We start from the raw sequence: 57,671 nt of genomic DNA on the forward strand, positions 1-57,671 counted from the left end.
GTTGCTAATCCAGTCAATTCAGCTTTCTGACTGATAATTAACATACTTTTATCCCAACCACGTCCCCCAGAAAATGGCGCAGGTTTACCAGATAAATCATACCTTCTCACACAATACCAATTTGTACCATCTAGAGGATAATCTTTCTCGGTTTTACCTATAGAACCTTGAGTTATAGCTAAGTAAATATATTTGTGATTAACTGTTATGGCTTTGCCACCCAGACGACTCCAACCGTGAGTATCATCAAGCATACCCGCAATCTTACCATCTTTATATATTCCTGCTTCTCTACCTGCTTCATCCCAAATACTATTGGTATATACAGTGCCATTAGCAGCAACATACATTGCATCTATATTATTTTGTACCCAATATTTTCCACCACCAAAAGTATTACCAATCCATGTTGTTTTGTAAGTGCTGGTTGGCGAACCACTCACAGTCCAACGTGTTGTCATGCTGAAAGAAGCGAAAATAACTCCCATCGTGAGGCAGAGTAAAAATGTCAACATTTTTCTCTGTCGCGAATTACGTTGTTGAAATAGCGTTTTAATAAAATTTGCTAAATGGTAGCAGATAAGTTGAATTTTCTGCATGAAGCTAAAGTCCATAAAATCTCCAATGGTATCTGGTGCTGATGCATAAAATTTTATTTGTAGCGTGGCAGAGCATATTGCAACCTATTACTTAGCAATTAAAACCTAAATTTATAAATTAGCTAACTGCAATGTACTATTTCATACATTGCTTTTTTGAATCATGATTATCTAAATAATTAGTTATTTAATTAGTAATCAACTAAAAAAATACCAGTTATATAGTCAGCATTTTACGGCTGATCAACGCCAATAAATTGACTTATGATCAGCTTTTCAAGTTGGGTTAGCAGACTACTATAACCCCGATTCATGAATAAACCCAAAGCAGATTATCTGTTGAGTAATACTAGATGTTTTCTTCCAACCCTGACAAGAACTAGTACCCACTCTATAATTTGCTAAGGTTTACCGAATACTGAATCGGCGTTATAGGTCAGCACCAATTAAAATTAACTATCAAACCCCTGGTGTATTTAACTTGAATATCTGGAAGATTAACTTTTATTGATTCTTTTACTTATTTTGTAGTCTATTAATTAAATTTGTCTAGCTGTAGAGCATAGATGATTGAATCATCATGATTAATCTTCCTTTAAAAGAATATACACATAAATAACAAAAATTCGACAACTATAATTTTATGTTCACCAAAAATTTATAAAAAACACATTATTTTTTTAAGGTAAATTTTATTAGTATTAATTTTTACTCCATGAGTTAAAAATATAGTAAAACCTAATACATAATTTTGCTGAAGGCATCAATTTTTACTAAAAGCTATGACAATAATTTCTCCTGACATTATTATTTGATTGTGATAAAGATGACATAATAGCTAGTTACTAAAAATAGAAAAGCCCCTATTTGCAATATTTTGAATGCATTATATCCCAGCTATAAAAGTATAATATTAATCTTTGACGCTGTTAAACAGTTAATAACAACACTAATAAAAAGTTCCTAGTTGACAGCGAAAATTATATCGCCTATAACAGAAAATTCTATCTAAATTATTCTTAATTGATGTTTGGCAATTTCTGAAAAAATTGTTAAAAACAAATTTGATGATGCTATAAATTAGCTGAAAAATATTCATAGCAATAGCAGTGAAAAGTTCTGATGATATGCTAAAGCGCCGAATAAAAGTACTAGCAACAGCAATTTATTGTTGAATTCAAAAGCCGGGTTGAGCTTGGTATGAAAATGCGAGGAAGCCAGTTCAACAGAACACAGGAGTAACATAGGTGGAAGGTAACACAGACAATTTCGCTTCAGCATCTATTCTCACTCTGGGAATGGGCTGGTTTCCCAAAACACCTGGAGGATTAGAACGGTATATTTACGAACTAACTCATCAATTATCAGCGAATCAAGACAACGTAGAATTATGTGGAGTTGGTTTACCAAATATAGAAAATCTGCCTATAAAATTAACTAACTTAGCTGAACCTGATAGTCCAATTTGGCAACGTTTATGGTCTATTCGTAAGAATTTTCGCCAAACTAGAATCCGCAAACCAGACGCTATTAATTTGCATTTTGCATTATATAGCTTTCCAATTTTAGATATTTTGCCTAAAGGAGTACCAATTACTTTTAATTTTCATGGCCCTTGGGCTTCTGAAAGTCAGCAAGAAGTAGAAAATCAAAGGATGAAAGTTTTGTTAAAGCGCTGGCTGATAGAACAAAGCACCTATAAACACTGCGATCGCTTTATTGTTCTCAGCAAAGCCTTTGGCAATCTTCTCCATCAACAATATCAAATTCCCTGGAGCAAAATTCACGTAATCCCCGGTGGCGTTGATATTCAGCGATTTCAAGCCAATTTATCACGGCAAGATGCCAGAAGCAAATTAAACTGGCCTGATAACCGTCCAATATTATTTACATCGCGCCGCTTAGTGCATCGTGTGGGAGTAGATAAATTATTGGAAGCGATCGCAACTATTAAGCCTAGAATACCTGATGTGTGGTTAGCGATCGCTGGGCGCGGACATATCCAAGCTGCACTACAACAGCAAGCTACAGAATTAGGGTTAGAGGATAACGTTAAATTTTTAGGTTTCTTACCTGATGAGGATTTACCCTTAGCTTACCAAGCTGCTGACTTAACAATCATGCCTAGCCAATCCTTTGAAGGGTTTGGATTAGCAGTCGTAGAATCCTTAGCCTGTGGTACTCCTGTTATTTGTACCCCAGTTGGCGGAATGCCAGAAATTCTATCATCCTTCTCACCAGATTTAATTACTACTTCCACCGCAGCCTCAGCCATTGCAGAAAAATTAGAACAAGCACTACTGCAAAAGTTACTAATCCCTTCCAGAGAAAGCTGTCACCAGTACGCCGCTACGCATTTCAACTGGCAAAAAATAGCCCAGCAGGTGAGGGAAGTTTTGTTGGCGTGAGGGGAGGTTGGGGACTGGGGACTGGGGACTGGGAAAGAGGGAAAGCATGGGGGCAGGGGGCAGGGGGCAGGGGGCAGGGGGAGAAATACTGAATGACAAACACCAATTACCAATTACCCATTACCAAATGACAAATTATGAAAATTCTATTTTTAGATCAAAGTGGTAAGCCCGGGGGCGCAGAATTATGTTTGATAGATATTGCTAAACCTTACCGCGATCGCTGTCTCGTTGGGTTATTTGCTGATGGGCCTTTTAAAACTTTACTCCAGCAAAACCAGATTCCGGTGGAGGTTTTAACCAATCAAGCTATCTCTGTGCAAAAATCTAGTAGCTTTCTGCAAGGATTAGCCAGTTTTCAGCAACTGCTACCTCTAATCGCGAAGGTAGTACAGATAGCTCAAGATTATGATGTTATTTATGCCAATACTCAAAAGGCATTAGTTATTGGTGCGATCGCAAGTTTTTTCGCTCGTCGTCCTCTGGTTTATCATTTGCATGATATTCTCTCCAAAGAGCATTTCAGCCAAACTAACCGCAGTATTGCTGTTAACTTAGCTAATTATTTTGCATCTTTAGTGATTGCTAATTCTCAAGCAAGTCAGCAAGCCTTTGTAGAAGCAGGCGGACGTGAAGATATTACCGCAGTTGTCTATAACGGCTTTGACTCAAAAATGTATCAAACCTGTGAGTCTGATAGACAAAAATTAAAAGCAGAATTAGGGCTAACAGGAAAATTTGTAGTTGGACATTTCAGCCGTCTCTCACCTTGGAAAGGGCAACATATTTTAATTGATGCCATTGCCAAATGTCCTGAAGAAGTAACAGCAATTTTAGTTGGCGATGCACTTTTTGGTGAACAAGATTATGTGCAACAATTACACCAACAGGTTGCTAAATTAGGGCTAGAAAACCGCATCAAGTTTTTAGGATTCCGTACTGATATTCCGCAATTAATGGCAGCTTGTAACTTGGTTGCTCATACTTCCACTTTTGCAGAACCCTTTGGCAGAGTCATTGTTGAGGCGATGCTATGCGGCACACCTGTAGTCGCAGCCAAAGCTGGGGGTGCAATAGAATTAGTGGAATCTGGGATTAATGGTTTTTTAGTTAATCCTGGTGAAGCTGAGGAATTAGCACAAGTAATTAATATCTGTCTGCAAGATACAGATGAAATTACAGCTATGGCGAATCATGCTAGAAATATTGCTAGTCAGCGTTTTGATGTGACAAATATTAATCAACAAATTGCTCAATTATTATCATCTAAATTTCCTCAACAAATATCGCCATCACTTCTACCAAATTTATAAATAAAAGTAGAATGCGTTAGCAATAGCGTAACGCATCGAAAATTTGAGAAATCCAACGAGGATATAGGTGTTGGGTTTACTTTCGTCAACCCAACCTTTTAATTACAATCCAACTAATTCGCGAGATTCAAAATCAGTTAATTGTTGAGCAATAGCTAATCTCGCTTCCAACTTAGCGACACTAAACTGATTACGCAAGTATTCCAAATGAGCGATCGCATTTGCTTTATCACCAGTTAATCTAATTTGGGTGTCGATTGCCTTTTGGTATTCTTGATTCACCAGCAGCACTTCAAAGCGACGCGCTTTCCTTTGAGCATCGTTTTTCAGATCCATATCAAAGGAAGCGCTACGATCAGCATTGCCTTCAAATCTGTTAATTTGCTGTTGAACTGCCATCAATTGAGAGTCTATTTCATTCACTCTTTGGGCAGCTTGAACTATTGCATCTGGATAATAACTCAGTTGCATCATCAAATAATCTTCCTTGCCAAAAATATTGACCGAAAATCTAGCTATATTGCTATAGCTTTACTAGCGAATTGGTGAAAAATTCTGGGAGCAAAATTTAATTTTTCACCGCTAATCTGTGATTGCTATATCATTAGAAATGAGGGGTAAAAATTCAGCACTTTGCCTTTCGCAGTAATTACGCCACTTCTCGTAATTGCGATTGATTATTCATCTCTGGGAATGAAAGCGATAGTTGTTCAGCTTGTGGTACAGCCGCTTGTTCCAAAACAGTTACTTCGATGTTCACACTCACTAAATAACTGCCTGTATCAGCACCAACCGCATCAGCAATTATTTTGGCAATATCTGGGCGTTTTGCAGTGAGTGGATCGCGCAAAATACACCGATCCCATTCATGTTTAGCAGTGGGATTAAGGTTGAGAATGTAGTGCTTCATCATAGAATTTTTAATCCATCTTCCATAAAACTGCTACAGAGCCATTTTGCACTTCAACAGGCTTTGTGGGCGCTATACTATCATTATAGTACATTTGTACGCTATTGTGTGGAATTCAAGCAGAAAAAGGGTTTCAAAGCAAAGGGATCTGGGAGCAAGAAGTTGGGAAAAGGGGAAAGGTTTTGTATTTTACCCAAATACAGTTCATTTCAGCTCATTAGCGATTGATTTGTCACTTATTAAAGAAGCCAACTCAATTGGGGGATTCTCCCCCAAACCCCCGATTGGGTGACGGTTGCGTCCCCCAAACCCCCTCCAAAATTATTTTTCTGTTTTTTTTGTTGAGTAACTAGTTTTTTGGTTTTGTGATCAATTAATTTTCCTAACTGAACTGTATTTTATCCTTCCCCTTTAACCTTTTCCCTTTTCCCACCTCTGGCAAAAAGCACTTTTGCCAGAGGTCTACTTAAGTAAGTGCTATGGGAGCCTAGACTGTGCCATATATTGTATTTTATTAAACAATAAAGGACGATTTTATTCTCGGTAATTACGTAAATATTGAGTGAATTTCGCATTTTTTATTAAAAACTCATAATCACTAGGACATTTGTTAAGTCTTTTATAATAGGTGAATTAATTATTTAGCTGAGATATAAGCATTTAATATGCAGCATTTTACTGCTTACTGGTAAGCTACTTAATTTCTCTTGAAAAATATTATATCTTTTTAAAATTTTTACGGGCTGTTTTGTATTTATACAGTGTCAAATATCATGATTTAGCAAAGATATAGTATTTCTACTAGCGCTCAGTTGTCTTTATCTGTAAATTAAAGGCAAGCAGAGAGTAGTAATTCTTGAGAGATGAATATAATTTCCCCACAAATGAAGTATTTCCACGAGTCTATATTGCAGCAAACTCGACTGAGTCAGATGTGCGGAACTCAAGAACTATTTCGCGATCGCTATGAAATTGTCAGAATTTTAGGTAGAGGTGGTTTTGGAATCACCTATTTAGCAAAAAATGCAGTATTACCAGGTCAACCTTGGTGTGTAATTAAGCAACTTTCTCCTAAAGTAACTAACACTAGTATTTGGGAAAAAGCTTATGAGCGATTTGAAAAAGAAGCACAAACTTTAGCAAAATTGGGTAGTCATCCTCAAATACCTATGCTGTTAGACTACTTTGAGGTTAATGGCACATTTTATTTAGTCCAAGAGTATATACATGGTTATAATTTAGCCTTCGATGTCAAACGCAACGGGCCAAAAAACGAAGCTGAAGTTAAGCAGTTTTTAAAGGAAATATTACCAGTATTAGATTATCTACACGAACATCAGATTGTGCATCGTGATATCAAGCCTCAGAACTTATTACGTTGCAAATATGACCAGAGATTTGTGTTGATTGATTTTGGTGCAGTCAAAGAAGAATTGGCTGATGTTTGTGGAAATTCCCGCGATGATGATGCTACTAATACTTTTGTGGGGACGATAGGATTTGCACCACCAGAACAGTTTTCTCTACATTCTGTTTATGCTAGTGACATTTATGCGCTAGGTATGACTTGTCTTTATTTACTAACTGGTAAAGGGCCTCTAGAATTTGCCTATGATCATGATAATGATGAAGTTTGCTGGCAACAAGAAGTTAATATCAGCAGCAATTTTGGCAAAATTTTAGGTAAAATGCTCAAGATTTCCTTAAAAGAGCGTTTTCAAACAATTGACGAATTGAAAAGAGCGTTAGAGTTGGAAGAGTATGCACCCGCATTAACTGAATGTTTAGCTATCCAAACCCCTAGAGTTATTAATAAAACCAAAGCAAAAGAGCCTACTTCGCAGATGTACTTACCTTATGTCCAAAGGACTGCGATCGCTATTCGGGAATGGAAAGAAAAACGTAGGGAAAAAGAAGCATACAATAATTTGAAACAATGCTTACATAAAGTTAAGTAAAAGGCAGTAAACAAAAGGGAACAGATGATAATGCTCATTTACATTTCTTTCTCTACTGCCATCTTTTTACTTACTCTTTTCAGTAATATTTAAATTTTTGGGTAGCGAATGATATAGAACTGATATTTGATATGTGAAAAAAATCAGTATCCTTTATAGCCATTCTTCTCTTTTCTCTACCCAAACCCATAATTTCAGACATCAAATCGGATTGCCATAGCCAAGTAAATATTCTCTGACTTGCTTTTTTACAATACTGCTAAATTAGATTATTATATAATCGAGAAATAATTCTACTGGCTCTTTTGGTTTTCCCCAAATTGAGGAAAATTGACTATAATCTACAAACGCTGACTATATTAAGTAATTCCCCATTCCCAACCAAGGGTTTTTCTACCATCACTACAACAGAGCCAATCTACCAACAGGGAAATTGCGGGTCAAACTTAGCATAAATTGTCATGCAGTAGCGCCTGTCACATCATGATCTGCTGCTTAAATCCCGATTGTCCAAATCCTTTAAATCCTGATGAAAATAAGTTTTGCCAATCTTGTAATACCCCACTTATCAGCCTTTTAAGAAATCGCTTCCGTGTTATTCGCGTGCTTTCTGATGAGGGGGGATTTGGTAGAACTTACCTATCACAAGATGTAGATAAACTACATGAACGTTGCGTGATCAAGCAATTAGCTCCGAAGTTCCAAGGAACTTGGTCACAAAAAAAAGCGATGGAGTTATTTGCAGAAGAAGCTAAACGCTTGCAACAACTCGGAGAACATCCGCAAATTCCCACACTTTTAGCTTATTTTGAGCAAGATCACTGCCTATATTTAGTGCAGCAGTTTATTAATGGGCATAATTTGTTAACGGAGTTACACAAACGCAAAACCTATAAAGATAAAGAAATTATCGAAATTTTAAATGATTTACTCCCGATTCTGAAATTTATTCACGATCGCGGAGTTATTCATCGCGACCTCAAGCCAGAAAATATTATTCGCCGTCATAATGATAGACGCTTATGTCTGATAGATTTTGGTTCTTCAAAACAGTTAACAGCCAGAGTTCAAAATAAAACTGGTACTTCTATTGGTTCTCATGGTTACTCACCAATTGAACAAATTAGAGATGGTCAAGCTTATGCAGCTAGTGATTTATTTGGCTTAGGAACTACTTGCTTTCATCTATTAACAGGAATTTCCCCTTTTCAATTGTGGACAGAACATGGATATTCTTGGGTGACAAATTGGCGACAATATTTGCGTAGTCCCCTAAGTCCAGAATTGGATAAGTTGTTGGATAAGTTGTTACAAAAAGATATCCGCCAGCGCTATCAATCAGTTGATGAAGTCATCAAAGATTTGTCGTTTAAACAACCACTGCGACTGCTGCCTTCTGTTAAATTAACTGGTAAAACCCCAACAACTCAAACACAACGTTTACCTAAAAAATATAACTTCTTCAGACTTTTGGTCTTAACATCTGCGGCAACTCTACTGTTTGGATTTGGTGAATCTTGGTATAAACAAATATACAAACTCCAAACTAATTTATCTTCTCGCCTGACTCAAGTTCATAATCATGGCGATCGCAGCGATGCGGTTTTGGATCAGCCACAGATAGCTTTGGGGAACATTTCCTTGGCTAATACCTTACAAACCAACGAGAATGGCATTGTATCTGTGGCTATTAGTCCCAATGGTCGGTTGCTAGCAAGTAATAGCGATCGCACAATCCAAGTATGGAATCTCGCCACTGGTAAGGAAGTCTCCAACCTCAAAGGCCACTCCCAAAGGGTGAATGTGGTGGCGATTAGTCCTAATGGCAAAATTCTCGTGAGTGGTAGTGAGGACAGCACTATCAAAGTTTGGAATTTGTCCACAGGTAAATTAATCCGTACCTTGGAAGGACATACAGATTCAGTTCATGCTTTAGTAATTAGCGCCGATGGTAAAACCCTTGCTAGTGGAAGTGATGATAACACCATCAAACTATGGAATCTGGAAACAGGTAAGCATCTCCGCACATTGGTAGGACATGAATTTTGGGTGCGATCAATTGCTATGAGTCCAGATGGTCAAATTTTGGCTAGCGGTAGTTTTGATAAAACTATCAAACTGTGGAATGTAGCTAAAGGATATGCGATTCGTACCCTCATAGGGGATGGAAAAACTATTACATCTCTGGCTATTAGTCCGGATGGAAGAATATTAGCTAGTGCTAACCGCGATCGCACAATTAAACTCTGGAACTTATCTAATGGAACAGCAATTCGCACCCTCTCAGGTCATGTAAATACTGTTACATCCCTTGCTATGAGTCCAGATGGCAAAACCCTAGCTAGTGGGAGTCGCGATCGCACAATTAAACTGTGGAATTTATCTAATGGAGAGAATATTTTAACACTAAATGGACACAGAAATACCGTAAACTCTATTACTTTTAGTTCTAATGGTCAAACTATAATTAGCGGTAGTGAGGACAATACTATAAAGATTTGGTATATACGTAAGTAAAAAATCCGAGCTTACAATATAATACTCTTTTATACAGTCAGTAATTCTATCGAAATGCTTGCTATATTGTGCAGCATAAGGATAATGCCACTGGGAGATCTGCGATGTCTGTAAATAAAACTAACTCCGCACTGCGAGTCCTCACAGCCACAGTCTTCCTGCTTTCGGGAGTCGGGGGAGTTGTGTCTTCCGAAGTTCCCTCAATTGCAACCGGTGAGACATCTTCTCCGAAATTGCCAGTATCAGATGTCTTAACTCTTAAAGGCAGTTCTGGATCGGTGAAGGGCGTTGCTATCAGCCCCAATGGTAAAACCTTGGCTAGTGTAAGTACAGATAATCAGATCAAACTGTGGAATTTAGCTACTGGCAAAGAAATCCAGACTCTAGAAGGTCATACTAACTGGGTAAATTCCGTAGTATTTAGCCCAGATGGCAAAACTCTTGCTAGTGGTAGTTTAGATAAGACGATTAAGTTGTGGGATGTGGCTAGTGGCAAAGAAATCCGCACGCTCAAAGGACATCTGTTATCTGTTGAATCTATCTCCTTCAGCCGAGATGGTACTAAATTGGCTAGTGCTAGCTGGGATCAAACTCTAAAAGTTTGGGATGTGGCTACTGGAGAAATTATACGCACACTCAAAGGACAGTGCGACATATTTAATTCTGTAGCTTTTAGCCCAGATGGTAATACTGTTGTTAGTAGCAATCATTTTGATAAGAATGTCAAACTGTGGAATATTTCCACTGGAGAAGTCATACATACCCTCAGTGGTCATACTGATGTAGTTAATTCTGTAGCCGTTAGTCCTGATGGTCAAACCGTAGCTAGTGGCAGTTGGGATGGCACAATCAAACTGTGGAATGCCTCAACAGGAAGGGAAATCACTACCCTCAGAGGTGATAACAAAAGAGTTTGGTCTGTAGCCTTCAGTGCCGATAGTAAACACCTAGTGAGTGGTGGCTGGGATGGTACAGTCAGAGTGTGGAATGTCCCAGAAAAGCAAGAAATACAGACTTTAACAGGGCATAAAAGCAAAATTTGGGCTGTAGCCTTTAACCCAGATGGCAAGACTGTTGTGAGTGCTAGCAAAGACACCACTATCAAAGTTTGGCCAGTAGTACAGTAAGGACTTCCAAGTTTTCTTGGCAGGGGGGCAGGGAGCAGGCAGTGGTGTCAACTTAACGTGAAACCCGCTCTTGTGCAAGGTTTTGCCCTCACCCCCAGCCCCTCTCCCACAGGGAGACGGGAGCAAGAAATTTAGTTCCCCTTCTCCCGGGGGAGAAGGGGTTAGGGGATGAGGGCGCGAGGTATTTGTACAACGCCCGCCCTATATAGCTTTTAGCTTAAGTTGACACAACTGGGGAGCAGGGAACAGGGGGAAAATAAAAATATTCTCGGACTATATTTGGATAATTTATTTTCTGGAAGTCCCTAAGAAGCTATTTTTCTTGGGTTTGGGTGTTGAGTGTTTGATATTTTCACCCATTACCCATTACCCATTACCCAATCCCCAATCCCCAATCCCCAATCCCTTAATACATCGTCAAGCGATATCTACCACGTTGTTGGGGATTATTAGAAACTACCACGACATAGTAAGTATCATCTTCAGGCAATCTAGCTCTGTCAATCAGGGCGCTATACTTGCCATCTTGACCATTATCCGTAGCAACAATTTTGCCTTGAGAATTTAATAAGACTAGATAAGGAGAAAATTCTTCAAAGACGCTATCTACACGAATACTAACTAGCTGATTTTTTTTCCCTTCAAACTTAGATACATTGTAGGGGTTTTTGTTTTGCTTGAGAGTAAGACTTTGAGCAGTTAGTTCGCCAGATTCGTCTAAATTATAGCTAGCCCTATCATTTCTCAATGCTAAACTATAGCGGCCTGTATCTCCTGGGTTGCTACTAGTAACTGCGATCGTATATGTACCTTGAACAGGTAGTCTCACAAATACAAATGCATCTTTAATCCCACCTGTTGTTTGAGCACTGCTGCGTTTGACAATAACATTATTATCAGGGTCAAGCAGAAACATATAAGGGGTGAGACTCAAGTTATTAGAACGGCGTGTATCAGTACTACCACCGAGTCGAATTTGGATGAGTTGGTTTTCTCTCCCTTCAAATTGGTAGAAGTGAAAATACCTACCTTGAGACTGAAAATCACCTTTACCTAAAATACCGAAGGCGAAATCTACAAAGTTAATTGGCTTGTAATTGAGATTTTTCGGTGGAGAAACTGGCGCAGGCTGGCGATTTGGCCTGTTACCTGTTGATGGTTGAGTACTCGGTTGATAACCACTGGAACTAGGACGGGTAGAACCATTATTTGAGGGTTGAGGCGCTGGTGTGGTATCTACTGGTTGAGAAGTTCTCGGTTTGGGAGTAGGTGCTGGTGCGGTATCTACTGGTTGAGAAGTTCTCGGTTTAGGAGTAGGTGCTGGTGTGGTATCTACTGGTTGAGATTGACTAGGTTTGGAAGTAGGCGCTGGTGCAGAATTTGTGGTTGCAGGCGGTACACGTGGGGGTATGGGTGAATCAATAGGTTGCTTAGGCTGTGAAGATGCTGGTGGTGGAGTAGTAGGAATCTGTTCAATTCCTTGTTCTACAGCCTCCGGTTGCCTTTCATCTGGTGTTTTAGCGATGGTAAATTTTACTGTAGATTCGGGAATTGTTAAAGCACCAATAGGTAGAGAATAACTGGTTAGTAACAAGCTACCACTCAATGAAAAAATTACACCTAAGTGCGATCGCAAAAGATATTTTTTATGATTTTTCTCTAGCATTTTTCACTCCTCATTTATTGCCTCAATTAAGCTGAGGCTAGGCACTGCAATTGGACTAAAAATCATTGCCCAACCAAAAAAATCTGAATGGTGTCATCCCATTCAAAATACAAAATTGCTTCACCCTGAAATAGTGAGAGTATATATGCTCATCCACATCAAGCCATATTCAACAGTGAGGATGCTGCTGGTAGTACTCTAAAAAGAATTTATTTTTTCATTCTAAATTGCTAAGTTACTTATAGATTACTTTCTGAGTACAAAAAAATAATTTTGGCAACTTAATAGCAAAATTATTTGTCATGAATTAATATATACACAAACAGCAAATGGGTTCCCAGTATGATCTGCTGTCTGAATCCCGATTGCCCCAATCCTCTAAATCCAGACCGGCAAGAAGTTTGCCTAAGTTGTCATCAACCATTGATCTCGTTATTAAGGGGCCGTTATCGTGTAATTAAAGTACTATCTGATGAAGGGGGATTTGGTAGAACCTATCTAGCGGAAGATGCGGACAAGCTAAACGAATGGTGTGTAGTTAAACAATTTGCACCTAAAATACAGGATTCTTCTACATTAAAGAAAGCTGTTGAGCTATTTAAAGATGAAGCTAAACAACTGCAAAAATTAGGAGAACATCCGCAAATTCCTACACTTTTAGCATACTTTGAACAAGATAATTATCTGTTTTTAGTACAGCAATATATCAATGGGCATAATTTACTCCAAGAATTACGACAAGGGATAATTTACAACAAAAGTAAAATAGTTGAACTTTTGCTAGATTTACTGCCCGTGCTCAAGTTTATTCATGAGCGCGGTGTAATTCATCGTGATATCAAACCACAAAATATTATTCGCCGTCAAATTGATGGGCGGCTAGTCTTAATAGATTTCGGTTCCTCAAAGCAATTAACAGCAACAGTACATACTCAAATTGGTACAACCATTGGTTCTCATGGTTATACTCCCATTGAACAAATGCAGGATGGGAAAGCTTATCCATCGAGTGATTTATTTAGTTTGGGTGTAACTTGCTTTCATTTACTCAGTGGAATTCGACCCTCGCAACTGTGGATGCAAAAAGGCTACAGTTGGGTTAATTCTTGGCACGAATATTTAGCAAATCAAGATAGGGATGGAGTAGCTTTAAATGTCAATGTGGATAAGGTGCTAGACAAACTTTTAAAAACAGAAATTGACCAGCGTTATCATTCAGCCGATGAAGTGATTAAAGACTTAACATATAAGCCTTTACTAGTACCACCAACAATTATCGAACCTGCATCCCGTACTCAAAGCTTTTATCTTAAACATCGGCTATTAATCAATACTGCTATCTTACTACTGGGATTAGGCGGAATTTGGTATTTACAATCTCGTCCCCAAGAAGTAACTAGATTTGCTAACCCTAATCAACCAGCAAACATTACAGAAAATTCTGACCAACCTCAAACACTTAAAGGTCATGCTAGTGATGTTAATGCTGTCGCCTTTGCAACCGATGGTTTAACTCTAGCTAGCGGCAGTGATGATAATACAATTAAGTTGTGGAATATCAAGAACAATCAGGAAATTAGAACTCTCAAAGGACACAAAAAATGGATTTGGGCTGTGGCTTTTAGTCCTGATGGTAAAACCTTAGCTAGTGGTAGTGCAGATAAAACTATTAAACTATGGAATCTTGCTAACGGAGAAGTAATCAACACATTAAAAGCACATACTGACGGAATTTCATCTATAGCTTTTAGCCCTGATGGTAAAACCTTAGCTAGTAGTAGCATAGATAAGACAATTAACCTCTGGAATGTCTCCAATGGTCAGCTAATTCGTACCTTCAAAGGACATAAACAGGCAGTTTCTGCATTGGCTTTTAGTCCTGATGGTAGTACCCTTGCTAGTGGCAGTTGGGACAAAACAATTAAACTTTGGAATGTAGCCACAGGAAAGGAAATTCGGAATTTTGTAGGACATTCAGAATTAATTATTTCTGTAGCTTTTAGCCCAGACGGTTTGACTTTAGCTAGTGGGAGTAAAGATAAGTCAATTAAATTATGGAACTTGGTAACGGGAGAAACGATTCGTACTTTAAAGGGTCATACTGATAAAGTAAATTCTGTGGTTTATGTACCCAAAACAGGAGATAGTAAAACCTCAAATAATTTTACTCTGATCAGTGGCAGTAGTGATAATACTATCAAATTATGGGATACAGCAACAGGAAAGGAAATTCGGACTTTGAAGCGAGATTCTGGTTATATTTATTCTGTGGCAATCAGCCCTGATGGTAAAACTATTGCTAGCGGTGGTAGCGCTGATAATATTATTAAAGTTTGGCATTTATCTCAAGATAAATAGTAGAAAAATCATATTTGATTTTTGAAATTATTGTAGTAGACTGACATGACTAAAATGAGGCATTGGATTTGATTAAATTAACTGCAGATATAGACGCATAGCGGCTTCTTGCAGGGTACGCGGATAAAATTAATCTCTATTGCAACATTTAAGCTTAGACACGCTACTACATGACTACATTACTGCTGTGCGATGAAATAGATTGGTACGAATACAGTAAATTGCTTTGTCAGCAAGCTTTTGGTGCGTTGTGCTGTGCGACAACACACCCTACCTCATATAACTAAAAGACAATTTTCTTTACTGCGCGTATAATTTTGTGTGAAATGTAGTACAAGAATTATACTCAGTAGCACATCAATGCTGGAATTATTACAAAGCTTTTTTGGTGATGGCTTATTTATCCCACATGGTCATTGCTATCTTTGGCAACCGAAATTAGTGTGGTTACACATTATATCTGATTCTTTAATTGCCATAGCCTATTATTCTATCCCTATTACCCTTGTTTACTTTGCACAGAAACGAGAAGATTTCCCCTTCAAATGGATACTTTTATTGTTCGGAACATTTATTGTTTCTTGCGGTACAACCCATGTGATGGAAGTATGGACACTATGGCATCCAACTTATTGGTTATCTGGCGCTATCAAATTTTTTACAGCGTCAGTTTCGGTTTACACAGCTATTATTTTAGTACCAATTGTTCCCCAAGCATTAGCTTTACCAAGCCCAGCTCAATTAGAAGCAGCTAACTCTCAACTCAAAATGGAAATTCTTGAGCGAAAATCGGTAGAAGAAGCACTTTTAAAAGCCAAACAAGAGTTAGAAATTAGAGTAGAAGAACGAACATCTGAATTAAAAGCAGCTATGACACAATCTCAGGAAAATGCTGCTATAGCCCAGGAGCAAGCTGCACAGTTGCAAATTGCGCTTCAGAAACTGGCTAATACCCAAGCTCAATTAGTACAAACTGAAAAAATGTCTTCTCTGGGACAATTAGTTGCAGGTGTTGCCCATGAAATCAATAATCCAGTGAATTTTATTTATGGCAATACTATTATTGCTGATGAATATTCTGAAAGCTTGATTAATTTGATTTCACTTTACCAAGAAAATTATTCCCAACCTCCAACAGAGATTCAAAATTATACTGATGAAATTGATTTAGATTTTATTCAAAAAGACCTACCCAGAGTCTTGTATTCTATGAAGAATGGGGCAAATCGTATTAGTGAAATAGTTCAATCTTTAAGAACTTTTTCCCGATTCGATGAAGCAGAAATCAAACAGGTTAATGTTCATGATGGAATTGATAGTACATTGCTACTGTTGAAAAATAACTTCAAAGGTAAAGCTAACAACCCAGATATCCAAGTACTCAAACAATATGGTAATTTACCAAAAATAGAATGCTACCCTGGGCAACTTAATCAGGTATTTATGTATATTTTAAATAATGCTATTGATGCCATCAATACAGTAATAAAAACAAACCTCAATAGTTTAGATGCATATCAAGGAAAAATTACTATTGCTACTGAAGCTGTAAATAGTAATGAGATAATGATTCGGATTATTGATAATGGTTGTGGGATGACTGAAGATATCAGAAAAAAAGTATTCGATCCCTTCTTTACTAATAAGCCTGTTGGTTCAGGGACAGGCCTGGGAATGACAGTAAGTTACCAAATTATTCAGATGCATAATGGTCATTTACGCTGCATTTCAGTACCAGATGAAGGTACAGAATTCCAAATTCAGATTCCGATTGTGATGAAGTCTCAGATTCAAAATTTGTAATTGGTAATTGGTAATGGGAATTTGTTCCTTTGTCTTCCTCTGCTCTCTTGCCCCTTGATTACCAAATCCTATTTTTTATACTCGATATACGTACTATTACGGAAATTGAAGAGAATTTGATAAATACCATGTTAACTTTTAGAGAAATTTGGGCAATATAAAGTACCAAAAAATTGATTTGGTATAAATTGATGTTAACAATTGAGTTATCAAAATCTGCTACAGCCTTAAAGCGTCGTCATGCTGGAGCGATCGCAGCTTTAATATTACTGAGCTTACTATGTTCTTTGAGCGGATTGCCGATTCATCAGTCTATCTCTAATTCCTGGGAAGGCTTGCTTTGGGGAATCGCAAATCCAGTAGTTAGTTTGAATAGTCTGGCTAGCATTTTAGCCATTGGCTTTCTCTGCGCTGGGATGAATCGTGGTGCTTTGCTGGCTGCATCTTTTTTGTCAGCCTCAGTGTTGGGGACAGTGATTCATCTGTTCTATGGCAATTTAGTAGGTGCGGAAATTGGGATTGCAGCTTCCACCATCGCTATTGGCGCTATGTTAATCATGTCAATTCAACCGAATTGGCTATTACTTTCAACGCTGGGTGCGATCGCAGGCTTGTTTCACGGTTATGCTGGTGCTGAATCGCTCATTAATACAGAAATAATGCCCTTAGTTATTTACATACTGGGCGTTACTGTCACTCAATGTGCAGTAATCATGAGTGCCAAAAAAACTTACCCCATGCTACTAAATAAAATTAGTTTCTTGGGATTAGCGGTTTGTGCCATTAGTATGGCATTTTTAGGCAATGCAATTTACTCTGTAATGTTTTCCTTCCTAAGCTAAAGCGAGTAGCACCCAAAAAACTTGATTTTTTAGGTGCTACTGAAGGACTGATAAACTTTACATTTTATCTGGTAATTAGCAGGCTCCGACTTTATGGAAAAGCACATAAAATGTTTTTCCAATCAGAAATAAGTCGTAAAATATATGCCAATTTTGCTGGTAACGCAGATCTAAATCAACGATTTGTTCAAAATCTGTGATTTGAGAACGACCATTTACTTGCCATTCGCCAGTTAAACCAGGTTTGACATTTAAGCGTTGCCAATGACGTGGTGTGTAGTTAACCACTTCATCATAGGTTGGTGGACGTGTACCAACTAAACTCATTTCACCGATGAGAACGTTCCAAAATTGAGGCAATTCATCTAAGCTGGTGCGTCTTAAAAACCGTCCTAACTTAGTGACTCGAAAATCATTTTGATTTTTAAATATGAGTCCTTTTGCTTCATTTTTAACTAAAGATTTTAAATGCTCTGCATTCGTAACCATTGAACGGAATTTCCGCATAATAAATGGTTTACCTCGCAGGCCATAGCGCTTTTGGACAAAGAAAATTGGCCCTGGACTATCGAGTTTGATCGCAATTGCTATTGGTACAAATACAATTGCTAAAATCAATAGCCCAACTAAACTACCTAAAATGTCTAGAAAACGCTTAAATTTGGATTTTAAAGATGGGTGAGGAATAAATTGTAATTCCCAAGCTGTTAAATTGGCACTGTGAACAATGGTGTGTGAGGGTGTGGGGTACATGATCCCGCCTAATACCAAGGTAAAAAAGTAGAATTACCTAACATTTATTTGAATATATACTTAAGTGTATTTACAATTTGTGTTTTTACCGTAAATTTACTTAATCTTTAATTAGCTCGCTGATCTTCTGCTTTTTTATATTTTTGGTATAAAGTTGATTAAATCTATCTAGTGAAATTTGACTAAATAATTATCACTATCCGGAATCGAGTTAATTCTCCCTGAATTAACAACCGAGTAAATACGTAAGAACGATCAATTATCTTTGATAACGTGGCAGATACCTGGTGTTAATGCGTATATTAAATTATTAAATATCCGTAAGGATCTGACTGTATTGGGCGCTCAAAATTGGGGTGGTAAATAAATGATTTCAACAAGTGTGGAAGTTAAAATTACTCGCTTAGAATCGATTGTTGAACAAATCGGTGAAGCAGTACTTTCTACAACAGAGACAATTGAGAGTCTCGCGCAAAGACTGGAGACTCTCAGCGTACAAGTAGAAGAACAAGGAAAGCAGCTACAGCAACAGGGGTATCAAATTTTTGCTTTGTGTGATGCTGTACAAACCTTGGCAGAATCTCAGGATGATTCCTTACAAAAACTCAGCCAACTAACACAAACCTTGGATAAACTGATGATTCTGTTACAAGGTTCAGATGAGGAGTGATGAGGGACTGGGGACTGGGGATTGGGGATTGGGGATTGGGAATATGAAACAATTCAAAATTCAAAATTCAAAATAATACCCTGTTCTCTCTCTCAAACACCAATTACCAATTACCTATTACCCATTACCAAACACCAAATACCAAACCCCAAAATTAAACCCTTAATTTGGTAACAGCAATGTTCCCGGAAAAACAAACATCGACATCGCTACCGGGGGTGCGATCGCGTTTGCCGTATTCGCCTACATAATAAAAATCATCGCCTTCAATCCGATAGTTAATTGGTAAAGCTTTGGTACAGGGTTGGCAAAAAACTACTTCTGGTTCTGGTTCTCCTGGTTGTAAGTGTGGGAGATTCACGTTCCAAAAAGTTCCAGATTCCAGGGGACGTTGGAGTAAATCAGCTAAAACTTCGGCTGTTAACTTAGCTGCGAATTCCCAGTCAAAATTTTGCTTGGCTTTGCGATAGTGAGAAATCGCAATTCCAGGAATACCATTCATCGCGGCTTCTCGCACCGCAGCCACAGTACCAGAAATATAGGCATCTACACCTAAGTTTCCTCCAGCATTGATTCCCGACAACACAAATTTAATATCTTCACTCATTTGTGATATGGCAATTCTCACACAATCAGCGGGAGTACCTGCGATCGCATATTCAGTTTCCGAACGTCGCTGGAGGGTGATGGGGCGAGTTGTGGTAACTTGATGTCCACAGCCAGATTGATGATCTCTTGGCGCAGCAATAATTACATTTTTGTCCTTGACAGCGTTGAACAGTGCTTTAATTCCAGGAGCATCGATACCGTCGTCGTTAGTGAGGATGATAGTCATAAAATTTATCTGATGAGCCAAGCATCAATTGCTATGGAATTCTATCGCCAACCGCCGTCAGAGTCTAATAGTCTCCTACAACAGATTGCTATTGCCTTACTTGTATCAGTTTCTTCATTTCAGACTATAGATTTTATACTTTAGCCTTTTTTATTAGCTAAACTTGCAACTCAAACCCAGGTAATATATCTTCTCCAGAAAGAATTGCTGGCATTTGTAAAATTTCTACAGATTGATTGAGGCGGTAAATTTCTACTCTTGCATCTTGATGATTAATCAGCCAGCCCAAATGCAAACCATTTTCTATGTATTCCTGCATTTTGTCTTGCAGAGTTTTTAGCCTATCTGTTTCAGAACGCAGTTCAATGGCAAAATCAGGTACAAGTGGCGGAAATTTTTTTCGCTGTTCTGGTGTTAAAGCTTCCCAGCGTTCCAACTTTACCCAAGCTGCATCAGGGGAACGTTTAGCACCATTTGGCAGGATAAAAATAGTTGAAGAACTAAAAACTTTGCCTAATTTGGTTTGACGGTTCCAATTATTCAAGTCTGTAATTAAGTCTGCTTCTTGATTTCCGCTTTCTCCTCCTACTGGTGGCACAATGATTAATTCTCCTGCTGCATTCATTTCTAGGCTTAAATCTTGATTAGCAATACACAATTGATAAAATTGCTCATCAGTTAAATGAGCAATCGGTTCGAGATTGAGGACAACTGTATTCATTAAACTTTTCCTCGTGCTTTTTTGCTAACGCTTAGTTGCCTTTAGCTACAAGTTTAGCAGTGTAAATTAATCTCTTTTTCTTCATTCACAGCTTTGCTAGAGTGAGGATGATTCGGCAACTTTGAGGATTGGCAAATGGTTAGAGAGTACTCACCCGAAATACAATCCAATTCGCCACAACGAAATCTACCCCCGCTTCAAAGTGGCGATCGCCTGACTCGTCCAGAATTTGAACGGCGCTATGCAGCTGCACCCCACATCAAGAAAGCAGAACTGATTGAAGGAATTGTTTACGTGGCATCTCCCTTAAGACATGAACAGCATGGCAAACCCCACAGCCGAGTTATCACTTGGTTAGGAGTCTACCAATCCCTGACTCCTGGTGTTGACTTGAGTGATGCCCCAACAGTTAGGCTTGATTTGGATAACGAACCACAACCAGATGCAGTATTGTTTCTTGAATCTGCTGTAGGTGGGCAAACGCGATTGAGTAACGATGGCTATATTGAAGGCGCACCTGAGTTAATTGTGGAAATTGCCGCCAGTAGTGCCGCGATTGATCGGGGTAGCAAAAAACAGGCTTATCGCCGTAACGGGGTGCTGGAGTATGTAATCTGGCAATCTTACGAAAATCAAATTGAATGGTTTTACCTCACCGATGGCGACTATCAATTACTATCTCCCGATACAGATGGGATTATTCGCTCTCAGGTGTTTCCAGGTTTGTGGTTAGCAGTTGAGGCGCTGTTAAATAATCAGATGGCACAGGTTTTAGAGGTAGTGCAAGCTGGGTTAAAGTCACCAGAACATTATGAGTTTGTGCAGCTGTTAAGGGAAAAGAAGTAAAAGAGCGATCGCTTCTGTATTACTCCTCAAGTTTTACTTCAATGTTGTAGTGTTTTCTCAATAACATAGCAAAAAAGCACAAATCCTCACTCTCAGCAAAATGCAGATATTACCTTGGTGAGAATTAAGCAGGTAAAGAGCCGCAAATATTAAATAAACTTAGCTATTTAACAATAAATGTCAATTCCGTGGTATTATGCCGTCATGGTTTGCAAATTCCGCCCAATTTAGATAAATCACTAAATAGGGCGGTGTTCCTTTTTGGTAGTTAGCCTGTAACTAAGCCACAAAAATTTCTTTTATAAAATCTATCTTTGGGGTGTCGCGAAAACTTACCCAAGTAAAAACCTATCAACCAGGTGATTTTGACATTGGTTGTGTAGTATTTTTGGTGCAAGACTGTCTTAAGGTTTACCCAATGAAACAGCTCCTCAACCAAGTAATCATCATCCAAAAATATCTTATTAGGCTACTTCTGCCACTAATTGCGATCGCTCTAGTTTCTTTTCTAGTTGTACCATCGGCGTTAGCTACTGGTGCATATCAAATACCTGACCTAGCAGCTGATAATAGCACCTGGGTTGTAGATGAAGCCGACGCAATTAGCCGGATTAATGAAGGTAAGATTAGCAGCACTTTATCGGATTTAGCGAAAAAAACTGGATACGAAACCAGAATTGTCACCATCCGCCGACTTGACTATGGAGAAACACCAGAAAGTTTCGCCAAAGCATTGTTGGAAAAATGGTTCCCCACCAAAGAAGCACAAGCCAATCAAACTTTATTGGTAATTGACACTGTGACAAATGGTACCGCCATTATTACAGGCGATAAAGTCAAGTCTTTGCTGACAGACTCTATTGCTGAGAGTGTCGCTTCTGAGACCGTGATGGCACCGTTACGCGATGGTAACAAATACAACCAAGCTTTCTTGGATGCGAGCGATCGCCTAGTCGCTGTTCTCTCTGGAGAAACAGATCCCGGCCCACCAAAAATAGTTGAGAATGTGCAGGTAGAAGGCACATTTAAGACAGCAGAAGAAACTAACAAAGATAAAGGTAATGCTACTGCTTGGGTAGTAGGGTTATTAATTGCCGCTACTGTTATCCCAATGGCAACTTACTATCTTTACCAAGTTAATCAACCATCAAATAATGGTTAATAGTTGACTGTTGACTGTTAACCGTCAACTGTTAACGGTCAACATGAGCATTTTAGTTTAATCTTGAATGTACTCTTGCCCTGTCACTAAAGCGACCTCAGCGCGCACAAATTCTCTACCTAAATAGGCTGCATGGTCTAAAAAACTGACTGGACAGGGCTGAGTTTCTTCAAATATTTTGACGCAAAGTTCTTTGGCTGTTCTCCCGCTAAATACAGTTGTATGAGTTCTTTGTACTTTACCTTTAGCCGGAATTACCTTCCCGGTTTCGGGATCTACAGCTAAACCATGCTCATCAATTACATTTGTAAAATGCTTGGCATAAATTAACTTTGCCTCCCGATCCAAGTAGATAATGAAATATCCGCTAGGGTCAAGGTCAATATGACGCTGAGACAGCTGATCGTCAATTGCAGCCAAGTCTTCTACCATCAAATCCATAGTCATTATTTAAATCAGATTTCTGCAAATTTTTTTCTACTCCATTTCCAGTGTAATTCTTCCGTTCATCACTTCCTGTAGATTCTGCATAATTTTGCCATTTCTGATAGCTAAGAATTGCTGTTACTAAAAGGTAACTCGGCATTCATCGCTTCAATTTCTTGCTGTTCGAGTTGGTTAACTTCCCGAATATAAGGCAGTAAAATCTGTTCTAAACGGGCGTTGTAAAAGCGGTGCAAACTCTGATTTGGCTTGGCTGGAAAGCCGCGCCGTTTTTTGTGTCTTCCACCAGCACCAGGATCAAACATTTGAATATCATGAGCGATCGCCCATTCAATTGGCGAGTAATAGCAAGCATCAAAATGTAGGCAATCTATTTCTTGAAAACTGCCCCAATAGCGACCATATAATCTATCACCTTTATATAAACAAAAAGACATTCCTATGGGGTGACGATTATCTTGCTCGCTATAAGCAGCGAAAAACACAACGCGATGGCGATAATTGCTATGTAATTGCTCAAAAAAGCGTTTTGTCAGGTATTTACTACCCCACCAACCGAACTTATCACAAGTATCCGCATAGAACTGGTACATCAAGGGAAACAAAGAATGGGGAATTTCATCACCCGTCAGTGGTTGCAGTGTTAAACCTGCTTTTTCAACTGCTTTGCGTTCCCGCTTAATATTGCGGCGTTGATTGGCGTTAAACACAGCCAAGTAATCATCAAAATTCTGAAATCCATCATTCTCCCAAATGTAACTGTGATGTAACCAACTGCTAAAACCTTGTCGTTCCAGCACAGCACGCCATTCGGGATCGACATAGAGAAAATGACACCCAGAGATGCGATTTTGGGAGCAGAAAGAATCAATCTCATGCACCATCATGCCTGTAATTTCATCCTCATCTTCGCCAGGTGCAATTAAAAAGCGATAGCCTTCAGCTGGAGTAAAGGGTGTCATGCCCAATAATTTCGGGTAATAGTCTACCCCAATGCGTTCCGCTAAACTTGCCCACTGGTGATCGAAGACAAATTCCCCTGCACTATGTCCTTTTAAATAAAGTGGAGCCGCAGCAATCAGTGTTCTGTCGCGCCATAAGGTTAAGTGATTTGGTAACCAACCAGTTTTTCTGGTAGCACTGTGGGATGTTTCCAGATTATTCAGCCACTCCCACTCTAAAAACGGGGTTTTGAGCGGTAATGCTAAAGCATCCCAAGCTTCTTGAGGTATCTCAGCAATTTTGCTGATCCAAGCAATAGAATAGCGAGGTTTCAGTTTTTCTACCATCGTCTCAGGGGTTAGGGACTGGGGATTGGGTACTGGGGACTGGGGATTGGGGAATGAGGAAGATGAGGGAGAGGGGAAAATTACTGTTAGCAATTACCAATGCCCTATGCCCTATGCCCCATGCCCCATTTCCAATACCCAATCTTTTTTAGGGTAATCTAAGATGCTGGTCGTTGCAGGCGGTAGTGTAAAAACACTTCTTGATCGACCTGGTTAACCTCTAGAAGTTCGAGGCGGGGTGCTAAATTAGCAGGGAATCCGGTACTTTCCGCAGGTGTAGGTGCGGTAGCACCAGCCAAAATCAGTGGACATACGGTTAACCATAATTCATCTATTAAATCTAATTCCAACATTGAAGCTACCAATTCCCCGCCTCCCAGTATCACTAAGCGTGTTATATGTAGAAGAGCCAGGTGTTGCAGCGTGGCAAGAAGGTCTATCTTGCCCTGTGGTGTTTCAAAAACTAAAATCTGCTCAAACTCTGAGCGTCCTCGCCAAAAACTTGCCCCGGCTGTAGTCGTGAGCAACCAACGTGGAACCGGTTGTTGAAAAAAGTGAATTTCCGGATTAAGGTTACCAGATTGTGTAATGACTATATGAACTGGCTGGGTAGATTTGCCCGCTTTTGTTCGATTTTGCAGCAATGTTGGATGTGATACGGTTAATGTAGTACCGTATGCACGGAGAGTACCGGCACCGAAGAGAGTGGCATCAGAGGCAGCGATTTGTTTTTCCAGGTGTGCTTTATCAGCCTTTGAGCCGAAACGAGCAGGCGATCGCCTAAAATCTGCTATCTTGCCATCTGCACTCATTGCCAAAACCACTGTGGTATGAGGACGATGTTGCACCATTTAGTTGCTTTGAGATTTGGAATTTTTTCTTGCTGTATGTTATTTACCAAAAATTCATATATGCAAGCTGCTGTTTAGTGATTTCCCTATTGTAGAGATATGCAACACAAGTCTTGTTTAAATCTAACCTCCGGAGGTTTTGGTATACCAGGTTTCATTTTGCGGATGCAAACTTTGTTATTTTTAGAATTTGTCAATAAAGTAGTCATAACTTAATGCAATGTCTCATCTAGCTGGTTTAATTGCATATCTTTGGCTGTTTTGGTTTGCAGATGCGAAGTGAGACGTTAGATGGCTAAGTCCCGTCAATCATCCTTTCGGCGTATATTATTGACAAGAATCTTGCTGGTGTTTGTGCCAGTATTATTGATAGGTGAGATTGCCGCCTTAAATAAGGCGCGGAATAGCCTATTAAAAAATGCTAAACAAAATTTAACCGAAAGCGCCGTTATGAAGGGGGAGAAGATTGCAGATGCGATCGCTACCCTCAAGACTAGTTTGCTGATTATTAGTAAAACACAAATTATCGAGTCTCCTTCCCCAGCAGAGACGGAAGAATTTTTGCATAAAATCTCACAACAACTACCAAGCAAAATTGATTGTATTCAATTAAAAAATTTGCAAACCAACAAAATCGTTGCTAGTAGTTGTGACGGTAAACCCATAGGAGAAGAAAATTCATTTGTCCCTAGTCAAGGAGTTGATATTAAGGTAGTTTTACCACCTAAGCTAGGAACAACTGGTACAAGAGATACTAAAAATCAACTACAACTATTACTTACTGCCCCAGTTTACGATAAAGGGGGTAAATTACTTTATAGTTTAAGTCTTCAGTCGGCATTGTACCAACAAACTGCTAGTAAGCCGGGATCGCTGACAGGCTCGATGGTAGTCATTGCTGAAGATGGCACAATTTTAGCGCACCCAGCACCAGAAAGAGTGGGCAGTAATATTCAAGAAGATGGTCATGCTACCCAACTCCAAAACACAATTAAAAATACTGCGATTGGAGAAACTGGCTCTACAAATTTGGCTTTTAAAGAAGGAAAAGAACTATTAGCTGGTTATAAAATAATTAGCAATCCTCTTCAAGAACAATCGCCGCAAAAATGGATTGTTTTAGCTGTTACTACTACAGATAGCGCTCTGTTTGGTTTAGAAGAAATCAAACTAATTCTTATTGTTTTAACAGTTGGGTTAATAGGTGCCAGCTTATTAGCATCTTTATATTTAGCTCCTTATCTCGCCAACCCCGTAGAAGAATTACGCGATTACGCACTCAATATTGATAACCACCACAGCGCGCAACCAGTTCCCCATAACTTTAAAATTCGGGAGTTTAATCAATTAGCACAAGCCTTAGACCAAATGGTTGAGAGGCTGAAAGCTTGGGCAGAAGAATTAGAAAGTGCATGGAAAGAAGCCAAAACTGCTAACCAAGTTAAAAGCCAGTTCTTAGCCACAACTTCCCATGAATTGCGAAATCCGCTAAATATTATTATCAATTGTGTGCGCCTGGTTCACGATGGTTTGTGTGATAACCGGGAAGAAGAAATGGAATTTCTCAAGCGTGCCGATGAAACAGCGATTCATTTATTAGGAATTATCAATGATTTGCTCGATATTTCTAAAATTGAAGCTGGTAAACTTTCTGTAGTTACAGAACCGCTTGACCTGCGAAAATTATTGCTGGAAGTAATCAATATTCAATCAGTAAATGTGCTACAAAGAGGCTTGCAATTAAAAACTGATTTGGGTAGCGAACTGATTCCTGTGAAAGCAGACGCAGCAAAACTGAAGCAAGTACTCATTAATGTTATTGGTAATGCTACTAAATTCACCGAACAAGGAAGCATTACGATCGCTTGTGAAATGCAATCAACTAACGATCAATCTCAAGTGTTAATTCATGTCACAGATACAGGCATGGGGATTGATCCCGCCCAACAGCACAAGCTATTTCGCCCTTTTGTGATGGTAGATGGTGCCAGTACACGCAAAATTGAGGGTACAGGATTAGGTTTGGCGATTTCACGCAACTTAATCGAACTCATGAAAGGTACTATTACTCTCACAAGTGCCGGACTTAATCAAGGTACAACAGTCACGATCGCATTGCCTTTAATTGATATTTCTCTATTATCTTCTCCAGAAGAAAAAGGAAATTTAGAGGATATTGAAATCGCCACTGCAGATGAGGTAAAAAGCGAAATGAACGGTTATGCTAACCTACAAGCACAACCGCTACTTGAAGCAACAGAAATTGAAGACTCTCCCACAACAGAGATAGACGAAGCCGAAGACAAACTACCGCTTTTAGAAAATACCTGCCAACTGACTTTGTTAACTCCACAAAGTATTTTTTCTAGCCGAACTGCGGGAGAAGCTTGTGCTAATGGCACTGTTGTGGAAAGGTGAGAAATGGGGCATGGGGCATTGGGCATTGGGCATTGGGCATGGAATAAGACTTGGAAAGATACGATTAATCGTGTCTGTACTCAAAAATCAAACAAAAGTTAGATAATCATTTCAAGTTTTGCCCAATTACCAATTACCCATTACCCATTACCAATTACCCATTACCCAACAACACAGATTCTCCACCTTGCTGAAGAGAGGCTGTCAGTGCGGCGAGAATTTGCACTAACTCTGTAGCAACCCAGCCAGAGGAAACAATAGGGGGAGTATTTTTGAAGATACAAGTAATAAAGCGATCGCAAACTCGTTGCAAGGGTTCGCCTTTTTCTACTTGCAATGTCTCGTGGCTTTGATTGAGAGGCAAAAATTGATTGTTTTGATATTCTAATTCCCCATTTAATAAGGTTAAAGGCGATTGGCTCGACATTTCATCGAAAATCAAGCTACCACGATTACCCACAACCGCTAACCGTCTTTGTTTATCAGTATTCAACCAGCAGAGATGAATATAGGCTTGAAAACCATCTGCGTATGTCAGCATCACCCAGACTAAATCAGCTAGTCCTGGGTGGAGGGGTGAGGGGGATGAGGGAGATGGGGAAGCATCAAAATTATTTAGCTTGTCAGCTTGAACTCCTGCTCCCTGTAGCCAAACTGTACCAGTTGCTTGCACTTTTACTGGTAGTTGACCTAGCCAATTGTTAAAAATAGCAATATCGTGAATTGCTAAATCCCACAGTGCATCAACATCTTGGCGGACTGGCCCTAAATGGGTGCGGGTGGCGTAGCCGTAGCGTAAATCACCTAACTTACCTGCTTGAACAACAGCTTGGCCTTGTTCGACGGCGGGGTGAAATAAATAGGTATGATCTACCATCAATATTAAATGCCGTTGCTCTGCTAACTCGCAAAGTTCCTGACATTCTAAGGGGTCTAGAGTTAACGGCTTTTCTGCTAAAACATGGTATCCCTGATTCAAGGCATTTTTAATCAAGTGATAATGAGTGGTAGCTGGAGTTGCGATCGCCACTGCCTGTAAATCTGGTACTTGCTTGATATCCTGCCACTCGGTTGTTAATAAGACATTTTCATCTAATTTATATTGCCGTTTGACGGCTGCTAATCTTTCCGGGTTGGGGTCTACAACCGCACCAATCCGTACTTGGGGATGTTCTAAAAAATTCCGTAGCAAATGCACTCCCCAACGCCCAACACCGAGGACAGCAATTGTAATTTGATTAGTCATTAGTTATTTGCCAAGAGTCAAAATTTTGACACTGGAGTTTAGACTCTTGGGTAATAACTGCATTATCAACTCTGATATTCTCTATTGAGTTCAGGGTTGTTCCGGATTACTAATGGATAAAAATGCTACCTTCGCTGCTGCTTGTTCCGCAGCTTTAATCGAACGTCCCTTACCGTTACCTAACTGTTTACCATGCAACCACACTTCTGCTAAGAAACGTTCTTGGTTGCGGTGCGGTTGAGTCACTTCTACAACCCGATATTCTGGTAAAACTTTAAATTGAGCCTGAGTCCATTCTTGCAGGGCGGCTTTGTAATTTAGCCTAGCTGGATCGAGACGAATTTCTGCGGCTAGTTGTTTGAAGTGAGGGTCTAGCCAAGGACGGATGAGATTGAGATTGCTGGTACTGAGGTACAATGCCCCGAGAACAGCTTCAAAAGCATCTGCTAGCCGAGATTCTTGACCAACTTTATCAGCAGTCGCACTACCAGCGACTAATAAATAGAGTTCCAAACCATATTCTCTGGCTAACTGGGCCAAAATGCGATCGCTCACCAGCACCGAACGAATTGCGGCAAAATCTCCCACCGGACAATCTGGATAATGTTCCCACAACACAATAGCTGCGACTAGCCGCACCACAGCATCACCAACAAATTCCAACTGTTCATAATTTGCTGACTCTGAGACAGTAGGATGAGTTAGCGCTAAGTCCAATAGATGCCATTGTATGGGCGCTTCTTTTGGCAGACCTAATTTTTGAACTAAATTTTCCAGCTGACGCTGACGGCGTGGATAAGCGAGGGACATTAAATCAGGAAGGGGGAGCAGAGGGGATAAGGGAGATGAGGAAGACTGAGTAAGGCAAGGGGGCAGGGTGCAGGGGGCAGGGGGAAAAGAATAAATTAAAAATTCCTATTACCTATTACCCATTACCAATTACCAAATGACAAATGACAAATGACTAATGACAAAAAAAGGAAAGAGTTGGTAGTAAGCCGGGTTCTGTTCTCGAATGTAGAAATGTTACAAGTAACTTCTCTACATGAGGGCGGTTATCTATCTGGGACGTTTGTTACCAAACGCCTCTAGCGGCTCTGTTTTGGCGGAACTGGTAAAAGACCAACCATAGTTCCTTCGCCTTGCTCCCAACCGGGGTTTACCGAGCCAACGCCTCTCGACGTTGCTGGTGCGCTCTTACCGCACCTTTGCACCCTTACCAGAGCTTAGGGATTGGGTATCAGGGATTAGGGATTGGGCAATTTCTTACCCAGTCCCCAGTCCCCAGTACCTAGTCCCCAATCCTGGCGGTATCTTTCTGTGGCACTATCCTCACGATCGCTCGCACTGGACGTTATCCAGCAAGTTTGGTCTTTCGGGAGCCCGGACTTTCCTCAAATCAGTTTTTGTGACTGATCTGCAACCGCCTACGCCTACTCTCTCCCTAGATCCAGTGTAATCTTGGATGGAGCTGTGTGTCTGAATTTAAATTACTTCCTTTTATTCCAAGGTAGGGCGTATGTCCAGGGTAGTTTTCTAATTGTGAAAGGGCAATTAATAATGTACATGGGTGGGACGTTTTGACCTGGAGCAAGACCAACGCGCATTTCTTCAGATACGCGCAGCACTAGTTGTAGTGAGAAATCTAATTTTATGGTTCTGTTAACAAAGTTGTTGTACAACTTTCTTAGTGCTTTTACAGGGCTTTTTTCCAAGCTACTAATATTAATTAGGGGTTGTTTGGTTGAGTAAGTACCCGTAGCTGCATCACGAGCAAATACATCTTCTGCTGTGACTGTTGCTGAAAGTGTTTTCTTGGGTGCCACTAGACTAGGACTTTGTGGTACAGCTAAGTCACGGGTTAAGTCTGGTGATTTGCGAATTACTCGGCGCGATTGCTTACTATATTCAACAACCAAAGAGCTATTATCCCAGTCAACGTAGATAGCATAATCGCTAGTTTTATTTTCAATGCTAACTGATAACTCTTTCAATTCGTCAAACGAATAGGAGGGATTGAGTTTAAAAGAAATTCCCACTTTATCGCCTATTTCTTTTTGTGCGAGTTGATCGTCAACATCTTTTTTCTGATACTCAAATTTAATTTTGTCGTCAATTGATTCAATCATCAGGTTAAAGATGTAAGAGACACCGATGATATAAAGCGTCAAGACAACTAAATTTTGGTCACCGCTTCTCATAATTTAGAATATAGACTCCCTGTAATAATTTTGTATATCCGATCCATACTGATGTACCATATTTAGTCTTGCTTAATCGTTAAAGACCTTTCTAGCCAGCCTCGCCGCCAGAAAAAGAAAAGTAATCCGCCTGCGATCGCAGCCATCACAGCCAAGCACAGTGGATACCCCCAATACCAATTCAGTTCAGGCATATTATATGGTGATTTTTCGGTATTGAAGTTCATCCCGTAAATTCCTGCTACAAAAGTTAAGGGAATAAAAATAGAGGAAACCACTGTCAAGATTTTCATGATTTCATTCATTTTGTTACTCACTGCTGACAGGTAAACATCCATTAATCCTGAAGTCAGTTCCCGGTAGGTTTCTACCATGTCAATTACTTGCACTGCGTGGTCATAACAATCTCTCAGATAGATTCGCACTTCATCACTGATATTTTCTCCGCTATCACGCATTAGAGAACTAATCACATCTCGCTGGGGCCAAATGGCACGACGTAGTTGCAGTAATTCTCGCTTAATTTTGTAAATCTTCTGGAGTGTTTTCTGAGTAGGTTTAGTAATTACTTCTTCTTCTAAATCTTCTATTTGCTCGCCATAGCGCTCTAATACAGGGAAAAAGCCATCAATAATGGCATCTAATAGGGCATACGTTAAATAATCTGCTCCTGATTTGCGGATAATTCCCTTCGATTTTTCAATGCGCGATCGCACAGCATCAAAGCAATCGTGTTCTGGTTCTTCTTGTACTGTGAGTAAATAGGTCTTTCCTAATACTAAACTCACTTGTTCACTGAAAAATCCAAATGCATTTTTTTTCGGTACTACCATCCTCGCAATTATTAATAATTGGTCTTCATATTCTTCAGTTTTAGGACGCTCTGCCATATTCACCACATCTTCTAAAACTAGAGGATGTAAATCAAAAATTTGACCGACCCTTTGTAAAATATCTAAATTTCCTAACCCTCTAACATCAACCCAAGATACAGAGTTTCCATCCAAAAATGGGATACATTCTTCTGGGGATGCTATTTCTTGTTTTGTATAATTATCGGTATTGTAATCAATTAAAATAATTTCTGGGTAATAAGCGTTTTCATCAATCACCAGGGTTCCAGGCACATTTCCTGGCTCGTGAAAAAAATCACGCATAAACGTCTCTTTGTTGAAGTGACGACTGCGACGAATTTTGTTGATCATGGGCTTTTACCTCAATAATTTGTTGTTGTATTCATCAATGGTTACATCATGCTTATTCGTTGAGTTTAAATCCCAAAATATAGTAAATATTTAGGTTAGAAAGAGAAATGAAAATGGTAAAACACCGACATTTTCTGATAGCAAATATTTATATTATATTTCAGATAAATAAGGTACGTGGTTAGGGACATGGCACTGCAGTTTCCTGACAATTATCTGTACCTCACAAACTTGCAATTTGCTATATTTGCCAATAATTAAGTAATAAGCTGGAAATCCAGAAAAGTTTTTGACGTAATTTCTAAAACTATCACAATCCTTTTTTTGTATCCACTATGTTTTAGTGCTTCAAGCCGATATGATATCACTACTTCTCTTCTAACTCGTAAATACTGACAGCGCCCGCCTCGCAACATCCATACGGCGGTGCGTTACGGCTAAATCTCATGATCTCTAAGTCCCAAATCCTTTCATAGCCGTAACACACCCTACAAACATACCGAATGGGCGAACGACTGTAACGGGAGTACTCCCACTCCATTAAGATAGATTTATTAAAGTCTTGTGGAGAAAGAATAATGCTTGGAGTTGTATCTTATATCGGTTTCTTGGCTGTGTTCACTGGAATTGCTGTTGGGCTGCTGTTCGGCCTGCGTTCAGCCAAGATACTATAAGGGAAATTTCTCTTGAAAGCCTGGTTTGTTAGGCTTTGTACGCATATACATTACAAGGGTAGGGGCACAATATTTTGTGCCCCTACGATTATCTATGCCTCATCTGTTGTCTAGCCTCAGAGAGGCTGTCAGCGCAAAAATCAATTATCCAACAGTTGCAGGAGTTGACACCTTAACTTCTCTAGTGGCGGGAGGACGCATTTCTAAGCCCAGCAGGTTGAGCATTTCGCGATCGCTATCGTAATCTGGGCATGGTGTGGTCACTGTCAGCATTTTGTTGTCATCGCTGGAAAAGATAGAATTAGCTCCAGCCATAAAGCAGAAGGCTTGTTCGACTTCGGAAAGTCTCGCCCTTCCAGCGCTGAGACGTACGTCAGAAGCTGGCATAATAATACGTGCTGTCGCAATCATCCGCACTATCTCCCAGATAGGAACATCAGGCTGATTTTCTAAGGGAGTGCCTGGGACTTGGGAGAGAATATTAATGGGTACAGATTCGGGATGAGGACTGAGATTTGCCAAGGTATGTAACATGGCGATGCGATCGCTTGCAGTTTCACCTAAGCCGAGTATGCCACCGGAACATACGGTAACATTGGTTTGGCGAACATTTTCAATCGTATTCAGGCGATCATCGTAAGTTCTGGTAGTGATGATAGTGCTGTAATGTTCCCGCGAAGTATCTAAATTATGGTTATAAGCATAGAGTCCCGCGTCTTCTAAACGCTTGGCTTGATCCGCCGTTAGCATCCCCAAGGTACAACAGACTTCCAAACCCATAGAGGTGACATCTTGCACCATTTCCAGCACTGTTTCAAATTGGGAATTATCCTTTACCTCACGCCAAGCTGCACCCATGCAAACCCGGCTAACACCCGTTTCCTTAGCTTTTTGGGCAATGCTAACTACAGTTTCTTTTTCTAAAAGTGCTTGTGCTTTTACCTCTGTTTTGTAGCGGGAAGATTGCGCGCAATAATTACAATCTTCTGGACAACCCCCAGTTTTAATAGAGATTAGCTTACAGACTTGAATTTGTTTGGGATTATGATATTGGCGATGTACACTAGCAGCTTGATAAATAAGCTCTAGCAATGGCGTATTATATATCGCCTCAATTTCTGCTTCCTGCCAATCGTAGCGTATTCTTCCCACCGACATCACTTATCCTTAGTTAATAGACTGGATTTACCAAGAGCTGTCTTTTTGTTGAATATCCTAAGATACAGCATTTAGGTGAAGCGATCGCACAAATTTACGTTGCGTATTGTGTTGAAGTTGCGATCGCTTTTTCACTATGCTGTTGTAGATATTAAAAATCAGCTTATCAATTATTCTGCTTGTCCAATAGATTCACAGACAAAAAAGGATAAAGTGCGTAGGCAATACTGCTCGGTTAAGGATTTTCAACTCTTAATTTTGTTTGGGGAAAAGGTGAAAGGGTAAGGGTTAAAGGTTTTTTCTTACCCCTTTTCCCCTTCCCCTTTTGCCCTTAACCGACAAGTATTGAGTGCGTAGGGTGCGTTAGCGATAGCGTAACGCGCCTCCCGTAACTTTTCGTGCGTTAGCGGCAATAGTACAGCACCTCTGGTAGCTTAATAAATCCATCGATTTGCGTTTTTTCAGCACAAAAGGGTAAGACAGCAAGGCTGACTGCTGGTAAATTTAATTGGGTGCAATCTTTCACCGATTTCTGTAACCTAGATTACATTTATCTATACAAATTTCATGAAGTAACCATCCAGCAGCTGACATCATTAAGATGTTTTACTTAATGGAGAAAGGAAAAATGGTAAATTTAAACCTTTCCCCGGTTTCCCTTGTAATTTTCCCTAGCCACAAGGGATATGAAAACTTCTGCATCTGCAAAATTTACTGACAAGACTCACGTTAGTTATCTAGTTTATGAAATCAGAACTACCATTGATAACGAGCGATCGCCTGTTATTAAGAATCGGTATTCAAGAGGATATACCGCAAATTCTCAAATATTTTACTACGAACAAAGATTATCTTACCCCATATTACCCCAAGTGGGCTAACGATTTTTTCACAGTCAAATATTGGCAATATCAAGTTGAAGGTAATTTACTAGAATTTATTAATGGACACTCCCTAAAACTATTTATTTATCCCAAAAGCAGCCTTACAGAAATTATTGGCACGATTAATTTTACGAATTTTGTCAGAGGTGCAGCTTATTTTTGCTATGTCGGTTATAGCCTCTCAGAAGATGAACAGGGTAAAGGCTATATGACAGAAGGATTGAAAGCAGCTACTAACTATGTCTTTCAAGAATTAAATATGCACCGTATTATGGCAAATTATATGCCACACAACCAACGCAGTGGTAATGTCCTCAAAAAGCTGGGTTTTGTTGTTGAAGGGTATGCTAGGGACTATTTATTAATTAATGGGCAATGGCAAGATCATATTATGACTAGCCTGACCAATCCTCACTGGCAAATGCCAAAATCTTAGGAAATTGGTGCAATTATGAGTTGTCGAAAATTTCATAGTAAATCCATATCAGATACACAGTAGCTCCACAACAGACTGTAATAGTTATTAGTGTTCATACCAAGTTGCTTCAGCAACACCAGGTGAAGGGGGAAGAGGATAACCTGTATCTAATTCCCCACTTTTTTTTTCAGTAGTATTTGGTTAAATAGTGCTGAGTAGAAATCCCCGCTTCGACTTTCATACTTGGCGGTGAAATTTCTTTAATTGGGACTGCTTGCAGAACTGACGCTGATGCTAGTGCCCAGAGTTAGTATTAAGAGAAGAATTAATGAAGCTTTACTTCTAATGACTCTGGCTGAAACTCCCAACCAAACAAATTCTCGCAACCCTTTTCTTCACCTCAAATACGAACCCGCCTTAGAATCTCTGGGGAATGACTACTACGACGAAGTAGCAGCAGCAGAATTTCCGCAACATATCCTGCGCTGGCGTAATGACGAAGTTTTACCCAATTTGGGGTTAAATCCCCAAACTGTCACCGATGAAGACTTTATCAACGCCTTTGGTAAATTTCAAGAACGTCAACCATTATTGGCGTTGCGTTATCACGGCTATCAATTTGGTGAATATAATTCTGGCTTGGGTGATGGTAGAGGCTTTCTCTACGGACAAGTGCGGGGTGTAGATGGGGAATTATATGATTTTGGTACTAAAGGTTCTGGGAGAACTCCCTACTCTCGTGGCGGCGATGGGATGCTGACACTCAAAGGCGGAGTGCGGGAAGTTTTGGCTGCTGAGGCTTTGCATTCTTTGGGTGTACGCACCTCACGCTGCTTAACCATGATTGAAACTGGTTTATCTTTGTGGCGGGGTGATGAACCTTCACCGACTCGTTCATCTGTCATGGTGAGAATGAGCCGTTCTCATATTCGGTTTGGCACTTTTGAGCGATCGCATTATCTGCGTCGTCCAGATTTAACTCAAAAATTATTAGACCATGTAATTGAGCAATATTATCGCCACCTAGCTGCAGAACCAGATAAATATGCTTTATTTTATGCAGAATTAGTTAAAAGAGTTGCGGAACTTGTAGCACAGTGGATGGCGGCTGGTTTTTGCCATGCAGTATTAAATACTGACAATATGTCAATTACCGGGGAAAGCTTCGATTATGGCCCCTATGCCTTTATTCCAACTTACGATCCCTATTTTACTGCTGCTTATTTTGATTATTATCGACGCTACTGTTATGGACATCAGCCAAGTATTTGTAGATTGAATCTAGAAATGCTCCAAGAACCCTTAAAAGCAATAATTGATAAAGCTGATTTGGATTCTGGTTTAGCAAAATTTGAAGAATATTATTATGCGGAATATCGCTCGTTAATGTTGAAAAAGTTAGGTTTTGATGAGTTGCAAGTTCCAGAAGTTGATGATTTGTTAGAACTGACAATTGAATTTTTGCAAACTAGCCAAGTCGGTTATCATCACTTTTTCTCTGAAATTGCTCGTACTTTTTCTATCAACTGGCGTAACGATCCCGCTTTTGTTTTACATGATTCCGATATTGCACCAGCTAGCGGAGCATCAACAATTTTTGATAACTGGTGTCTTTTGTACCATAAAATTTTAAACAATTTTGCTCCTGAACAAATAGATATAATTGCAGCAACTCTCGCAGTTGCTAATCCGAAAACGGCTTTATTACGACCAGTAATTGAATCTATTTGGGAACCAATCGCGCAGGAAGATAATTGGCAACCATTTTATGAATTAGTTCAAAAGCTGCAATCGAGAAGTTGAATCAATACTGCTCGGTTAAGGATTTTCAACTAGGAATTTGGTTTGGGGAAAAGGTGTTCGCGCGTAGCGTCTCCGCAGGAGAAAGGGGAAGGATTAAAGGTTTTTTCTTGCACCTTTTCCCATTCCCCTTTTGCCTTTAACTGACAATTATTAAAAGTTGAATTGATTTCGTAACGCATTCAAGCATTGAAATGGTACATTATGCTTAAGAGGTTATTTATAAAGTAAAAATAAAATTATTGTAGGATGCGTTAGGCGCTGGTTTCCAATATGATTTCTCACGAAAGAACTATCCTAGCGCCTAACGCATCATCTATACGACGGTGCGTTACGGCTAAATTCCATTGTCTCTGTGTCCCAAATCCTTTCATAGCCGTAACGCACCCTACTTCTTTATTCTTAGCCAGGGAAATTTTTCACTAAATCATCACCAGGAATTACAGTTGTCCAATAGACATATTTGGGGTCTAATTTATAGCGACGGTCTTGCTTAATTAATTGCATGAAGTCTTTATGTTCTTCGCGAGATTGACCTACCAAGCAACCAGCGCTAGCTGTACCTACTAAGCTCTTATCATAGCCCCAATGTTGATTGATAAAGAAATTAGCACCTACATCTATGGGATCGCCAGTACGGAATCCATCTTTGTTGCGATCGCGGTGTACTCTAATTGTCCCACATTGCTCTAGGGCTTCGTGTGTCTCTACTCCTGTAGTGCCATAATGATAGCCAACTCGCCAAGCATTGTATTGTCCAAAGGCAATGCGCGCAACACCTTTAGGGTTGGGAGGATTTTTTGTATAATAATCGCCTGGTTCTGTTGTTGCTAACCAGTTCCCTAAAATTTGTGGTGTTCCTGCAGCTATTTCAATGACAATACGTCTGTCGTTCCATTGATTAAAGCTATCACTGTTGAGTTGACCGTTAGCGTTTACTCCTTCGACATAAACAATATTATATTGTTGCTTACCTACGGCAATAAAGTATTTTTGCTTTTGCATATATTTAATGATGCGGCTAGCAAAATCATTGCCCAACTTTAAAGGAATAGCTTCTTTTTTCTCAATTAAAGCCTCAGCAGTTTGTTTTCCTAATCCTGTTTCGGAAATCTTCAACAGAGATTGGAAATCTGTGAGTGCTTTAGTGGAAAATCTGCCAAATTTGCCGTCAGCAGGTGGATCAAGCAATCCTAAGCGAATTAGGTTAATTTGGATGTCTTTACTTAGGTCAGAGTCTTGTGCAATATTCTCGAGTGGAATTGTTTTTTCGGCAGATACAATTTCAGCTAGTTGCATATCTATAAATAGAATGACAGTAGTGTTTATGTAGATAATTCAAAATTAGTCGTTAATTATGAATTCGTAATTTTATATTTACGGAAAGACTACAAAATATTGATGATTGTAGTCTTGAATTTAGTTAACCTTTCAAAGGTAACTAATTCAATTACGAATTCCTTTAATTAACATCTTTGTAATTGTCTTTGTTTATCTCCACATCCACTAAACTACTTTTCGCAAAGCTGGAAAATTTTTTCTGTGCTACTTCTTTGAAGAACGGGGAAAAGGTAAAGGGAAAAAGGGGGAAAGGGCTTGAATTACCGATATTTTATGCATAGCGGTAGTTTTGCTGCCTGTAAGCCAATTTAACTTTCTTTGCTATAGCTATAGATATTGCCAAAACTGCGATCGCTATTGATTTCAATTACCAAATCAACCCACTGCGGAGAGTTAACCAAAGGTGTGATGAATAATTCCGGGTGCAGCGATCGCCAAAAATAATGTACAAATTCTTCTATCTGTTGTTCGCTCATTCCCGATTTACCAGATGCAATCATCTTTTGTTCCGCTTGTTTGCGCCATACTAAGGATGAGCGATAATCAGTAGGGTATAAAACGATTAAACTATCTAACCGCTGCCAAAGTGGGAGATAATTCTCTAACTGACGATTCATATCCCTGGCAAACGTCCGATCTGCATCTGTAAAAATCGGCGCTGGCGCATCATCAAAGGCCTGGGGATCAATTGGTCTTACGCCCACAAACCACCCTTCAAAGAGCAAAATATCGACATTTGCGGCGACTTCTGGAGTAGTGCGATCGCCTGCACCATTGTAAGCAGATTTATCAAACCGGGGGATCACAACTGGACTTTGTGACTGGTGAATCTGATCGAGTAAATTTAAGCCTATATCAATATCGTGAGTTCCCGGTGGGCCGCGCCAAATTAAACGGGGGTCTTGTTGTGATAAAACTAAGCGATCGCTATAGGTTTTGTATAAGTCATCCAAAGATAAAGTGACAGTGTGATATCCCAACTCCTGCAGAATCAAAGTTAACGCTTGGGACATGGTAGTTTTACCAGTTCCTTGTACACCCAAAATTCCTTGAATTAAGGGATGTCCCAACTTTTGACGCTGGGATGCAATTTTAATTGCCAAAGGTAACCATAACTCCCACAGGGTATGCAACATCGCCTGGGGTTCCACTTGCAGCGTTGTTTTACAAAACTGGTTAAAAGCTGGTTCGATAGATTTGAGTAAATGCGATCGCCTTTGAATCACCTCATCCACATTTTCTGCCGTAATTCCAAAAGATTTGTCATTTGTCATTGGTCATTGGTCATTGGTCATTGGGTGTTTGTCTCCCTCATCCCCCTCATCCCCAGGAGTTCTTTAATTTTGAATTTTGAATTTTGAATTTTGAATTGATTTGTCCCCAACCCCCCAATCACGACCCCAGCTTGAATGCTTCCAGAAACAGGCTGTAAGTAAAACCAACCTTGAGAAAGTTTAGTGCTTCCACCCATAGCGATCGCCTTGAGAAAAAGTTACTACTGTAGAAGATTCTGCTACTGACTTCTGTCAGTACAACTAAAACCGCTGCTACCCAAATATCCAATTCTGCCTTTTGTCCCGCACTGGTAGAAATTGCCGATCCGAGAAAGAAACCAAACAAAAAACAAATTATTAGTAGCGATAATCGCCGCCAAGGGTTAACAAACCATAGCCCTATTTGCCTGGCAGTAGCATCAACTAAATTATTTATACGAGTATTTTGCATAGTTAGGACACAAGCCAAAAGTCAAGAAATCATAAAATATTCCTCTTTTAGAGGATATCGGTTTTAGCATAAGCTTGTTTGAGCAGTGATTGAAATATCTAGTGGATTTTCAGTGTTGATGAAATTTTATACAGGGTGTCATCAGAAAGTAAGTAAAACTTTTCCAAAAATTGTTGAATATAGGGTTCCACCCCTTAACAATCAGAGTTATCTTAAAATATGTAGTGTGAAATATTAAGAAAAATGAAGTGCATTCCACAGATCAATCTGGGGGTTTGTCACCATAGTCTTTGTTACTGTCACTACTTGTAAAACCAAAATTACTGTTTGCGCTTCTCCGAAGAAATCTGCTAGTGATGTATTATATTTTTTGTGCTTTTTCACATTCTCAACAAAAGATAGCCTTGATTAATCAGCCTTACACCTGATTTTTCGTTAAAGAATCAAGGTAATTATTTTTGTCAGTATGTTTCTTGAAAATGCTATTTATGATACATTGCATAACTTGCTTTCAAGAGGCTCTATAGTAGGCAATTACAGTAATTGCCCTGGCGGAGAATAGGCTAGGATTTGGACAAGCCTAAACAAATACTTATTTCTAAATAACTATCAATATGAAAACGTCAGTGTATCGTAACGCTGCTGTTCTAGCTTGTTCTTTGGGACTGTTAGGGTTACTGGTGGGGTGCTTTGGCATGAGTGTTTCTTTTGAAACTACAGATCCAAACTCAACTTCATCACAACCAAATGAAACGCCTCAACTACCCAGCAATTCTTCTTCATCTTTTGCTCATGAAACCGTTAGCTCAACGAATGTTTCTTCTTCAGTAACTATACCTGCTGAAGCGGTAGAAAATAGTACTAATAAAGATACTTCTCTATTGGCATATAGTCAAAAATCTTCTGGAAGTATCAAAGCAGGAGAAGGCAAATTGCGGATGAGTAATCAAACCAATCAGCCTGTGCGCCTGGCTTTATTAGCACGACAGTCAGCAGCGAAAGGTGCGTCCAAAACTCAGCAAGATATTCCCGCCCATTGGGATTTTGAACCCCAAGAAGGTAGCGAAAAAGGACTGCTTCTATCTCTGCCTAACGGTAACTTAAAACTAGAGAAGGGAGATATTCTCGTAGCCTTTGCCCAAGATGGTTCAAGGCGCTACTGGGGGCCTTATGTAGTCGGGGAAACATCTTCACCAGCATGGGATTCTCAAAGCCGAGAATGGCGGCTAGTACTTAGTAAGTAGGGATTGGGGACTGGGGACTGGGGGAAAGGAAAATTACCAATTACCCATTACCAATTACCCCATGCCCAATGCCCCATGCCCAATGCCCAATTCCCAAGAACAAAATCTACCAAGTCAACGACTATTAACAAAGTGCTGTTTGACTGTAGACTTTTGAGCATTGACTGATAACAAATGAACATGAAATTGAGCCTTCCCCACACTGTTGGCCAGTGGTGCAAAAATATACTTACGCGTCCAGCGCTGGCTGTGACTGTATCGGTTCTGTGGTTAATTGTGATTGGTTGGATAGCTTATGGTTGGAATTTAGGCAACATTGGCTTAGTTGATGAAACCGAACCACTGTTTGCTGAAGCTTCCCGTCAAATGTTCGTTACAGGAGATTGGATCACTCCCTTCTTTAATGCCCAGACACGCTTTGATAAACCAGCGTTAATTTATTGGTGTCAAGCGATCGCTTATGGCATTTTGGGTGTGAATGAATGGGCGGCGCGAATCCCATCAGCACTGGCGGCTATGGGGACAGTTGCTTTAGCTTTTTATACAGTACATTGGTCACTAGCGAGAAAAGATGAGTTAGAACAAGTTTCTCGCCCTGTTCGCCGTTACTTAACGGCTGGTTTGGCTGCAACTGTCATGGCACTAACTCCAGAAATGATTGCTTGGGGACGTATTGGTGTCTCAGATATGCTGCTGACTGGGTGTATCGCATCAGCTTTACTATGCTTCTTTTTGGGTTACGCACAGAATTCACAATTCCCTAGTAATAAATGGTACTGGGCTTGTTATGTGCTAGTTGCTGGGGCGATTTTAACTAAAGGCCCAGTAGGAATTGTATTACCAGCATTAATTATCGGTGCATTTGTTCTCTACCAAGGCAACTTAGTAGAAGTATGGCGGCAAATGCGTCCCCTAGTGGGGTTGCTAATTATTTTAGGATTATCAGTTCCCTGGTATGCGCTAGTGATTTGGCGTAATGGTTGGAATTATATTAATTCGTTCTTTGGGTATCACAATCTAGAACGCTTCACAGAAGTAGTTAATGGACATTCAGCACCCTGGTATTTTTACTTTTTAGTAGTGCTATTAGGCTTTGCTCCATACTCAGTCTACTTACCCGCCGCGATGATTCGACTGAAGTTTTGGCAGCGATCGCACTGGCGTTCTCAAGCACGTTCTCAGCAATTAGGTTTATTTGCTTGCATTTGGTTTCTAGGGGTTTTTGGCTTTTTCACCATCGCTGTTACCAAACTCCCTAGCTATGTATTGCCGTTAATGCCAGCTGCGGCGATTATGGTGGCACTATTATGGAGTGACTTGATCCCAGAACCAGAAGCCGACAATAACAAATCTGTCATCGCCTCGAAATCTTTTGTTTGGAGTAGCTGGGTAAATGTCATCTTTTTATCTGCGGTCGCTGCAGCATTATTTCACCTCGCCCAGTTAGTAGGTTACGATCCTGCTGCACCTGAGTTGTATCAGTCGATTCAACAGATGGGTTTACCAGCGATCGGGGGGATGATTTGGCTATTGGTAGCCATCATGATTGCCGCGTTTACCCTAACTCGCCGTTGGCAATGGATTATCACTGCTAACCTGTTAGGGTTTGTGATATTTTTTACAGTTGTTTTGATGCCTACTTTGTTTGTCATGGATCAGCAGCGTCAGCAACCTTTACGAGAATTAGCTACAATCGCTGCCCAGGTAGAACAACCAAAAGAAGAATTAATTATGCTGGGTTTCAAAAAGCCTAGTGTTGTGTTTTACAGCCATAAAACAGTCAATTACATTTCATCTGCACCAGAAGTTGTAGACTATATTCACAAACAAAATGCTCAACCAGCCAAGCTTAATTCTTTACTACTGCTAGCTGAAAAAGACAGATTTTTAGCAATGGACTTGCAACCTGAAGAATACAAGCATATTGCTAGCAAAGGTGCTTATTATTTGGTGAGAGTTCCTGTCAAGAAAATTAAAAAACAAAAACTCGATATTTCCTATTCTGTTCCTAATAACACCATTAAAAATTCCAATGAGTTTCGCTAGGTTAGCAATAATCATCGGATAAAATTAAAACATTTTGCATAGCTTGCGTATCGACGTTATTTCCTAGTTTCGAGAAAAGGTAAGAAATATACCCCAGTCATTCTTTGATTGTCTGGGGTTTTTTATTGACTTCCATTGGTCAAATCTTAAATTCCCGGAGGCTAACGCCTAAGAAATTAGGATGAAAAATGCCCTTTTTCTAAATACTTCGCTGTGCCCGAAGGTGTGCTTTAGTGTACCCTTCGGGTTGTCTGTGAGGTGTATAAAATCTCGGAAAACCGTTTTTCTAAATACTTCGCTATGACCGAAGGTGTGTATTATCTATTCCCTTCGGGTTGTAAAAAAGGCGAAGGGGCTAACACCCCAAAATTTATGAAATGCGAAATGATGTTGACTCCCAATCTACTCATTAAGTTGCTGGGAGCTATTTTGTTTGGCATTTCATGTGAATGAATTTAATTTCTAGGAGATAACTATGTCTTTAATGACAACAAATGGATATATTTGTAGCGATTTGCAGAGTCTTCATGACTGGTGCAATAATCAATCTCTAACCCAGCAAATGCTTTCTAGCAATTACGTTTCCAGTCGCACCCATAAATGGTTTGGTTATGAAGTCATACTAAAACCTAATCCAATTATTAAGAAAGGGCATTGGGATGAAAAGGTTAATCGACTAGGCAATCTTATTCTCCCAGGATGGGATTGTGCCTTACTCTGTCATTATTATCCAGGTGGTTATATGACACAGCACCGCGATCACTCTGTTTTCGAGCCACAATTAGTATTGGTTAATATTGGATGTGCGACTTTGTGTATTGATAATCAAGAACATCACCTTGAAGATGGTCAGGTCATCAGCTTTAATTCCGCTATTCCCCATGAACTGCTACCCGTCAAATCTCACCGCTGGTCATTAACTTTCCGTAAGATAAAACCTCAGTATCTACGGTTCTAAATCTCTGTAACCTTTTGCTGGTATTGATTTTATTGATGAAACAGCATCTCTGATATCACTCTTTATTGAACTTCTTTGACTTCCGTTCCCATCTGAAAGACAAAGTTCTGCGATCAACCTCATCTTTCTCTTCACTTTTATCAATGAGGTTTTGGTAGTTCTCCTCTAATTCCTGCATATACTGCCTGAGTATACCCCCAACAGCGATCGCTCTAGTTTTATGTAGCTGACGGTTTAACTCTAAAAACCATTCTCTATCACCGATTAAGTCTGACTCTTTAACTTGATACTTCAGAATTTCTGGGATCAGTATTTTAGGATCATGATGCTTTGCGATCGCACTAATATGAGTAATTGGTTGGTAATCAATTCTTAAAGATTTTTGCCACAATGCTACCCACTTTGCATGGGAAAGATAGCCATGACTAAAGTAGGAAGGTTGCACCATTGCCAAAATGTGTAAATGTGGGTGTGCTGAGGCTCCATCTCTACCTTTAGTCACTTCTATAGATTTTACCCAACCTTTAGCAGGCCATACCTTTAATTCAGTTAATCGTTTAAAACCTTTATTCATCCAATCCAACGTTTCCCTGAGTTCCTCAATTTGGCAATTCTTAACTGTCAAAGTCACAAATAGCCAACGGTACTTGGGATAATCGATAACTACTTGTGGAAGAATCTTATAAGCCTTTGCTTTCCACATTAGCGATCGCCGCCACTGACAAACTGGACAGTGACGAACTCTACAAAATTTGGCATCTGAGAGTTTGAACTGGACAATCCCTTCCGTTTCTTCGGTGCATAATTGAAACTCCAGCCACTCGGAACACATTTTTACTCGCCAAGCATAACGATTAAAGATACCTTCGCCTGCTTGAGCATAATATTCGGAAACTTTATCAGCATTGGCTCGGTGCTTATCCCAAATCTCCCCTACAGGTGAAACTTCAGATAGACTCAGTATATTTAGAGTAGGTAAAAACTTAACTTCAGACGATACATTCAAAGCAATAAAGTTACTGTCTGAGGCTTGATTTAACACAAAATACCTTAATAATTTGGTATAAATAAATCCAAATTACAGCCTATTTCTACACTTAAACCTCAGTAATAATGCTTGGAAAATTAAGCGTAATAATAAAAAGTAGGGAAGCTGATCACAAAAAAACTTCCCCACTCTTAAATCAACGATTGGAATATCGCCTGCTCAACTATGATGCAGGACTCTGAGATTTAGCCTCCAAATTTTCTAAGCGACTTCTCAATTCTTGATTTTGCTGTTTGAGTTGATCGAGTTCTTCACGCAAAGTCCGCAGCGCATTGTCTGTACCAATATTGCTTTGTACTCGCGTAATTTCTTCATCAGCATAGCGACGGACACGTCCATCTGGAGTTTGATCGGCTAGAGATCGCAAAATTCCGATGGCTTTGGGTGTTTCCATTTGTCCTAATGCGGTGACGACTGCGACTTGGGTTAAAAAGAAGCTTTCTTTGGCTAGTTCTCCTAATCTTTCTAAAATTCGTTCTAAATTGACTGGAGTTTGACCAACGGAAATTTTACCTAAAGCGCGGATTGTCGCCAAACGTAAGGCTTGGGGTACGCCAGGTTTGGTGTATTCCAGCAACAAGTTTAAAGCTGCTTCGGAGGTTTTGAGTTCTGCTAAACCTGCGATCGCACCACTGCGAACTACTTCATTCCAGCCGCTTCTTTCTTCTAAAACCGACTTGAGAAGTTTGAGTACCTTTTCTTCTTTGGGTTTTTCGTCTAGGTTAACTGAGGCGATCGCGCCAATTGCACGACAAGCTGCTGATTCTACATAGTAACTGCGATCGCCATCTTGAACTAAGCCTTTCAAAGCTTTATAGCTTTCGGTGGTTTTGATTTTAGCTAGCGCATCGACAACCGCACGACGCACATAAGGACTTTTATCTTCTAAACCAACGACTAAACCATCAAAGGCTTGATCCAATTTGATTTCGGCTAGTTGTTTAGCAACTTCAACACGCACACCCCAAAATGGATCGTTTTTCAAAGCCGCAGATAATGTTTTAGTTGCTTCTAAGCTACCTTTTTTCGCTAAAGCTTCAGCTGCATAAATGCGGGAGAGGGGATCGGGGTCAAATTCTAACTGTGCTTTTAATTCGGGAATGGGATATTCCAAAGTTACAGTTTTGAGATAATTATTCCCCACATCAAAGCTGATAAATTGAGGCTTAGTTTCTAATGGAAAGTAGAAACTTTGTTCTCTTTCATTTACCCTCACAGTAAAAGTTTTTAGTTGTGGCGATTCTCCTGATTCGCTATAACCAAACCCAATAGGAATTCTCAGGTCAAATAACTCTTTACTGTTATTATTTTGAGCTTGGGTTTGTGTGACAGTAACTTTTGCTAAACTAGCATCTCCATCCCAAGCGTAAGCGACTTTAAAATCAGGATGACCGCCACGATAAACATACTGGTCGAAAAGAAAGGTAAGATTTCGTCCTGTAGCTTTTTCAATAGCCCGTAATAAGTCTATTGTTTCGACAGTTTTGTGGGCATTATCCTGAACAAATGTATGAATTGCTGGCCAAAACAATTCGTCACCTAATTCCGCCCGAATCATGTGATAAACACAAGACCCTTTTTCGTAAATATGGCGGTCATAAAGTTCAATTGCTTCGCGGTAAACATGAGTTACCATTGGACGGCGGTATCTACCGCTATCTTCGCTAAAGTAACTCCGCGCTTCTAATAATCGATAGTATGCTGCTTCCTGGCTACTATATTCATGTTCTGTCCACATAACTTCAGAATAAGAAGCCATACCTTCTTTAATCCAAGCATGAGACCAATGTTTAATTACTAGTAAGTCACCAAACCATTGGTGTGCTAGTTCGTGAACAACTAAACTTTCGGTATTGCGATTATCTAAAGCAGCGCGTTCATCTAATAAGCAGCGATCAGTTAATAGCGTTGCTGAGGTATTTTCCATCCCACCGAAAATGAAGTCATCAACGCACACTTGGGCATATTTTGGAAAAGGATAGACATAACCATACTTTTCACTTAAAAATTCAATCATGCGGGGGGTTTTGCCCATGCTGCGTTTCGCATCTTCTTCCCTACCTTTTTCTACATAGTAGGTAACAGGTTTACTTTGCCATTCATCACTAATTTCAGCAAAGTCACCAATCGCCAAAGTCATTAAATAGGTAGGATGAATTTGCTGCTGTGACCAATGGTAGATTTTCTCTTTACCGTCTTCCTCTGTGCGAATCAATTCACCATTGGAAATTGCTACTAGAGGTTTAGGAACACGCACCCGAATTTCTGATGTAGAAAGTTGTCCGGGATAGTCAAAACAGGGAAACCAAAAGCGAGAATCTTCGTCTTCTCCTTGTGTCCAAACTTGGGTAGGCTTTTTGGGGTAATGTTTATCTGGTTGAATAAAGTAAATCCCGCGTTGGGGTTTTTCCACCGCATAGGCGATCGCAATTATTATCCGTTTACCTATCTGAGTGGGGCTAGAAAGTTTAATGACTAGCTTTTCACCATCGTAGTCAAACTCTTGCTCTACTTCGTCTACCTGTACATATTTAATATTCAGGTTGACAGCATCTAAAGTCAAACTTTCAATGCCACTCCGGACGGGTAAAAGACGAATACTACAATTACCAGAGTAACTTTGGTGAGAAATATCCAAACTTAGATCTAAAAAAATATGCTCTACTTGTCCAGGGCGATCGGGATTGTAATGAGGTTTAGCCCCTGGTAACTCAAAAGATCTGTGACCGTTATTTTCTGTATCAAAATAAAAATTGGACATTGATGCTTGTTGACCTTATATCCTGATAAGTCTAGCTGGATGTAGTGAAAAAAATAGTGAAATTGGGTGTCTTCCCCAATCAACTCAGCAGTCTGGAAGAACGCTTTTCTGGGTTTAATAACTAATTCATAATTCGTAATTCACAAAATAGCGACAAGCCCAAAATTTTTTAGTCCGCACAGTTTCAGGTGCCGTCTAAATTTTTACCTGACACTCTCTCATGAATTATCAATTAAGAATTACAAATTTTTCATCTTGCCCTTGTTTCTCCCTTATATGCTTTCCCTGATGTCAGTTGATCTCTTGTACTTCTTGGTATTCAGTCAAGAGTCTCTTCTTGACAGATACCCCTTAAGTACAAATACTCCCAAGTATTTCTATAACTTAGGATAACTTGCTGCTGTTGACCAAGCTATTTTTTTAAGTTAAACAACATACTATTTACGGATTTGTTTGTCATTATGTTGTAGTAATTCTTGGAGTAACCTAAAACCCTTAGTGTATAGTAATACTAGTTTTGTCAGTAAATACCGCTAAATTAGTACAACTTATTAATAATTCCGAAAACTCTACAATGACGTTTTTACTAGCCTCCATAACAATTGGGGAAACGAGGATCTAATCAATGCCTGAAAGTAAATCAAAGTTTTTAATTCCCACTATTGGTGCAGCTGTAGTGATCACAGGGGGTATAGCTGCCTATATGTATTTTAAGGGAGGCCCTGCAGGCGATAGCGCAGGTGCTTTAGGCAGCGCTAAGGTAGTACCTTCTACAGCCTTAATGGCAACTTACATTACCACCGATCCCCAAGTTTGGGCGAAGTTACAGCAGTTTGGCACCCCCGAAGCACAACAGCTAGTTGCCAAAGGTTTAGAGTCATTCAATCAAGATCTGTTAAAAGATACTAACATTTCTTATGAAAACGACATAAAACCTTGGGTGGGTGGTGTGATGATGGCTGTCTTACCACCAAATCCCGTTAAACCCGCACAATTTACTCCTCCTACTGGCGCACCCAATAAACCTACCAAGTTACAAGCAGAACCAAAGATGCTGCTGGTAGTGGGAATCAAAGACAAAATCGGCGCTTTAAATTTTGGCAATAAATTAAAAGCGCAAAAAGGTATTACATTTCAAGAAATTGAATATAAAGGCGAAAAAATTACAGAAGCCACAGATAAAGGCAAACCAACCTATACCGTAGTTTTAAATAATAGCCAATTACTTTTATCTCCCGAAAAACCAACAATTGAACAGGCAATTGATACTTATAAAGGACAACCTTCCTTTGCCACAAAAGAAGGTGCCAGCAATATTCTGAGCAAAGGTGTAGATGTCAAAAATACCCTGGCACAAATTTATATACCTGACTATGCGGGGATGATCCAACAGTTAGCAGCCGCTAATCCCCAAGGTACACAATTACCGCCCCAAACCCTCAAGCAGTTGCAGCAAGTAAAATCGATGGTGGCGGGTGTGGGTGTTGATGATGCAGGCTTGCGAGTCAAAGCGATCGCTAATTTAGATTCCCAACTCAACAAATTCCAATATCAAAATACTGCTGCCAAAATCGTAGGGGAATTTCCTGCCGAAACCTTTGCTTTAATTAGTGGACAAGGGATTAGCAAAACTTGGACAACTTTAATAGAACAGTCCAAAGATTACCCTGAATTTAACCAAGCCGTGGCACAGGTACGCCAACAACTCAAATCAGTCGCTAATTTGGACTTAGATAAAGAAGTTCTCGGCTGGATGGATGGGGAATTTGCTTTAGGTGCGATTCCTGCTAATCAAGGTATTTTAGCCAGCGTGGGTTTTGGTGGAGCATTCTTATTTGATACTAGCGATCGCAAAACAGCCGAAGCCACTCTCAGCAAACTCGATGACTTGATCAAAAAGCAACTAGTCACAGTTGCTCAAAGAACTATTGATGGTAAAAACGTCACCGAATGGCAAGTACCACAACAAGGTGCTTTACTATCTCATGGCTGGTTAGATCAAGATACCGTATTTATAGCTATTGGTGGCCCAGTTGGCGATGCGATCGCAACTAAGAAAAACCAATCTCTAGACGGTAGCGAAACTTTTAAAGCTGTAACTGGTACTTTGCAAAAACCCAATGGCGGCTACTTTTACATAGATATGGATAAAACCATGACTGTAGTAAATCGCTTCGCCGCAGCCAAACCCCTACCACCTGAAGCCAACGCCATTCTCACTTCTATTCGGGGTTTGGGTGTGACTGCTACCAGTCCAGATAAATCCACCAGTCAAGTAGAAATGTTGTTGGCACTTAAACCGAAAACGGCAAAATAGGGGAAGGGGGAATGGGTAATGGGTAATTGGTAATTGGTAATGGCAATTTCTCCCCTCCTTCCTCATCTCGCCCATCTCCCTCATCTCCCCAATTCACAGGAGTTCTTTAATTTTGAATTTTGCGAAAAGTTGCGTGGGCGGGTTTCCCGACTTGAGCAAACTTTTCAAGACGAATTTTGAATTTTGAATTGATTTGTCCCCAATCCCTAACGTTAAAATAAACCCATAAATAGCCATAGCCTCAGCCATGTCTCTCGCCAAAGAATTAGATGCTACCCAGGACACCCAAGAGGATGTTATTTTTCCGCCAGGTGACTTATATAGCGATGAGCCTCCTTTGGAAACAGAACTGCATCTAGAGCAAATAATTCTTTTACTTAAATGTCTTGAATGGTTGTGGCGAGACAGAACAGATTTCTACGCTGCTGGCAATCTTACTATTTATTACAGCTGGAAAAAACTGAAAACTGAGAGCTTCCGCGGCCCTGATTTTTTTGTGGTACTCAATACTGAACGCAAAACCCGCAAAAGTTGGGTAGTGTGGGAAGAAGATGGTAACTATCCTAACTTTATTCTGGAAATTCTCTCGGAATCAACAGCAAGTACAGACAAAGAATTAAAGAAAAAGATTTATCAAGATACCTTTCGCACCCCTGACTATTTTTGGTTTGATCCATACACACTAGAATTTGCAGGTTTTCATTTAGTAGATTGTCAATATCAACCTCTAGAACCAAATCAGCAAGGACATTTATGGAGTCAGCAGCTTGGTTTATATTTAGGAATTGAGCAAGGACTATTAAGACTTTTTACCCCGACAGGCAAGCTAGTACCAACCCCAGAAGAAACTGCAGATAAATTAGCAGCTAAACTGCGAGAATTAAATATCGATCCAGAAACAATTTAACTAATAATTTGACACAAAATAGAACTCCTATTTGATTATTTAAATTCACGTAGGATGCGTTAGCGTCAGCGTAACGCATCTCTTGCCAAATCTTTTAAAAAACTGCTGGTTCGTCTTCTTGCTCTTACCATATTTTTTGTTGATACTATCTCAAAGTTGGTTATAGTTTTGTAAAAATGGCATCACGTGCCGGAGTAGATAAAACTGATTGTTGTAAATATTGGTATCTTACCAGTCGCAGATTCATATATTTGATAAAGTTATATTTTGCATTCCAGCGTCGCTTAATGCAGTTATACAATTGCATCTGTTGCTAGACTGGCCGTCAGCAAGTATGTCATAAGTTAAAAAGGCAATTGAACGTAAATTGATCTATGACTGCTGCTGTAGATAATGCTCCTGGTTTAGCTTCCCGCTTGGTCAATGGTGTATTGGCTATCAAGCCTTTAGCCAACTTAGCCAAGCATCAAGCCAGACAGATGATGATTAAACGTGCTGAGAAAATGGGCGTACCTTGGACAAAAGAAGTACAGCAACTTCAAGCACGTGATTGGACAAAAGATTTAGCGAAAGTAGAAAATCCCCAGATTTCTTACCCTGACTATTACCTCACCTCATTCCACGCCTACGAAACTGGAAATATGAGCTGGAAAGCAGCGTTTGAGGTAGAACCTGCGGCTTATGCTGTTCACGCTAAAATTTGGCAAGGTGCAGAAGCTCAAGGTGATGTGCAACTGCGCCAAAATTACCACGATATTCTTAAAAACCAACTTCCCAACCCACCACAAGACATCTTAGATATTGGGTGTAGTGTGGGTATGAGTACCTTTGCCTTACAAGCGCTTTATCCCCAAGCTAAGATTACAGGTTTAGATTTATCTCCCTATTTTTTAGCAGTGGCCGAATATCGTTCACAGCAACGTCAAGCAAATATTAACTGGGTTCATGCGCCAGCTGAAGCTACCGGATTACCAAATGCTGCTTTTGATTTAGTTTCGATTTTTCTGGTTTGCCATGAATTACCCCAAGCGCCTACTAAGCAAATTTTTGCAGAGGCGCGGCGTTTACTACGTCCAGGTGGTCATTTGGCAATTATGGATATGAACCCCAAAGCAAAAGCTTTTGTGAAAATGCCACCTTACATTTTGACGCTGCTGAAAAGTACTGAACCTTATCTAGATGAATATTTCAGCTTAGATATTGAACAAGCTTTAGTGGAAGCAGGTTTCCAGACTCCAACAATTTCTAGCAATAGCCCTCGTCACCGTACTGTTATTGCTCAGGTACGTGGCTGATTTTTTACTTGTCCTGTGGGCAGTCATTCCACCAATACTGCTACTTGCTTACTACCATTACCGTATTTCCACGCCCCCACCACTGTTAAAGTTGCTGCTGTTATTTATCTTGGGGGGAATCTCTGGTTTTGTTGCCCTCGGCTTAGAAATGGTTTTTGAAACTGTAGCTAATTGGGTTATTAACTGGCGACAAATGAACTACTCGCTTGTTGGTATTGCTTTACGGCAACTTGTGGAAATTGGGCCGATTGAAGAAGGTTGTAAGTTAGTAGCAGTGATTGCCCCAAGCCACTATCTGCAACGCAGGTATCGATTGCGCCCTAGTACGGTGTTTATTTTTACCATAGCTGTTGCTTTAGGATTTACTGCTCAAGAAAACTGTGTTTATCTATTCAACAACACAGCATCAATTCTTACCCGGATTATTGGTACGCCAGTTCATGCTTTGTTTTCTGCCCCTTGGGGCTATGCTTTGGCGATGCATTTCAGCCACAACCGAAATTTACTGTTTTTGGCTTGGCTAAATTCTGTGGTTTGCCATGCCATAGTTAATGTTTTATCTAATACGGGGCGTTATTCATGGCCATTACTTATTCTCAACTATGGCTTATTTCCATTTCTGTTGTGGATGTTTTGGCGAATGGAACAATTACTGCGAAGAGTCGAAGGTAAACGCCCAATCAATTTGATTTCTGGTAGAACAAGCCAACATCGTTACTGGCAAAGAGGTTTAGTAATATTTGCGCTGATGTTAGGTGGTAATGCGATTTTTGCCTTATTTCTCCTAGCTCAAAAGCTTAGTTACCTGAGTTGGTCACAGCTTTTTTACCCTGATATCTTGTGGTATACAGTGACGAGGTTTGCAATTAACTTAATCTTCGCAACTATAGCCTGGTTAATTTATATTTATTTGCGACGTTCAGCCCAGCGACGTTATTTTTAAAGATGAAGAGTTGGTAATGGGTGAAAGAAAAAATCTCTTACCAATTACCAATTTTTAATTATTAAACACCCGCTAACATAGGCTGATTTGCATTTGCACTCACAGAATTAGATTCCGCATCAGTACAGTAAATTTCACAAGAGTTATTTGGGCTTTCAATCAGCTTCACTTTGTGCAGCTTGGCTCCTAATTTTTGCACAGGCGATCGCAATAAATTACTAATGTAAAGTGCGATGTTCTCAGCAGTTGGTACAACTTCACCAAAGTAGGGAATATCTTTGTTTAAAAAGGTGTGATCGAATGGTTCTACTACGTAATCTTCTATCACCTGATTCAACGCGCCCAAATCCACAATCATACCTGTGCGTTGATCGATTTCCCCTTTCACGGTGACTTCTAAATGGTAATTGTGCCCATGTCCGTGGGTACGCGCACACTTACCATAAATCTCTGCATTTTCTTCGTTACTTAAATTAGGGTGAGCTAGCCGATGGGCGGCGCTAAAGTGAGTGCTAACAGTGAGGTAGGCTTCCATTGAGTTTCCCATATAATCTGCCCAAAGTTCAGGATGTTCAAATAACTGTACGCGGACTAAAGGCAAGTGGGGTGCTAACCTCTGCCAGATAACCCGTGCAATATTCTCAGTTGTGGGTAGAGTTTCTTGAAAATCTGGCCACACATCATTGAGATAAGAAAAGTCCAGTTGGCTGGTAACTTCCCGCTTGATTACTTGTTTCACATCAGACAAGTTCAATACCATGCCATATTCATCTAATTCCCCAATCAGGGAAATAAATAAGACATAATTATGCCCGTGTCCTGGAAATCTAGAGCAAGCACCAAATTGCTGAGTGTTCTCAGCTTCACTCAGTTCGGGCAACCAATAGCGATGACTTGCCGAAAACTGAGCGCGGCGATTTACGATACATTGCATGAGTACACTGGGAGCAAAATTTAAAATTTCTTAATCTTTCTCTATATCCAGCATAAACTAAATTCTTTATCTGTAGCGACGGGAATAATATCTATATCTATTAAATTCCTGAATGCCAGACTGGGAATTTTTAATATGGATGCTTTGCTACTGCGATCGCGTTTCCAGAAGATATTCTAGGTGTATTGCTTCACCGAAGCTTGCACTTCGTAAAATAATTTCCTAGCTATGCGAAACATCTCTTGTCCTGTGTGCAAGTAGCGATCATCATAGTTCAGAGGAAAATAAGCCAACTCTTCTAAACCATCACCAACTTGATTGAGACTGTAGTAAAGATGGGCCGCAGTTCTGGCTAAACTGGGAGGATTGGGTAGAGAACGAAAGGTAGTTTGTGCTTGCTTGAAATCCTGGCGACAACTATCTAAATACTCTTGAAATTCTTCTAATAATTCGTCATCAAAGGGATCTGCGGCTAATTCATCAATTTGCTCTTCTAAAGAATTGAGGATGTAAGCAAGTATACGTTTGACTGGTTGATAAACTAGGCGCAACCACTCTTCAACTTGTTCATCAGCATCTTTTCCGGTTTTCCTTGTAGCTTGGTAATGCTTCTGTGCTGATGCTGTCCGCTGTTGGCGGCTATTTAATTTCTGGGCACTATTTTTGAGTTGTTCGTCGTAGTTTAAGCGGGTTTGGCTATCGCCTAAAACTTCATAAGCCGCATTAATGCGGATAATCTGCTCTTTATCTGCTGTTTCCTGATTGCTGTCAGGATGAAATAGTTTTACCAGGCGGCGATAAGCTTGCTTAATCTCCGCCTGGCTAGCATTGGGACTAACTTTGAGAATTTCGTAGTGGTTAGAATCGGCCATCAATCCAATTTATAGCTAGCTGATGCTAGCTGCTACTCTGTCCTCCAAATCTTGAAACAATGGTGTCGTTAAGTACCTTTCTCCAAAACTTGGCTGAATGACTACAATTAAACGCCCCTCGTTTTCTGGTCGTTGGGCAACGCGAACTGCAGCACATAAGGCTGCACCACTGGAAATGCCAGAGAGTAAGCCTTCTTCTCTAGCTAAACGCCGACCATAGGCGATCGCTTCTTCATCGGTGACTGTAATCACTTCATCAATCAATTCTAGCTTCAGTACTTGGGGAATAAAACCAGCACCAATTCCCTGAATTTTATGTGCTCCTGGTTTCCCACCAGATAATACTGGGCTATTACTGGGTTCAACTGCGATCGCTTGAAAACTGGGTTTGCGTGCTTTGATAATTTTTGCTACACCTGTGATCGTACCACCTGTGCCTACTCCGGCGACAATCATATCTACCTGTCCGTCAGTATCTTCCCAGATTTCTGCTGCGGTAGTTTCTTGGTGGATTTTCGCATTTGCGGGATTGCGGAACTGTTGCAACATATAAGCATGGGGTGTTTTATTCACTATTTCCTGCGCCCGACGAATTGCCCCACTCATGCCTTCAATTCCTGGTGTCAATTCTAGTTCTGCCCCATAAGCTCGCAACATTGCCCGTCTTTCGCCACTCATCGTGTCGGGCATTGTCAAAATTAACCGATAACCCTTAGCAGCAGCAGCCATTGCTAAAGCGATACCAGTATTTCCGGAAGTTGGTTCTACCAATACTGTTTTGTCAGGATTAATCAGACCTTCCTTTTCGGCAGCACTAATCATACTTACCCCAATCCGGTCTTTTACTGATGCCGATGGGTTCATACTTTCTAATTTCACTACAATTCGTGCCACGCAACCTTCTGCTTGAGGAATACGATTCAACTGCACTAAGGGTGTACGGCCGACGAGTTCTGTTATGTTAGTAGCAATTCGCATAATTAGTTTTTATCCTTAGTTTATTAGTCAAGGGTCAAGGGTCAACAGTCAAGAGCGATGTTTCTTTTAACTTCTGAGTTTCAATTGTTGACTAAATGTAGTACATGATATCCAACTGCCGCCGAGAATCTCTTTTTTCGCAAAGATCCTGAAGCGTGTAGTTTTGAAACACTGAGTTTGCCGCCTGACAAGCTTCTTGCCAGATTTCTTCCACAACAAAACTGTCTACAGTTCTGGGTTTGATGTCATCTTGATCGGTTCGCACATCTAACCCTTCTAAGCACTCCAAAACCTCAAAGATGCTAATTCTCCTTGGTTCTCGTGCTAAGAGATAGCCACCTTTAGACCCTCGCTGACTTTTGATTATACCTCCGCGCCTTAAGGTTGCTAACAGCTGTTCCAGATAGCGATCGGGGATGTTTTGTTGTGCTGCAATCTGTCGAATTTGCATCGGTTCACCGCTTTGATAATGAGTTGCCATTTCTAATAAGGCAAGAATTGCGTATTCAGACTTACAAGATATTTCCACAAGCAGCAATTAAGAATGAAGAATAAAGTATGAAGGATCAAGATTTTTCATACTTCATACTTTTCTTAGTATACTCCGGTTACTCACTGGTGTTTGTGTGCCACTGCTACTGAAAATAAAAAACCCCACCAAAAGGTGGGGGATAATCGAGTTTCGATTTTATTGGTTTAATTATTGACCCTGGAGCCAGCTTCTAGAAGGTAAAGGTGGTTCTGAGTGTACCGATGAATGCATTTTCTTCGGCATTGTTTTGTCCAGGAGCTCTCAACCAGATAACACCAGGTGTAACGGAGATATTATCAGATACACGATATTTGTAGAAACCTTCAACGTGGATTGGTGCATTACCACCACTGTATCCACCAGGTGTTACACGGTTACGTGCATAAGGTTCAGCACCTGCGAAAATACCCAATACGTTACCTCTCTTACCAAAGTCAGGTAGAGCTATACCACCACCATAACTCCAAGCCTCAAAGTCGTCTCCAGCACCTACGCCATTAACATCGTGGTAAGTGACGAAGCCGCTCAGTGACAAGTTGTTACTGGGTCTAAATGCTGCAGAAACGCCATAAGAGTTACTGTTAGCTGCGGTTTGTACAAGCGTGTTGCCGAGATAGTTGGCTTGACCAGTACCAACAACACCACCTGTTAGACCATTGTTGCCATTCAGACCAGCACCAGAATCAAATAGGGC

47 protein-coding genes and 1 other RNA gene (2 of these 48 only partly in view) are annotated in these 57,671 nt (G+C 40.0%); 22 read left to right on the forward strand and 26 right to left on the reverse strand.

Features of this window, described 5'->3' with window-relative positions; genetic code table 11:
* On the reverse strand, nt 1–614 hold the beginning of the coding sequence (locus tag AACU25_RS27055; protein ID WP_096580968.1) for an NHL repeat-containing protein. Its footprint begins 1,615 nt before the window's first position; the window shows 614 of its 2,229 coding nt (coding positions 1–614); it begins with the start codon at nt 612–614; its stop codon lies beyond the left edge, outside the window.
* A 1,283-nt stretch (nt 615–1,897) separates the two neighbouring features.
* Here AACU25_RS27055 and AACU25_RS27060 point away from each other — a divergent pair.
* On the forward strand, nt 1,898–3,007 hold the full coding sequence (locus AACU25_RS27060; RefSeq protein ID WP_096584123.1) for a glycosyltransferase family 4 protein: 1,110 nt from the start codon (nt 1,898–1,900) through the stop codon (nt 3,005–3,007).
* Between the two features lie 137 nt (nt 3,008–3,144).
* The gene (locus tag AACU25_RS27065; RefSeq protein ID WP_096580970.1) at nt 3,145–4,320 is read left to right on the forward strand and encodes a glycosyltransferase family 4 protein; all 1,176 of its coding nucleotides are present in this window, start codon (nt 3,145–3,147) and stop codon (nt 4,318–4,320) included.
* Between the two features lie 102 nt (nt 4,321–4,422).
* Here the strand turns inward: AACU25_RS27065 and AACU25_RS27070 are convergent, their stop codons facing one another.
* A complete protein-coding gene (locus tag AACU25_RS27070; protein WP_096580972.1) occupies nt 4,423–4,794 on the reverse strand; it encodes a hypothetical protein in 372 nt (123 codons plus the stop codon).
* 175 nt (nt 4,795–4,969) lie between these two features.
* Nucleotides 4,970–5,233, reverse strand: coding sequence for a hypothetical protein (locus tag AACU25_RS27075; RefSeq protein ID WP_096580974.1), 264 nt, complete (start codon nt 5,231–5,233; stop codon nt 4,970–4,972).
* Between the two features lie 860 nt (nt 5,234–6,093).
* Here AACU25_RS27075 and AACU25_RS27080 point away from each other — a divergent pair.
* The 3 genes from AACU25_RS27080 to AACU25_RS27090 all read left to right on the forward strand — a co-directional run bounded on the left by AACU25_RS27080 (nt 6,094) and on the right by AACU25_RS27090 (nt 10,832).
* Nucleotides 6,094–7,188, forward strand: coding sequence for a protein kinase domain-containing protein (locus AACU25_RS27080; RefSeq protein WP_096580976.1), 1,095 nt, complete (start codon nt 6,094–6,096; stop codon nt 7,186–7,188).
* Nucleotides 7,189–7,671: 483 nt separating this feature from the next.
* On the forward strand, nt 7,672–9,705 hold the full coding sequence (locus tag AACU25_RS27085) for a serine/threonine-protein kinase (protein ID WP_096580978.1): 2,034 nt from the start codon (nt 7,672–7,674) through the stop codon (nt 9,703–9,705).
* Nucleotides 9,706–9,809: 104 nt separating this feature from the next.
* Nucleotides 9,810–10,832: a WD40 repeat domain-containing protein gene (locus tag AACU25_RS27090; RefSeq protein ID WP_096580980.1), complete on the forward strand. Its 1,023-nt coding sequence runs from the start codon at nt 9,810–9,812 to the stop codon at nt 10,830–10,832.
* A gap of 406 nt (nt 10,833–11,238) precedes the next feature.
* On the opposite strand, the gene AACU25_RS27095 is transcribed toward AACU25_RS27090, so the two are convergent.
* On the reverse strand, nt 11,239–12,498 hold the full coding sequence (locus AACU25_RS27095; RefSeq protein WP_096580982.1) for a pre-peptidase C-terminal domain-containing protein: 1,260 nt from the start codon (nt 12,496–12,498) through the stop codon (nt 11,239–11,241).
* Nucleotides 12,499–12,840: 342 nt separating this feature from the next.
* Here AACU25_RS27095 and AACU25_RS27100 point away from each other — a divergent pair, with 342 nt between their 5' ends.
* The 3 genes from AACU25_RS27100 (at nt 12,841) to AACU25_RS27110 (ending at nt 17,501) form a co-directional block, all read left to right on the forward strand.
* Nucleotides 12,841–14,856 (forward strand): serine/threonine-protein kinase, encoded by a 2,016-nt coding sequence (locus AACU25_RS27100; RefSeq protein WP_096580984.1) that lies wholly within the window; start codon nt 12,841–12,843, stop codon nt 14,854–14,856.
* 360 nt (nt 14,857–15,216) lie between these two features.
* The gene (locus tag AACU25_RS27105) at nt 15,217–16,659 is read left to right on the forward strand and encodes a sensor histidine kinase (RefSeq protein WP_190445828.1); all 1,443 of its coding nucleotides are present in this window, start codon (nt 15,217–15,219) and stop codon (nt 16,657–16,659) included.
* A 191-nt stretch (nt 16,660–16,850) separates the two neighbouring features.
* The gene (locus AACU25_RS27110) at nt 16,851–17,501 is read left to right on the forward strand and encodes a HupE/UreJ family protein (RefSeq protein ID WP_096580986.1); all 651 of its coding nucleotides are present in this window, start codon (nt 16,851–16,853) and stop codon (nt 17,499–17,501) included.
* Between the two features lie 75 nt (nt 17,502–17,576).
* On the opposite strand, the gene AACU25_RS27115 is transcribed toward AACU25_RS27110, so the two are convergent.
* Nucleotides 17,577–18,254 (reverse strand): sugar transferase, encoded by a 678-nt coding sequence (locus AACU25_RS27115; RefSeq protein ID WP_096580988.1) that lies wholly within the window; start codon nt 18,252–18,254, stop codon nt 17,577–17,579.
* Nucleotides 18,255–18,621: 367 nt separating this feature from the next.
* Here AACU25_RS27115 and AACU25_RS27120 point away from each other — a divergent pair, with 367 nt between their 5' ends.
* Nucleotides 18,622–18,924 (forward strand): hypothetical protein, encoded by a 303-nt coding sequence (locus AACU25_RS27120; RefSeq protein WP_096580990.1) that lies wholly within the window; start codon nt 18,622–18,624, stop codon nt 18,922–18,924.
* A 154-nt stretch (nt 18,925–19,078) separates the two neighbouring features.
* Here AACU25_RS27120 and surE read toward each other — a convergent pair whose 3' ends face one another.
* Nucleotides 19,079–19,759, reverse strand: a complete 681-nt coding sequence (gene surE, locus AACU25_RS27125; RefSeq protein ID WP_096580991.1) for a 5'/3'-nucleotidase SurE — start codon at nt 19,757–19,759, stop codon at nt 19,079–19,081.
* Between the two features lie 157 nt (nt 19,760–19,916).
* Nucleotides 19,917–20,480 (reverse strand): Uma2 family endonuclease, encoded by a 564-nt coding sequence (locus AACU25_RS27130; protein ID WP_096580993.1) that lies wholly within the window; start codon nt 20,478–20,480, stop codon nt 19,917–19,919.
* Nucleotides 20,481–20,615: 135 nt separating this feature from the next.
* On the opposite strand from AACU25_RS27130, the gene AACU25_RS27135 reads away from it, so the two are divergent.
* Entirely contained in the window at nt 20,616–21,326 is a 711-nt protein-coding gene (locus AACU25_RS27135) for a Uma2 family endonuclease (protein WP_096580995.1), read from the forward strand.
* 418 nt (nt 21,327–21,744) lie between these two features.
* Nucleotides 21,745–22,488, forward strand: coding sequence for a photosystem II repair protein Psb32 (psb32, locus tag AACU25_RS27140; RefSeq protein WP_096584130.1), 744 nt, complete (start codon nt 21,745–21,747; stop codon nt 22,486–22,488).
* Nucleotides 22,489–22,545: 57 nt separating this feature from the next.
* Here psb32 and AACU25_RS27145 read toward each other — a convergent pair whose 3' ends face one another.
* The 3 genes from AACU25_RS27145 to AACU25_RS27155 form a co-directional block, all read right to left on the reverse strand.
* Entirely contained in the window at nt 22,546–22,929 is a 384-nt protein-coding gene (locus tag AACU25_RS27145) for a DUF4346 domain-containing protein (protein ID WP_045873300.1), read from the reverse strand.
* Between the two features lie 110 nt (nt 22,930–23,039).
* On the reverse strand, nt 23,040–24,221 hold the full coding sequence (locus AACU25_RS27150) for a GNAT family N-acetyltransferase (protein WP_096580997.1): 1,182 nt from the start codon (nt 24,219–24,221) through the stop codon (nt 23,040–23,042).
* Between the two features lie 158 nt (nt 24,222–24,379).
* Nucleotides 24,380–25,072 carry a RibD family protein gene (locus tag AACU25_RS27155; RefSeq protein WP_096580999.1) on the reverse strand — a complete coding sequence of 231 codons (693 nt, stop codon included), beginning with the start codon at nt 25,070–25,072 and terminating at the stop codon, nt 24,380–24,382.
* Nucleotides 25,073–25,363: 291 nt separating this feature from the next.
* Between AACU25_RS27155 and AACU25_RS27160 the strand changes: the two genes are divergently transcribed.
* The gene (locus tag AACU25_RS27160; RefSeq protein WP_096581001.1) at nt 25,364–27,490 is read left to right on the forward strand and encodes a sensor histidine kinase; all 2,127 of its coding nucleotides are present in this window, start codon (nt 25,364–25,366) and stop codon (nt 27,488–27,490) included.
* A gap of 154 nt (nt 27,491–27,644) precedes the next feature.
* On the opposite strand, the gene AACU25_RS27165 is transcribed toward AACU25_RS27160, so the two are convergent.
* From AACU25_RS27165 to corA, 5 genes are all read right to left on the reverse strand, one after another.
* A complete protein-coding gene (locus AACU25_RS27165) occupies nt 27,645–28,736 on the reverse strand; it encodes a Gfo/Idh/MocA family protein (protein ID WP_190445829.1) in 1,092 nt (363 codons plus the stop codon).
* A 90-nt stretch (nt 28,737–28,826) separates the two neighbouring features.
* Nucleotides 28,827–29,546, reverse strand: coding sequence for a ribonuclease III (gene rnc, locus AACU25_RS27170; protein WP_096581003.1), 720 nt, complete (start codon nt 29,544–29,546; stop codon nt 28,827–28,829).
* A 169-nt stretch (nt 29,547–29,715) separates the two neighbouring features.
* Nucleotides 29,716–30,176, reverse strand: an RNA gene (gene rnpB, locus AACU25_RS27175) — RNase P RNA component class A.
* 50 nt (nt 30,177–30,226) lie between these two features.
* Nucleotides 30,227–30,937 (reverse strand): hypothetical protein, encoded by a 711-nt coding sequence (locus AACU25_RS27180; RefSeq protein ID WP_096581005.1) that lies wholly within the window; start codon nt 30,935–30,937, stop codon nt 30,227–30,229.
* A 62-nt stretch (nt 30,938–30,999) separates the two neighbouring features.
* Complete coding sequence (gene corA / locus AACU25_RS27185; RefSeq protein WP_096581007.1) at nt 31,000–32,142, reverse strand: magnesium/cobalt transporter CorA; 1,143 nt, start codon at nt 32,140–32,142, stop codon at nt 31,000–31,002.
* 578 nt (nt 32,143–32,720) lie between these two features.
* Here corA and petL point away from each other — a divergent pair.
* Nucleotides 32,721–32,816 carry a cytochrome b6-f complex subunit PetL gene (petL, locus tag AACU25_RS27190; RefSeq protein ID WP_071989467.1) on the forward strand — a complete coding sequence of 32 codons (96 nt, stop codon included), beginning with the start codon at nt 32,721–32,723 and terminating at the stop codon, nt 32,814–32,816.
* Between the two features lie 144 nt (nt 32,817–32,960).
* Here petL and bioB read toward each other — a convergent pair whose 3' ends face one another.
* Nucleotides 32,961–33,974 (reverse strand): biotin synthase BioB, encoded by a 1,014-nt coding sequence (gene bioB, locus AACU25_RS27195; protein WP_096581009.1) that lies wholly within the window; start codon nt 33,972–33,974, stop codon nt 32,961–32,963.
* 744 nt (nt 33,975–34,718) lie between these two features.
* Here bioB and AACU25_RS27200 point away from each other — a divergent pair.
* Nucleotides 34,719–35,294: a GNAT family N-acetyltransferase gene (locus tag AACU25_RS27200; RefSeq protein ID WP_096581011.1), complete on the forward strand. Its 576-nt coding sequence runs from the start codon at nt 34,719–34,721 to the stop codon at nt 35,292–35,294.
* 327 nt (nt 35,295–35,621) lie between these two features.
* Nucleotides 35,622–37,079: a protein adenylyltransferase SelO gene (locus tag AACU25_RS27205; RefSeq protein WP_096584136.1), complete on the forward strand. Its 1,458-nt coding sequence runs from the start codon at nt 35,622–35,624 to the stop codon at nt 37,077–37,079.
* 399 nt (nt 37,080–37,478) lie between these two features.
* Here AACU25_RS27205 and AACU25_RS27210 read toward each other — a convergent pair whose 3' ends face one another.
* From AACU25_RS27210 to AACU25_RS27220, 3 genes are all read right to left on the reverse strand, one after another.
* A complete protein-coding gene (locus tag AACU25_RS27210; RefSeq protein ID WP_096581013.1) occupies nt 37,479–38,375 on the reverse strand; it encodes a peptidoglycan-binding domain-containing protein in 897 nt (298 codons plus the stop codon).
* A gap of 350 nt (nt 38,376–38,725) precedes the next feature.
* Nucleotides 38,726–39,691 carry a glycerate kinase gene (locus AACU25_RS27215; RefSeq protein ID WP_096581015.1) on the reverse strand — a complete coding sequence of 322 codons (966 nt, stop codon included), beginning with the start codon at nt 39,689–39,691 and terminating at the stop codon, nt 38,726–38,728.
* Between the two features lie 118 nt (nt 39,692–39,809).
* Nucleotides 39,810–40,142, reverse strand: a complete 333-nt coding sequence (locus AACU25_RS27220; protein WP_096581017.1) for a DUF565 domain-containing protein — start codon at nt 40,140–40,142, stop codon at nt 39,810–39,812.
* Between the two features lie 614 nt (nt 40,143–40,756).
* Here AACU25_RS27220 and AACU25_RS27225 point away from each other — a divergent pair.
* From AACU25_RS27225 to AACU25_RS27235, 3 genes are all read left to right on the forward strand, one after another.
* Nucleotides 40,757–41,386 (forward strand): hypothetical protein, encoded by a 630-nt coding sequence (locus AACU25_RS27225; protein ID WP_096581019.1) that lies wholly within the window; start codon nt 40,757–40,759, stop codon nt 41,384–41,386.
* 174 nt (nt 41,387–41,560) lie between these two features.
* A complete protein-coding gene (locus AACU25_RS27230) occupies nt 41,561–43,432 on the forward strand; it encodes an ArnT family glycosyltransferase (RefSeq protein WP_096581021.1) in 1,872 nt (623 codons plus the stop codon).
* Between the two features lie 475 nt (nt 43,433–43,907).
* A complete protein-coding gene (locus tag AACU25_RS27235) occupies nt 43,908–44,390 on the forward strand; it encodes a hypothetical protein (RefSeq protein ID WP_096581023.1) in 483 nt (160 codons plus the stop codon).
* Between the two features lie 55 nt (nt 44,391–44,445).
* Here AACU25_RS27235 and AACU25_RS27240 read toward each other — a convergent pair whose 3' ends face one another.
* Nucleotides 44,446–45,432 (reverse strand): protein rep, encoded by a 987-nt coding sequence (locus AACU25_RS27240; protein ID WP_321206754.1) that lies wholly within the window; start codon nt 45,430–45,432, stop codon nt 44,446–44,448.
* 169 nt (nt 45,433–45,601) lie between these two features.
* The gene (locus tag AACU25_RS27245; protein WP_096581027.1) at nt 45,602–48,199 is read right to left on the reverse strand and encodes a M1 family metallopeptidase; all 2,598 of its coding nucleotides are present in this window, start codon (nt 48,197–48,199) and stop codon (nt 45,602–45,604) included.
* A 625-nt stretch (nt 48,200–48,824) separates the two neighbouring features.
* Between AACU25_RS27245 and AACU25_RS27250 the strand changes: the two genes are divergently transcribed.
* From AACU25_RS27250 to AACU25_RS27265, 4 genes are all read left to right on the forward strand, one after another.
* Complete coding sequence (locus tag AACU25_RS27250) at nt 48,825–50,516, forward strand: DUF3352 domain-containing protein (protein ID WP_096581029.1); 1,692 nt, start codon at nt 48,825–48,827, stop codon at nt 50,514–50,516.
* A gap of 247 nt (nt 50,517–50,763) precedes the next feature.
* Entirely contained in the window at nt 50,764–51,423 is a 660-nt protein-coding gene (locus AACU25_RS27255) for a Uma2 family endonuclease (RefSeq protein WP_096581031.1), read from the forward strand.
* 374 nt (nt 51,424–51,797) lie between these two features.
* Nucleotides 51,798–52,718: a class I SAM-dependent methyltransferase gene (locus AACU25_RS27260; RefSeq protein WP_096581033.1), complete on the forward strand. Its 921-nt coding sequence runs from the start codon at nt 51,798–51,800 to the stop codon at nt 52,716–52,718.
* Nucleotides 52,711–53,661: a PrsW family glutamic-type intramembrane protease gene (locus AACU25_RS27265; protein ID WP_096581035.1), complete on the forward strand. Its 951-nt coding sequence runs from the start codon at nt 52,711–52,713 to the stop codon at nt 53,659–53,661. The genes AACU25_RS27260 and AACU25_RS27265 overlap by 8 nt, the downstream gene beginning before the upstream one ends.
* A 61-nt stretch (nt 53,662–53,722) precedes the next feature.
* Here the strand turns inward: AACU25_RS27265 and AACU25_RS27270 are convergent, their stop codons facing one another.
* From AACU25_RS27270 to AACU25_RS27290, 5 genes are all read right to left on the reverse strand, one after another.
* Nucleotides 53,723–54,595: a 6-carboxytetrahydropterin synthase gene (locus tag AACU25_RS27270; protein WP_096581037.1), complete on the reverse strand. Its 873-nt coding sequence runs from the start codon at nt 54,593–54,595 to the stop codon at nt 53,723–53,725.
* A gap of 176 nt (nt 54,596–54,771) precedes the next feature.
* Nucleotides 54,772–55,467 (reverse strand): J domain-containing protein, encoded by a 696-nt coding sequence (locus AACU25_RS27275; protein WP_096581039.1) that lies wholly within the window; start codon nt 55,465–55,467, stop codon nt 54,772–54,774.
* A 15-nt stretch (nt 55,468–55,482) separates the two neighbouring features.
* On the reverse strand, nt 55,483–56,445 hold the full coding sequence (gene cysK / locus AACU25_RS27280) for a cysteine synthase A (protein WP_096581041.1): 963 nt from the start codon (nt 56,443–56,445) through the stop codon (nt 55,483–55,485).
* A 91-nt stretch (nt 56,446–56,536) separates the two neighbouring features.
* Complete coding sequence (locus AACU25_RS27285; protein ID WP_096581043.1) at nt 56,537–56,974, reverse strand: RrF2 family transcriptional regulator; 438 nt, start codon at nt 56,972–56,974, stop codon at nt 56,537–56,539.
* A gap of 193 nt (nt 56,975–57,167) precedes the next feature.
* Nucleotides 57,168–57,671, reverse strand: the 3' end of a protein-coding gene (locus tag AACU25_RS27290) for an iron uptake porin (RefSeq protein WP_096581045.1). It continues 1,281 nt past the right edge of the window; 504 of the gene's 1,785 nt are visible here — the last part of the coding sequence; its start codon lies beyond the right edge, outside the window; it ends in the stop codon at nt 57,168–57,170.

The organism is Tolypothrix tenuis PCC 7101, assembly GCF_963874875.1.
Lineage (GTDB): Bacteria > Cyanobacteriota > Cyanobacteriia > Cyanobacteriales > Nostocaceae > Aulosira > Aulosira tenue.

Coding starts and splice junctions, on each gene's coding strand:
- AACU25_RS27060 (WP_096584123.1), top strand. CDS start 1,898: ATGGGCTGGTTTCCCAAAACACCTGGAGGATTAGAACGGTATATTTAC.
- AACU25_RS27065 (WP_096580970.1), top strand. CDS start 3,145: ATGAAAATTCTATTTTTAGATCAAAGTGGTAAGCCCGGGGGCGCAGAA.
- AACU25_RS27070 (WP_096580972.1), bottom strand. CDS start 4,794: ATGATGCAACTGAGTTATTATCCAGATGCAATAGTTCAAGCTGCCCAA.
- AACU25_RS27075 (WP_096580974.1), bottom strand. CDS start 5,233: ATGATGAAGCACTACATTCTCAACCTTAATCCCACTGCTAAACATGAA.
- AACU25_RS27080 (WP_096580976.1), top strand. CDS start 6,094: ATGAATATAATTTCCCCACAAATGAAGTATTTCCACGAGTCTATATTG.
- AACU25_RS27085 (WP_096580978.1), top strand. CDS start 7,672: ATGATCTGCTGCTTAAATCCCGATTGTCCAAATCCTTTAAATCCTGAT.
- AACU25_RS27090 (WP_096580980.1), top strand. CDS start 9,810: ATGTCTGTAAATAAAACTAACTCCGCACTGCGAGTCCTCACAGCCACA.
- AACU25_RS27095 (WP_096580982.1), bottom strand. CDS start 12,498: ATGCTAGAGAAAAATCATAAAAAATATCTTTTGCGATCGCACTTAGGT.
- AACU25_RS27100 (WP_096580984.1), top strand. CDS start 12,841: ATGATCTGCTGTCTGAATCCCGATTGCCCCAATCCTCTAAATCCAGAC.
- AACU25_RS27105 (WP_190445828.1), top strand. CDS start 15,217: ATGCTGGAATTATTACAAAGCTTTTTTGGTGATGGCTTATTTATCCCA.
- AACU25_RS27110 (WP_096580986.1), top strand. CDS start 16,851: ATGTTAACAATTGAGTTATCAAAATCTGCTACAGCCTTAAAGCGTCGT.
- AACU25_RS27115 (WP_096580988.1), bottom strand. CDS start 18,254: ATGTACCCCACACCCTCACACACCATTGTTCACAGTGCCAATTTAACA.
- AACU25_RS27120 (WP_096580990.1), top strand. CDS start 18,622: ATGATTTCAACAAGTGTGGAAGTTAAAATTACTCGCTTAGAATCGATT.
- surE (WP_096580991.1), bottom strand. CDS start 19,759: ATGACTATCATCCTCACTAACGACGACGGTATCGATGCTCCTGGAATT.
- AACU25_RS27130 (WP_096580993.1), bottom strand. CDS start 20,480: ATGAATACAGTTGTCCTCAATCTCGAACCGATTGCTCATTTAACTGAT.
- AACU25_RS27135 (WP_096580995.1), top strand. CDS start 20,616: ATGGTTAGAGAGTACTCACCCGAAATACAATCCAATTCGCCACAACGA.
- psb32 (WP_096584130.1), top strand. CDS start 21,745: ATGAAACAGCTCCTCAACCAAGTAATCATCATCCAAAAATATCTTATT.
- AACU25_RS27145 (WP_045873300.1), bottom strand. CDS start 22,929: ATGGATTTGATGGTAGAAGACTTGGCTGCAATTGACGATCAGCTGTCT.
- AACU25_RS27150 (WP_096580997.1), bottom strand. CDS start 24,221: ATGGTAGAAAAACTGAAACCTCGCTATTCTATTGCTTGGATCAGCAAA.
- AACU25_RS27155 (WP_096580999.1), bottom strand. CDS start 25,072: ATGGTGCAACATCGTCCTCATACCACAGTGGTTTTGGCAATGAGTGCA.
- AACU25_RS27160 (WP_096581001.1), top strand. CDS start 25,364: ATGGCTAAGTCCCGTCAATCATCCTTTCGGCGTATATTATTGACAAGA.
- AACU25_RS27165 (WP_190445829.1), bottom strand. CDS start 28,736: ATGACTAATCAAATTACAATTGCTGTCCTCGGTGTTGGGCGTTGGGGA.
- rnc (WP_096581003.1), bottom strand. CDS start 29,546: ATGTCCCTCGCTTATCCACGCCGTCAGCGTCAGCTGGAAAATTTAGTT.
- AACU25_RS27180 (WP_096581005.1), bottom strand. CDS start 30,937: ATGAGAAGCGGTGACCAAAATTTAGTTGTCTTGACGCTTTATATCATC.
- corA (WP_096581007.1), bottom strand. CDS start 32,142: ATGATCAACAAAATTCGTCGCAGTCGTCACTTCAACAAAGAGACGTTT.
- petL (WP_071989467.1), top strand. CDS start 32,721: ATGCTTGGAGTTGTATCTTATATCGGTTTCTTGGCTGTGTTCACTGGA.
- bioB (WP_096581009.1), bottom strand. CDS start 33,974: ATGTCGGTGGGAAGAATACGCTACGATTGGCAGGAAGCAGAAATTGAG.
- AACU25_RS27200 (WP_096581011.1), top strand. CDS start 34,719: ATGAAATCAGAACTACCATTGATAACGAGCGATCGCCTGTTATTAAGA.
- AACU25_RS27205 (WP_096584136.1), top strand. CDS start 35,622: ATGACTCTGGCTGAAACTCCCAACCAAACAAATTCTCGCAACCCTTTT.
- AACU25_RS27210 (WP_096581013.1), bottom strand. CDS start 38,375: ATGCAACTAGCTGAAATTGTATCTGCCGAAAAAACAATTCCACTCGAG.
- AACU25_RS27215 (WP_096581015.1), bottom strand. CDS start 39,691: ATGACAAATGACAAATCTTTTGGAATTACGGCAGAAAATGTGGATGAG.
- AACU25_RS27220 (WP_096581017.1), bottom strand. CDS start 40,142: ATGCAAAATACTCGTATAAATAATTTAGTTGATGCTACTGCCAGGCAA.
- AACU25_RS27225 (WP_096581019.1), top strand. CDS start 40,757: ATGAAAACGTCAGTGTATCGTAACGCTGCTGTTCTAGCTTGTTCTTTG.
- AACU25_RS27230 (WP_096581021.1), top strand. CDS start 41,561: ATGAACATGAAATTGAGCCTTCCCCACACTGTTGGCCAGTGGTGCAAA.
- AACU25_RS27235 (WP_096581023.1), top strand. CDS start 43,908: ATGTCTTTAATGACAACAAATGGATATATTTGTAGCGATTTGCAGAGT.
- AACU25_RS27245 (WP_096581027.1), bottom strand. CDS start 48,199: ATGTCCAATTTTTATTTTGATACAGAAAATAACGGTCACAGATCTTTT.
- AACU25_RS27250 (WP_096581029.1), top strand. CDS start 48,825: ATGCCTGAAAGTAAATCAAAGTTTTTAATTCCCACTATTGGTGCAGCT.
- AACU25_RS27255 (WP_096581031.1), top strand. CDS start 50,764: ATGTCTCTCGCCAAAGAATTAGATGCTACCCAGGACACCCAAGAGGAT.
- AACU25_RS27260 (WP_096581033.1), top strand. CDS start 51,798: ATGACTGCTGCTGTAGATAATGCTCCTGGTTTAGCTTCCCGCTTGGTC.
- AACU25_RS27270 (WP_096581037.1), bottom strand. CDS start 54,595: ATGCAATGTATCGTAAATCGCCGCGCTCAGTTTTCGGCAAGTCATCGC.
- AACU25_RS27275 (WP_096581039.1), bottom strand. CDS start 55,467: ATGGCCGATTCTAACCACTACGAAATTCTCAAAGTTAGTCCCAATGCT.
- cysK (WP_096581041.1), bottom strand. CDS start 56,445: ATGCGAATTGCTACTAACATAACAGAACTCGTCGGCCGTACACCCTTA.